Source organism: Nonomuraea sp. NPDC052116 (assembly GCF_040680035.1).
GTDB classification, from domain to species: Bacteria; Actinomycetota; Actinomycetes; order Streptosporangiales; family Streptosporangiaceae; genus Nonomuraea; species Nonomuraea angiospora_A.
In genome coordinates, this window is record NZ_JBFAWA010000045.1 from 55,967 (window position 1) to 111,665 (window position 55,699).

General features: G+C 71.0%; 52 protein-coding genes (2 of these 52 cut by a window edge). 33 read left to right on the forward strand and 19 right to left on the reverse strand.

Annotation, left to right across the window (positions count from 1 at the left end):
- On the reverse strand, positions 1-1,736 hold the 5' portion of the coding sequence (locus tag AB0L65_RS53815; protein WP_364263755.1) for an MMPL family transporter. The gene continues 523 nt to the left of window position 1, outside the view; the window shows 1,736 of its 2,259 coding nt (coding positions 1-1,736); it begins with the start codon at positions 1,734-1,736; its stop codon lies beyond the left edge, outside the window.
- A gap of 178 nt (positions 1,737-1,914) precedes the next feature.
- Between AB0L65_RS53815 and AB0L65_RS53820 the strand changes: the two genes are divergently transcribed.
- Entirely contained in the window at positions 1,915-3,156 is a 1,242-nt protein-coding gene (locus AB0L65_RS53820) for an MFS transporter (RefSeq protein ID WP_364263758.1), read from the forward strand.
- Here AB0L65_RS53820 and AB0L65_RS53825 read toward each other — a convergent pair.
- Positions 3,148-3,615, reverse strand: a complete 468-nt coding sequence (locus AB0L65_RS53825; RefSeq protein ID WP_364263761.1) for a hypothetical protein — start codon at positions 3,613-3,615, stop codon at positions 3,148-3,150. The two genes, AB0L65_RS53820 and AB0L65_RS53825, sit on opposite strands and share 9 nt — an antisense overlap.
- A 125-nt stretch (positions 3,616-3,740) precedes the next feature.
- A complete protein-coding gene (locus AB0L65_RS53830) occupies positions 3,741-4,367 on the reverse strand; it encodes a hypothetical protein (RefSeq protein ID WP_364263764.1) in 627 nt (208 codons plus the stop codon).
- Positions 4,368-4,545: 178 nt separating this feature from the next.
- On the opposite strand from AB0L65_RS53830, the gene AB0L65_RS53835 reads away from it, so the two are divergent.
- From AB0L65_RS53835 to AB0L65_RS53865, 7 genes are all read left to right on the forward strand, one after another.
- Positions 4,546-5,175, forward strand: coding sequence for a helix-turn-helix domain-containing protein (locus AB0L65_RS53835; RefSeq protein ID WP_364263767.1), 630 nt, complete (start codon positions 4,546-4,548; stop codon positions 5,173-5,175).
- Positions 5,176-5,254: 79 nt separating this feature from the next.
- Positions 5,255-6,424, forward strand: coding sequence for a homogentisate 1,2-dioxygenase domain-containing protein (locus AB0L65_RS53840; protein ID WP_364263769.1), 1,170 nt, complete (start codon positions 5,255-5,257; stop codon positions 6,422-6,424).
- Positions 6,406-7,179 (forward strand): hypothetical protein, encoded by a 774-nt coding sequence (locus AB0L65_RS53845; RefSeq protein WP_364263772.1) that lies wholly within the window; start codon positions 6,406-6,408, stop codon positions 7,177-7,179. The genes AB0L65_RS53840 and AB0L65_RS53845 overlap by 19 nt, the downstream gene beginning before the upstream one ends.
- A 14-nt stretch (positions 7,180-7,193) precedes the next feature.
- Positions 7,194-8,297 carry a fumarylacetoacetase gene (fahA, locus tag AB0L65_RS53850; RefSeq protein WP_364263775.1) on the forward strand — a complete coding sequence of 368 codons (1,104 nt, stop codon included), beginning with the start codon at positions 7,194-7,196 and terminating at the stop codon, positions 8,295-8,297.
- A gap of 74 nt (positions 8,298-8,371) precedes the next feature.
- On the forward strand, positions 8,372-9,544 hold the full coding sequence (locus AB0L65_RS53855; RefSeq protein ID WP_364263778.1) for an Ig-like domain-containing protein: 1,173 nt from the start codon (positions 8,372-8,374) through the stop codon (positions 9,542-9,544).
- A gap of 72 nt (positions 9,545-9,616) precedes the next feature.
- Entirely contained in the window at positions 9,617-10,048 is a 432-nt protein-coding gene (locus AB0L65_RS53860; RefSeq protein WP_364263781.1) for an NfeD family protein, read from the forward strand.
- A 3-nt stretch (positions 10,049-10,051) separates the two neighbouring features.
- Entirely contained in the window at positions 10,052-11,128 is a 1,077-nt protein-coding gene (locus AB0L65_RS53865; RefSeq protein WP_363970238.1) for an SPFH domain-containing protein, read from the forward strand.
- A 139-nt stretch (positions 11,129-11,267) separates the two neighbouring features.
- On the opposite strand, the gene AB0L65_RS53870 is transcribed toward AB0L65_RS53865, so the two are convergent.
- A complete protein-coding gene (locus tag AB0L65_RS53870; RefSeq protein WP_364263784.1) occupies positions 11,268-11,675 on the reverse strand; it encodes a hypothetical protein in 408 nt (135 codons plus the stop codon).
- Positions 11,676-11,835: 160 nt separating this feature from the next.
- A complete protein-coding gene (locus AB0L65_RS53875; protein WP_364263787.1) occupies positions 11,836-12,429 on the reverse strand; it encodes a TetR/AcrR family transcriptional regulator in 594 nt (197 codons plus the stop codon).
- A gap of 70 nt (positions 12,430-12,499) precedes the next feature.
- Between AB0L65_RS53875 and AB0L65_RS53880 the strand changes: the two genes are divergently transcribed.
- Genes AB0L65_RS53880 through AB0L65_RS53890 form a run of 3 tightly spaced genes read left to right on the forward strand, consistent with a single transcriptional unit; the run spans position 12,500 to position 15,778 of the window.
- Entirely contained in the window at positions 12,500-13,228 is a 729-nt protein-coding gene (locus AB0L65_RS53880) for an SDR family oxidoreductase (RefSeq protein WP_364263790.1), read from the forward strand.
- 9 nt (positions 13,229-13,237) lie between these two features.
- Entirely contained in the window at positions 13,238-14,005 is a 768-nt protein-coding gene (locus AB0L65_RS53885; protein ID WP_364263793.1) for an alpha/beta hydrolase, read from the forward strand.
- A 24-nt stretch (positions 14,006-14,029) separates the two neighbouring features.
- Positions 14,030-15,778, forward strand: a complete 1,749-nt coding sequence (locus tag AB0L65_RS53890; protein WP_364263796.1) for a 5'-nucleotidase C-terminal domain-containing protein — start codon at positions 14,030-14,032, stop codon at positions 15,776-15,778.
- A gap of 7 nt (positions 15,779-15,785) precedes the next feature.
- Here the strand turns inward: AB0L65_RS53890 and AB0L65_RS53895 are convergent, their stop codons facing one another.
- The 4 genes from AB0L65_RS53895 to AB0L65_RS53910 form a co-directional block, all read right to left on the reverse strand.
- Positions 15,786-16,508 carry a cytochrome d ubiquinol oxidase subunit II gene (locus AB0L65_RS53895; RefSeq protein WP_364263799.1) on the reverse strand — a complete coding sequence of 241 codons (723 nt, stop codon included), beginning with the start codon at positions 16,506-16,508 and terminating at the stop codon, positions 15,786-15,788.
- A gap of 9 nt (positions 16,509-16,517) precedes the next feature.
- Positions 16,518-17,756 (reverse strand): cytochrome ubiquinol oxidase subunit I, encoded by a 1,239-nt coding sequence (locus AB0L65_RS53900; protein WP_364263802.1) that lies wholly within the window; start codon positions 17,754-17,756, stop codon positions 16,518-16,520.
- A 97-nt stretch (positions 17,757-17,853) separates the two neighbouring features.
- Entirely contained in the window at positions 17,854-18,522 is a 669-nt protein-coding gene (locus tag AB0L65_RS53905; protein ID WP_364263805.1) for a response regulator transcription factor, read from the reverse strand.
- Positions 18,519-19,646, reverse strand: coding sequence for a sensor histidine kinase (locus AB0L65_RS53910; protein WP_364263808.1), 1,128 nt, complete (start codon positions 19,644-19,646; stop codon positions 18,519-18,521). Before AB0L65_RS53910 ends, AB0L65_RS53905 begins: the two co-directional genes overlap by 4 nt.
- A gap of 51 nt (positions 19,647-19,697) precedes the next feature.
- Here AB0L65_RS53910 and AB0L65_RS53915 point away from each other — a divergent pair, with 51 nt between their 5' ends.
- Positions 19,698-19,919, forward strand: a complete 222-nt coding sequence (locus AB0L65_RS53915; RefSeq protein ID WP_350738358.1) for a hypothetical protein — start codon at positions 19,698-19,700, stop codon at positions 19,917-19,919.
- Here AB0L65_RS53915 and AB0L65_RS53920 read toward each other — a convergent pair.
- Positions 19,888-20,814 (reverse strand): acyl-CoA desaturase, encoded by a 927-nt coding sequence (locus tag AB0L65_RS53920; RefSeq protein ID WP_350738355.1) that lies wholly within the window; start codon positions 20,812-20,814, stop codon positions 19,888-19,890. The two genes, AB0L65_RS53915 and AB0L65_RS53920, sit on opposite strands and share 32 nt — an antisense overlap.
- A gap of 187 nt (positions 20,815-21,001) precedes the next feature.
- Here AB0L65_RS53920 and AB0L65_RS53925 point away from each other — a divergent pair, with 187 nt between their 5' ends.
- Positions 21,002-21,886: a phosphotransferase gene (locus tag AB0L65_RS53925; protein ID WP_364263811.1), complete on the forward strand. Its 885-nt coding sequence runs from the start codon at positions 21,002-21,004 to the stop codon at positions 21,884-21,886.
- A 51-nt stretch (positions 21,887-21,937) separates the two neighbouring features.
- Positions 21,938-23,254 (forward strand): FAD-dependent monooxygenase, encoded by a 1,317-nt coding sequence (locus AB0L65_RS53930; RefSeq protein ID WP_364263814.1) that lies wholly within the window; start codon positions 21,938-21,940, stop codon positions 23,252-23,254.
- On the opposite strand, the gene AB0L65_RS53935 is transcribed toward AB0L65_RS53930, so the two are convergent.
- From AB0L65_RS53935 to AB0L65_RS53945, 3 genes are all read right to left on the reverse strand, one after another.
- Complete coding sequence (locus AB0L65_RS53935) at positions 23,176-26,034, reverse strand: BTAD domain-containing putative transcriptional regulator (RefSeq protein ID WP_364263817.1); 2,859 nt, start codon at positions 26,032-26,034, stop codon at positions 23,176-23,178. The genes AB0L65_RS53930 and AB0L65_RS53935 overlap by 79 nt on opposite strands.
- A 205-nt stretch (positions 26,035-26,239) precedes the next feature.
- The gene (locus tag AB0L65_RS53940) at positions 26,240-26,977 is read right to left on the reverse strand and encodes a hypothetical protein (RefSeq protein WP_364263820.1); all 738 of its coding nucleotides are present in this window, start codon (positions 26,975-26,977) and stop codon (positions 26,240-26,242) included.
- A gap of 44 nt (positions 26,978-27,021) precedes the next feature.
- Positions 27,022-28,275: an NAD(P)/FAD-dependent oxidoreductase gene (locus tag AB0L65_RS53945; protein ID WP_364263823.1), complete on the reverse strand. Its 1,254-nt coding sequence runs from the start codon at positions 28,273-28,275 to the stop codon at positions 27,022-27,024.
- 64 nt (positions 28,276-28,339) lie between these two features.
- On the opposite strand from AB0L65_RS53945, the gene AB0L65_RS53950 reads away from it, so the two are divergent.
- From AB0L65_RS53950 to AB0L65_RS53970, 5 genes are all read left to right on the forward strand, one after another.
- Positions 28,340-28,933 (forward strand): TetR family transcriptional regulator, encoded by a 594-nt coding sequence (locus AB0L65_RS53950; RefSeq protein ID WP_364263826.1) that lies wholly within the window; start codon positions 28,340-28,342, stop codon positions 28,931-28,933.
- A 35-nt stretch (positions 28,934-28,968) separates the two neighbouring features.
- Complete coding sequence (locus AB0L65_RS53955; protein ID WP_319707263.1) at positions 28,969-29,238, forward strand: sulfurtransferase TusA family protein; 270 nt, start codon at positions 28,969-28,971, stop codon at positions 29,236-29,238.
- A 68-nt stretch (positions 29,239-29,306) separates the two neighbouring features.
- The gene (locus tag AB0L65_RS53960; protein WP_364263829.1) at positions 29,307-30,320 is read left to right on the forward strand and encodes a LacI family DNA-binding transcriptional regulator; all 1,014 of its coding nucleotides are present in this window, start codon (positions 29,307-29,309) and stop codon (positions 30,318-30,320) included.
- A gap of 273 nt (positions 30,321-30,593) precedes the next feature.
- On the forward strand, positions 30,594-30,944 hold the full coding sequence (locus tag AB0L65_RS53965; protein ID WP_364263832.1) for a nuclear transport factor 2 family protein: 351 nt from the start codon (positions 30,594-30,596) through the stop codon (positions 30,942-30,944).
- A gap of 37 nt (positions 30,945-30,981) precedes the next feature.
- Entirely contained in the window at positions 30,982-31,197 is a 216-nt protein-coding gene (locus AB0L65_RS53970; protein ID WP_364263835.1) for a hypothetical protein, read from the forward strand.
- 87 nt (positions 31,198-31,284) lie between these two features.
- On the opposite strand, the gene AB0L65_RS53975 is transcribed toward AB0L65_RS53970, so the two are convergent.
- Positions 31,285-31,884 (reverse strand): TetR/AcrR family transcriptional regulator, encoded by a 600-nt coding sequence (locus AB0L65_RS53975; RefSeq protein WP_364263838.1) that lies wholly within the window; start codon positions 31,882-31,884, stop codon positions 31,285-31,287.
- 45 nt (positions 31,885-31,929) lie between these two features.
- Between AB0L65_RS53975 and AB0L65_RS53980 the strand changes: the two genes are divergently transcribed.
- A complete protein-coding gene (locus AB0L65_RS53980) occupies positions 31,930-32,868 on the forward strand; it encodes a beta-ketoacyl-ACP synthase III (RefSeq protein ID WP_364263841.1) in 939 nt (312 codons plus the stop codon).
- Positions 32,869-32,878: 10 nt separating this feature from the next.
- Here the strand turns inward: AB0L65_RS53980 and AB0L65_RS53985 are convergent, their stop codons facing one another.
- A complete protein-coding gene (locus tag AB0L65_RS53985) occupies positions 32,879-33,892 on the reverse strand; it encodes a LacI family DNA-binding transcriptional regulator (protein WP_364263844.1) in 1,014 nt (337 codons plus the stop codon).
- A gap of 110 nt (positions 33,893-34,002) precedes the next feature.
- Between AB0L65_RS53985 and AB0L65_RS53990 the strand changes: the two genes are divergently transcribed.
- The 11 genes from AB0L65_RS53990 (at position 34,003) to AB0L65_RS54040 (ending at position 49,976) form a co-directional block, all read left to right on the forward strand.
- Positions 34,003-35,286 carry a sugar ABC transporter substrate-binding protein gene (locus AB0L65_RS53990; protein ID WP_364263847.1) on the forward strand — a complete coding sequence of 428 codons (1,284 nt, stop codon included), beginning with the start codon at positions 34,003-34,005 and terminating at the stop codon, positions 35,284-35,286.
- A gap of 8 nt (positions 35,287-35,294) precedes the next feature.
- Positions 35,295-36,197, forward strand: a complete 903-nt coding sequence (locus AB0L65_RS53995; protein ID WP_357732290.1) for a sugar ABC transporter permease — start codon at positions 35,295-35,297, stop codon at positions 36,195-36,197.
- Entirely contained in the window at positions 36,194-36,958 is a 765-nt protein-coding gene (locus tag AB0L65_RS54000) for a carbohydrate ABC transporter permease (protein WP_364263850.1), read from the forward strand. Before AB0L65_RS53995 ends, AB0L65_RS54000 begins: the two co-directional genes overlap by 4 nt.
- Positions 36,951-38,786 carry a beta-L-arabinofuranosidase domain-containing protein gene (locus tag AB0L65_RS54005; RefSeq protein WP_364263853.1) on the forward strand — a complete coding sequence of 612 codons (1,836 nt, stop codon included), beginning with the start codon at positions 36,951-36,953 and terminating at the stop codon, positions 38,784-38,786. The genes AB0L65_RS54000 and AB0L65_RS54005 overlap by 8 nt, the downstream gene beginning before the upstream one ends.
- Positions 38,787-38,885: 99 nt before the next feature.
- Positions 38,886-42,797, forward strand: a complete 3,912-nt coding sequence (locus AB0L65_RS54010; RefSeq protein ID WP_364263856.1) for an Ig-like domain-containing protein — start codon at positions 38,886-38,888, stop codon at positions 42,795-42,797.
- Positions 42,798-42,953: 156 nt separating this feature from the next.
- Positions 42,954-44,984, forward strand: a complete 2,031-nt coding sequence (locus AB0L65_RS54015) for a sensor histidine kinase (protein ID WP_364263859.1) — start codon at positions 42,954-42,956, stop codon at positions 44,982-44,984.
- 54 nt (positions 44,985-45,038) lie between these two features.
- On the forward strand, positions 45,039-45,734 hold the full coding sequence (locus AB0L65_RS54020) for a hypothetical protein (protein ID WP_364263862.1): 696 nt from the start codon (positions 45,039-45,041) through the stop codon (positions 45,732-45,734).
- On the forward strand, positions 45,731-46,606 hold the full coding sequence (locus tag AB0L65_RS54025; RefSeq protein WP_364263865.1) for a LysR substrate-binding domain-containing protein: 876 nt from the start codon (positions 45,731-45,733) through the stop codon (positions 46,604-46,606). The genes AB0L65_RS54020 and AB0L65_RS54025 overlap by 4 nt, the downstream gene beginning before the upstream one ends.
- Positions 46,607-46,677: 71 nt before the next feature.
- A complete protein-coding gene (locus AB0L65_RS54030; RefSeq protein WP_364263868.1) occupies positions 46,678-47,862 on the forward strand; it encodes a site-2 protease family protein in 1,185 nt (394 codons plus the stop codon).
- Between the two features lie 105 nt (positions 47,863-47,967).
- Positions 47,968-48,576, forward strand: a complete 609-nt coding sequence (locus AB0L65_RS54035; RefSeq protein WP_364263871.1) for a dihydrofolate reductase family protein — start codon at positions 47,968-47,970, stop codon at positions 48,574-48,576.
- 107 nt (positions 48,577-48,683) lie between these two features.
- The gene (locus AB0L65_RS54040; protein ID WP_364263874.1) at positions 48,684-49,976 is read left to right on the forward strand and encodes an ArsB/NhaD family transporter; all 1,293 of its coding nucleotides are present in this window, start codon (positions 48,684-48,686) and stop codon (positions 49,974-49,976) included.
- On the opposite strand, the gene AB0L65_RS54045 is transcribed toward AB0L65_RS54040, so the two are convergent.
- The 4 genes from AB0L65_RS54045 to AB0L65_RS54060 all read right to left on the reverse strand — a co-directional run bounded on the left by AB0L65_RS54045 (position 49,969) and on the right by AB0L65_RS54060 (position 54,248).
- Positions 49,969-50,427: a nuclear transport factor 2 family protein gene (locus AB0L65_RS54045; RefSeq protein ID WP_363970295.1), complete on the reverse strand. Its 459-nt coding sequence runs from the start codon at positions 50,425-50,427 to the stop codon at positions 49,969-49,971. The genes AB0L65_RS54040 and AB0L65_RS54045 overlap by 8 nt on opposite strands.
- Positions 50,428-50,493: 66 nt before the next feature.
- Positions 50,494-52,728, reverse strand: a complete 2,235-nt coding sequence (locus AB0L65_RS54050) for a xanthine dehydrogenase family protein molybdopterin-binding subunit (RefSeq protein WP_364263877.1) — start codon at positions 52,726-52,728, stop codon at positions 50,494-50,496.
- Positions 52,729-52,782: 54 nt separating this feature from the next.
- The gene (locus AB0L65_RS54055; protein WP_364263880.1) at positions 52,783-53,754 is read right to left on the reverse strand and encodes a xanthine dehydrogenase family protein subunit M; all 972 of its coding nucleotides are present in this window, start codon (positions 53,752-53,754) and stop codon (positions 52,783-52,785) included.
- A complete protein-coding gene (locus AB0L65_RS54060) occupies positions 53,751-54,248 on the reverse strand; it encodes a 2Fe-2S iron-sulfur cluster-binding protein (protein ID WP_364263898.1) in 498 nt (165 codons plus the stop codon). The genes AB0L65_RS54055 and AB0L65_RS54060 overlap by 4 nt, the downstream gene beginning before the upstream one ends.
- A 116-nt stretch (positions 54,249-54,364) precedes the next feature.
- Here AB0L65_RS54060 and AB0L65_RS54065 point away from each other — a divergent pair, with 116 nt between their 5' ends.
- Together AB0L65_RS54065 and AB0L65_RS54070 are read left to right on the forward strand one after the other, a co-directional pair.
- The gene (locus AB0L65_RS54065; RefSeq protein ID WP_364263883.1) at positions 54,365-55,072 is read left to right on the forward strand and encodes a TetR family transcriptional regulator; all 708 of its coding nucleotides are present in this window, start codon (positions 54,365-54,367) and stop codon (positions 55,070-55,072) included.
- Positions 55,073-55,080: 8 nt separating this feature from the next.
- Positions 55,081-55,699, forward strand: the 5' portion of a protein-coding gene (locus AB0L65_RS54070) for a DUF429 domain-containing protein (protein ID WP_364263886.1). Its footprint extends 137 nt past the window's final position; 619 of the gene's 756 nt are visible here — the first part of the coding sequence; its start codon is at positions 55,081-55,083; the stop codon falls past the right edge of the window.

The window sequence follows — 55,699 nt, forward strand, 5'->3', positions numbered from 1 at the left end:
AACACCTGGTGGACGACCGACAGCCCGAACGCCACGACCCCGATCAGCAGCGCGACGGAGACGTTCAGAGGGCCGGCGAAACCCAGGAAGCCGCTCCCGAACACCCACCCGATCACCCCGAACGACGCGGCGGCGGACAGCAGGCTCGCGACCACCGCTGGAACGGGCAGCACCAGCGACCCGAAGGCGAGCGACAGCACCGCCGCCATCGCCGAGCACACCACCACCGCCAGCCACGGCAGCGTGCCGGAGAGGCCGGCCAGGAGGTCCAGCCGCGCAGCGACGGGCCCGCCGACCACGACCTGCCGGACATCCGGCCCCTGGGCCGCGGACCTGATCGCGGCGACCAGGTCCCCGGCCTGCGCCGACAGGGGATCGAGGTCGTGGCGGACGGCCAGCCGCACCGCGCGGTTCGGCCGCGAGAGGCCCGCCGTCTCGACCCCGGTGACGTGCGGCAGCCGCTCCAGCCGCTCCGTGATGGGGCGGACGTCGAGCGCGGTGACAGCGGTGCCGTCCAGCGGCTCCACCACGACGTGCACGTCTATCGGCGACAGCGCGTTCCTGGCGAAGTCGCGGTCGATCGTCTCGGCCACCCGGCGGCCCTCGGAGGCGGCGGGCAGCGCCCGGTGGTCCGCGTTCCCGAACTCGACGCGCAGCAGCGGTCCCGCCGGCGCGACCAGCACGATCGTCACCGCCACCAGGTACACGACCGGCCGGCGCGCCACGCCGTCCCACAGCCCGCCGTCCCGTCGTACGGACACGGGCCTGACGCGCAGCGCGTCCACGCGCCGCCCGAGCACCCCCAGCAGGGCGGGCGCCACGAGCACCGCGATCACCGAGGCGACCAGCGCCACGGCCGCCGCCGCCAGCCCGAGCGAGCCCAGGAACGGCTGCGGGAACAGCGTCAGCCCCAGCAGCGACGCGGCCACGCTCACCCCGGCCACGCCCACGGTCCGGCCGGCCGTGGCCACCGTGCCCGCCACGGCCTGCTCGTCCGACGCCCCGCCCTGGATCTCCTCCCTGAACGCCCTGAGCAGGAGCAGCGAGTACGCGGCCGCCAGCCCGAGCCCGAGGAGCACGACGGCATAGAAGGAGTAGACGGACACCCCGGGCAGCAGCGCCAGCGCGCCGATCACCGCGAGCAGCCCCACGACCAGCGGCAACAGGGCCGCCACCAGGCTCCCGAACACCACCACGAGCAGCACCAGCAGCACCGGCGCCGCGACCGCCGCCGCGCGGGCCAGGTCGGCGGCGGCCTCGCCGTCGAGCTCGGCCTGCACCGGCACCGGCCCGCCGACCGCGACGCGCAGGTTCTTGACGGTCCTGAGCCGCGCCGCCACCGCCGCGTAGCTCGCCCGCTTGGCGCCCTTCAGCGTGACGATCGCGTACGTCGAATGCCCGTCCCTGGACACCATCGCCTTCGACCCCGTCGTCCAGTACGTGACCATCCCGCGCACGTACTCGGCCGGCAGCCCGCGCAGCGAGTCGTGCACCGCCTTCTTGTAGCGCGGGTCGCGCACCTTGACCGCCGGGTGCCGGTAGAGGACGACCACGTCGGGGCTCTGGCCGGCGTACCACTCCGCGCTCCAGCGCGCGGCGGTCGCCGACTCGGCGCGCGGGTCCTCGAAGCCGCCGCCCACCGCCTGCCCGGACAGCGCCAGCGGCGCGACGAGCAGGGCCGCCACCAGGCTGAGCGCCAGCAGCGTCCATCTACCGCGATAGACCAGCCGCCCCAATGGAGTCCCCTCGCCGACAGCAGGGTCCTAGCAAATTACGGGAGATCGAGGCTGGATTCTTGCCAAACGCGCACATATTCCGCTTCCGGTCTTGTCAGCGGGACCCAATATTCAGGCGACATCGGCGAGAGAACTCGGCAGAATGGCGGGGTTTGACTGTTTTCAGGGGGGCGTGCCGGTGCACAGTTATCTCAGCGATCTCGGGTTGCTCCGGGATCGCCGTTTCGCGCTGCTGCTGTCGGCGCGGACCCTGTCGGTCCTGGGCAGCGCGTTCGCCCCGGTGGCCCTGGCGTTCGGCGTGCTCGGGCTGCCCGGCGCCACCGCCGCCACCCTGTCTGTCGTGCTCACCGCCGAGTCGGTGCCCATGATCGTGTTCATCCTGTTCGGCGGGGTGCTCGCGGACCGGCTGCCGCGCAAGTGGGTGATGATGGCCGGTGAGTCCCTGATGGCGGTGGGGTTCTTCGCGCTGGGGGCGATGCTGCTCGCCGGCTGGACCCCGCTGCCCGCGCTGTCCGCGGCGGCGGCGGTGACCGGGGTGGGCATCGCGATCATGTTCCCGGCGCTGACCGGGATCATCCCCGAGGTCGTGCCGCCCGACCGGCTGCAGGCCGGCAACGCCCTGCTCGGCCTGGGCCAGAACGCCTCGCGGGTGGCGGGCGCGGTGCTGGGCGGCGGCACGGTGGTGCTGTTCGGTGGGGGCTGGGCGCTGGTGGTGAGCGGCGCGATGTTCGCGGTGGCGGGCGCGCTGCTGGCGCTGCTGCGGATGGAGCCGGTCGCGAACCGGCGGGAGCGGCACTCGGTGCTGGCCGACCTGCGGGACGGCTGGCGGGAGTTCAGCTCGCGGCAGTGGATCTGGGTGGTGGTCGCGCAGTTCTCGCTGATGGTCATGGCCATCCAGGCCGGTCACGGGGTGCTCGGCCCGCTGATCGCGAAGGAGACGCTGGGCGGGCCCGCGGCCTGGTCGGCGTTCCTGGCGGGCGAGGCGGTCGGGACGATCGTCGGCGTGCTGGTCGCGATGCGGCTGCGGCCGCGCCGGCCGATCCTGGTGGCCGTGCTGCTCTGCCTGCCGCCCGCGCTGCCGTACGTGCTGCTCGGGCTGGACGCGCCGCTCTGGGCGATCGTGACCGGGGCGTTCGTGCTGGGTGTGTGCTTCGACGTGTTCGGCGTCCTGTGGCAGACCACGATGCAGCGCGAGGTCCCGGCCGAGTCGCTGTCGCGGGTGAGCTCGTACGACATGCTCGGGTCGATGATGTTCGGGCCGATCGGGCTGCTGGTGGCGGGGCAGGCGGCCGACCTGTTCGGCACGGAGGAGACGCTGCTCGCCTGCGCCGTCATCATCGTGCTGTCCACCCTCGCCGCCCTGCTGGCTCCGGGGGTGCGCAACCTGCGCGCCCCCGAGCGGGAGCCGATCTCAAGCTGACCTGAAGTAGGCGTTGGCCCTGGGCTGGAACATCAGCGTCACCGCCCCCAGCACGGCCACCACGTGCAGGATCCGGCTGCCCGCGAAGATCAGCCCCATCGCGTCCGTCCCGGCGACGGCCTCGGCGATGGAGCCGCCGGCCAGCAGCCACTGGACGGGGCCGATCACGAGCGAGAGCGTGCCGAAGACGCCGAGTGTCACGGCGAGGGTCCAGCGCGCCCAGTTCACCCCGGCCTTGAGCCGCAGCGCCAGGAAGGCGGCCCCCGCGAACACCGCCAGCCGGATCCCGACCTGCGGCAGCAGTTCGGCGACCGTGGAGGCGCCCGTGTACAGCTGCTCGGAGACCACCAGCACGGTCTCCAGCGCTCCGAAGGCGACGGCGACCAGCCAGAGCATGGCGGCGGTGTGGACGACGGGCGGCGGGTCGGTTCTGCGGGGGTTGTCGAGGACGGTGGTCATGGCGTGGCCTCCAAAGGTGAATGACTACGCCTGAAGTGTCCGCTTTCGGGCGGGGTGGGAGCATGCCCGCTGGCCGCCGAGTTCCGGTGAGGCGAGCCCTACCACGCGTGCGCCGGAAGGCAGGCTCAGGCGATGATGAGCCGTACCACGACGCCCGCGCAGTTTCCCGCCACGCAGATCCGCACCGGCACCTCGGAGATGCCCGCCGCCGCGGGCACGCCGCTCACGTGGCCGTCGGGCCCGATGATCACGTCGCGGGGCAGTTTGGCGCGGTCGGTCACGGTGAACGTCGGCAGCACGCCGGACGGGCCGCCGTTGATGCCGATCTCCCCGTGCAGCGGGGTGTCGGCCCGGCCGGGGAAGGTCAGCTCACGCGGCTCCCACGGCACGTTGCCGAGCACGACGAAGGTGAGCCGCTGGTCCTGGCACGACTGCCCCTCGCACATCCGGACGGCGGCGAGGTACGTGCCGGAGCGCTGCGGCGTGCCGTACAGCCGGCCGCCTTGGTCGACCCTGATCCCGACCGCGAGGTAGCCGGGGCGGAACGTGACGCCCTTCGCGGCGGGCAGGAGCTGCTGGTGCACCTCGATGCCCTCGGTGACGTAGAAGGTGTCCTCGACCAGGCGCCCGTGCACGGGGTCGAGGGGGAGCTGCCGGGACATCAGCGTCATGGTGAGCGTGGGCACGGCGGCGGACAACGCGCACACGGCGAAGCCCGCGAGCAGGAACACCCACCACTGCCGCATAGTCACCCCCCCGACCTCTCCGGGTAAGTACCCGCGCTTATTGCCTCCACTCCGTGGAGGCGGGCTCGGTCGCCGGGGAGCCGTTGCCTTCCATCGTCGCTCTGGTCGCTACGCTCCCGGCGCTCCTCAGTCCAGGCAACGGCGCTCCCTCACCAGCGCGAACAGTCACTGGATAATCGGTCGCATGGCCGCTGAATCCGCTCAGACCCTGGAACGCGGGCTTCGCCTGCTCAGACTGCTCGCCGACGGGAGGGGCGGCCGGACGCCGACCGAGCTGAGCGCCGAGCTGTCGCTGAGCCGTCCCGTGGTGTACCGGCTGCTGACGACGCTGATGAACGAGGGATTCGTGCGGCGGGACGCCGAGGGGCGGGTGCACCTCGGGTTCGGGGTGCTGGTGCTGGCCCAGGCCGTGCAGCCGCTGCTGCGGGCCGCGGCGGTGCCGACGCTGCGGCGGCTGGCCGAGGACGTGGGCGCGACCGCGCACCTGACCGTGGCCGAGGGCGGCGACGGGCTGGCCGTGGCGGTGGTGGAGCCGTCCTGGACCGACATGCACGTGGCCTACCGCGAGGGCTCGCGCCATCCGCTGACGAAAGGCGCGGCGGGGCAGGCGATCCTGGCGCTGCGCGAGGGGCGTGATGACTACTTCGCGACGGAGGGGCAGTTGCAGGAAGGTGCGCGGGGCGTCGCCGCGCCTGTCACCGGGCTGCCCTGGTTGGAGGCGTCGGTGGGGGTGGTGACGTTCGGGCCGCTCGAGGAGTCCACGGGCCCTCGGGTGGTCGCCGCCGCCGCCGAGCTGGCCGCCGCGCTGGGTTGACATCTCCAGGCCGATGGCGGACGGTTGTTACATATAAAGGACATATCCGTCCGATAAACGGACACCATGGAGGCAGCGGATGCCGTACTACCGCGTCGTTGGGGAGGTGCCGCGCAAGCGGCACGTGCAGTTCAGACGGCCGGACGGTGGTCTCTACGCCGAGGAGCTGATGGGTGAGGAAGGCTTCTCGTCCGACTCCTCGCTGCTCTACCACCGCTACCTGCCGACCGCGATCGTCAAGGCGGAGGCGGTCACGCCGACGGTGGAGACCCGGCTGGAGCCCAACCTGCCGCTCTCACCGCGCCATTTCCGCACGCAGGAGCTGTCCAGCGCGGGTGACCTGGTCACGGGACGCATGCTGCTGGCGGGCAACGGCGACGTCCGATTGTCGTACGCCGTCAGCGACCGGCCGAGCGAGCTCTACCGCGACTCGATGGGTGACGAGTGCGTCTACGTGCAGAGCGGCCGGGTCCGCTTCGAGTCCACGTACGGCGTGATCGAGGCCGGTGAGGGCGACTACATCGTCATCCCGACCGGGACGATCCACCGCTGGGTGCCGGACGGCCAGGTCAGCGTGCTGGCCATCGAGGCGGCCGGGCACATCAGGCCGCCCAAGCGCTACCTGTCGCAGTACGGGCAGTTCCTGGAGCACGCCCCCTACTGCGAGCGCGACCTGCGCAGCCCCGCCGAGCCGTTCACGGTCGAGGGCGAGGAGGTGCCGGTGCTGGTGCGCACGCGGGGCGGGCTGAGCAGGCTGGTCTACCGCAACCACCCGTTCGACGTGGTGGGCTGGGACGGCTACCTCTACCCGTACGCGTTCAACATCGATGACTTCGAGCCGATCGTGAAGAAGACGCACGCGCCGCCGCCCGTCCACCAGACGTTCGAGGGGCCGGGGTTCGTGGTGTGCTCCTTCTGCCCGCGGCCGCTCGACTTCCACCCGGAGTCCGTGCCGATCCCGTACAACCACCACAATGTGGACTCCGACGAGTTCATGTTCTACGTGGGCGGCGACTACTCCGCGCGCAAGGGATCGGGCATCGACATCGGCTCGATCTCGCTGCATCCCGCCGGGTTCACGCACGGGCCGCAGCCCGGTGCGGTCGAGGCGGTGATCGACGCGGTCTCCCGCGGCATCACGACGACGAGCGAGAAGGCCGTCATGGTGGACACGTTCCGCCCGCTCGACCTCGGGCAGGGCGCGCTGTCCTGCGAGGACACCGGCTACGCGTGGACCTGGTCACGATGAGCGTCTACACCGAACTCGTGGACGACGCGGGCCTGTTCCCGCCGACGTCCCTGCACATGGACGAGGCGCTGGCCCGCAACCGGCGCGACCAGGAGCACGGCAGCTCCGTGCTCACGAACCGGTTCCTGTGCCCGGCCAGCCGGCTGCACCGGCTGCGCGACATGGAGTACCGGCCGCGGCGGATCGGGCTGATCCTCGACCAGGAGGAGGTGCCCCCCTTCGACGACCTGCCCGTGGACTTCGTCGAGACCCGGCTGCCGCCGGGCCTGACGATCGAGGCGCTGGCCGGCCGGCTCCGGCTGCCGGCGGGCGTGCGGCTCTTCGTGGAGGTGGAGGCGGGGAAGGTGAGCGTCGAGGTGCCCGACGGGGTCGGGCTGAAGGTCCGCTGCGGCGGGCTGACGGCCGACACGTTCCCGCCGGCGGAGCATCTCGCGGCGTTCATCGGGTTCTGCGTCGAGCACGACATCCCGTTCAAGGCCACGGCCGGGCTGCACCACGCCGTACGCCACTTCGACCCCACGCTGGGCGTCGACCGGCACGGCTTCCTGAACCTCGTGCTCGCGGTCTGCGAGGCCGTGGACGGGCGCGACCCGGTGCCCGTGCTGCGGGCCACCGACGTCGGGCATCTCGTACGGCTCGCGCAGTCCGTACCGAGCGAGACCGCGAAACGGGCACGGCGGCTGCTGGTGAGCTACGGCTCGTGCAGCACCAGCATCCCCGTCGAGGACCTGCGCACCCTGGGACTGATCGCGTGACGGAGGGAAATTTCGTGAGCTGGGGAGTGGACAACCTGCCCTACGGCGTGTTCTCGCGTCCGGGCCAGGCGCCCCGCGTGGGCGTCCGGTACGGCGACAAGGTGCTCGACCTGGCGCCCGCCCTGCACGACGAGGTCTTCGACGCGCCCTCGCTCAACCCGTTCATGGCCCGCGGGCGGACGGCCTGGCACGACACCAGGACGCTGATCCGCAACAAGCTCACCGGCGACCTCGCCGTGACCGAGCGGCACCTGGTCCCGCTGGAGCAGGTGCGGCTGCACATGCCGTTCGAGGTGGCCGACTACGTCGACTTCTACTGCTCGATCGACCACGCGAGCAACATCGGCCAGATCTTCCGGCCCGGCACCGAGCCGCTGCAGCCCAACTGGCGGCACCTGCCCGTCGGCTACCACGGCAGGGCCGGGACTGTCGTGGTGTCGGGCACGCCGGTCAGGCGCCCGCACGGGCAGCTCGGGCGCGGGGCGTTCGGGCCGTGCGCGAAGCTGGACATCGAGGCGGAGCTGGGGTTCGTGGTGGGTGTGCCCACCGAGCTCGGCTCGCCCGCCGGGGCCTTCGAGGACCACGTGTTCGGGGTGACGCTGGTCAACGACTGGAGCGCGCGTGACATCCAGTCGTGGGAGTACGTGCCGCTCGGGCCGTTCCTGGCCAAGTCGTTCGCCACGTCGATCTCGCCGTGGATCACGCCGCTGGAGGCGCTGCCCCGCGTCCCCGGCCGTGCCCAGGACCCGGAGCCGGCCGACTACCTGCGCAGGCGGGCGGACTGGGGGCTGGACATCTCCCTTGAGGTCCTGCTCAACGGGGAGGTCGTGTCGCGGCCCCCGTACGCGAGCATGTACTGGACGCCCGACCAGATGCTCGCGCACATGACGGTGAACGGGGCCTCCCTGCGGACCGGAGACCTGTTCGCCAGCGGCACAATCTCGGGGCCCTCGCGCGGCGAGCGCGGCTCGTTCATCGAGCTGACCTGGAACGGGAGCGACCCGCTCAAGCTCGCGAGCGGTGAGACGCGCTCGTTCCTGGAGGACGGGGACACGGTGACGATCCGGGCCACCGCCGGCGCCGTGACATTGGGGGAGGTTTCCGGAATTATCGTATAGGTGACTCAACGTGCTTGACCGCTGACTCGCCGCTACCCTGATGTCACCCCCTTCCCTCGGACAGCAGGAGTGACATGCGGCGGGCCGTGCTGACTTGTGTCGCCTTCCTCCTCCTGGTCTGCGGCTGCTCCTCGGCGCCGGCCACGGCCCCGTCCGCGCCCCCGGTCGTGCGGATCTCACCCGCGTTCGACTCCACGCGGGCCCGCACCGACCGCGGCCTGGTGGTCAGGGCCCGCGGCGGCACGCTCAGCCGGGTGCTGGTCTCGGAGGGCGGGGAGCAGGTGCCCGGCCGGCTCGACGGCTCTCACACGATGTGGCGCTCCGCCTGGACGCTCAAGCCCGCGGCCGAATACTCGGTGACGGTCACGGCGACCGGCGCCGGCGGTCCGGCCACGGTCGCCGTCGGCCGCTTCCACACCCGGGCCGCGGTCAGGTCGTTCCAGGTGGCCGCGACGGCGCCGCTGCCGGGCGAGACGGTCGGCGCCGGCATGCCGGTCATCATCGACTTCGACACTCCGGTGGAGGACAAGGCGGCCGTCGAGCGGGCGCTGGAGGTCCAGGCGGAGACGCCGGTCGAGGGCGCGTGGCGGTGGATCAGCGACACCCAGGTGATCTACCGCACCCACCGGTTCTGGCCGCCCCACCAGCAGGTCACGGTCACCGCGCATCTGGCCGGCGTACGCGCGGGCAGCGGCCTCTACGGCACCACCGACTCCACCTTCGCCTTCACTGTCGGGCGCAGGCAGACCAGCACGATCGACACCCGGACCCACCAGATGGTCGTCCGCCGCGACGGTGCGATCGCGCAGCGGATGGCCATCAGCGCGGGCATGGCCACCACCCCCGAATACACCACGACCAGCGGCATCCACCTGACCATGGACAAGGGCAACCCGGTCCGCATGGTCTCCCCGGGGCGCGTCGAGGGCGATCCCGGCTTCTACGACATGCTGATCGACCACGCCGTGCGCATCTCCAACAGCGGCGAATACGTGCACGCGAAGGACAACGTGTGGGCGCAGGGCCGGGCCAACGTCAGCCACGGTTGCATCAACGCCAGGCCCGACCAGGCGGCCTGGTTCTACCACACCTCCCTGCGCGGCGACCCGGTCACGATCGTCGGCACCGACCGGGAGCTCGGCTGGGACAACGGATGGGGTTTCTGGCAGCTCCCGTGGGAGAAGTGGCGGGAGGGAAGCGCCCTGGTCGCAGCCGGTCCCGTGGGTGCACGGGTGCCACCGGGCTGATTCCGGGATTACGGTAGAGAGGGGGGAACCGATCGCGAACTCAGGCCCGTTGTCCCATCAGGAGGGCCGGACATGGATGAATGGATCATCTGGGTAATCCTCGCGGTAGTCCTCGGCGTGGCCGAAATATTCACCCTCACGGCCTCGCTCGGGTTGTTGGGTGCGGCGGCTCTGCTCACCGCCGTCACCGCCGTCATCGGGCTGCCCGTCCCCCTGCAGTTGCTCTGCTTCGCCCTGTCGTCCGCGGCCGGTCTGATGGTGCTCAGGCCGATCGCGATGCGCCACATCAAGCAGCCTCCGCTGCAGCGGTTCGGCGTGGAAGCACTCGTCGGCAAGCCCGCCTACGTGGTCTCGGAGGTGACGGGCCGCGACGGTCGTGTGCGCATCGGGGGCGAGGAGTGGTCGGCGCGCGCCTACGACGAGACGCTGGTGATCCCCACAGGGGCGACCGTCGACATCATCGAGATCGAAGGGGCGACAGCCCTCGTATATCCCCGGGAGTGACTCATGGATCCGCTGTTGCTGGTCGGACTGCTCGTCATACTCTTCGCGGTGTTCACCGTGCTCAAGGCGGTGCGGATCGTCCCGCAGGCGCGGGCCCGCAACGTCGAGCGCCTCGGCCGCTACCACCGCACGCTCAAGCCGGGTCTCAACTTCGTCATCCCTTACGTCGACCGCGTCTACCCCATGATCGACCTGCGTGAACAGGTCGTCTCCTTCCGGCCGCAGCCCGTCATCACCGAGGACAACCTGGTCGTCGAGATCGACACCGTCCTCTACTTCCAGGTCACCGACCCGCGGGCGGCGGCGTACGAGATCGCCAACTACATCCAGGCCGTCGAGCAGCTCACCGTCACTACCTTGCGTAACGTCGTCGGCTCCATGGACCTGGAGAAGACCCTCACCTCGCGCGACACCATCAACAGCCAGCTGCGCGGCGTGCTCGACGAGGCCACCGGCAAGTGGGGCATCCGCGTCAACCGCGTCGAGATCAAGGCCATCGACCCGCCCAAGACCATCAAGGACGCGATGGAGAAGCAGATGCGGGCCGAACGCGACAAGCGCGCCGCGATCCTCAACGCCGAGGGCCAGCGGCAGTCGCAGATCCTCACGGCGGAGGGCGACAAGCAGAGCCGCATCCTGCGTGCCGAGGGCCAGCGCACCGCCGCCATCCTGGAGGCCGAAGGCCAGTCGCGCGCCATCGACCAGGTCTTCCAGGCCGTGCACCGCAACGACCCCGACCCGAAGCTGCTGGCCTACCAGTACCTCCAGGTGCTGCCGCAGCTCGCGCAGGGTGACGGCAACACGTTCTGGGTGATCCCGAGCGAGGTCACCTCGGCGCTGCAGGGGGTCTCCCGGGCGTTCACGGAGGCCCTGCCCCGGTCGGCGGCGACGCGGGAGGAGGCGCCGGAGACATCGGAGTTCGACGAGGAGGTGGCCAAGGCCTCGGAGGCTGCGGCCGAGGCGGTGGCGGACGCCCAGGACGCCGAGAGCCCCGACGGCCCGCGCCAGCTCACCCAGGGCGTCGAGGAGCCGTCCCCGTTCCCCGACCTGGACCGCAAGCACACCGAGGCCGAGCGCTGACACCTCCGGCCAGGCGCCCGCCGCGAGGCGGGCGCCTGCGTTTGAAGGTCGAGGAGTGAGGCTCCGCGCTCGCCGGTGAGGCGGTGAGGGCGGTGAGGTTGAGGGGCGAGGTTTTGAGGCCGACGGGTGCGGCGCGGGGTCAGGCGATGGCTTCGAACAGGTGGCGGAGCCCGTCTTCCCGATGCGCGGCTCGGGCCCGGCAGTTGAGCCTCACGAGCGCATCCGCCAGAGCGACATCCGGGTTTTCCGGCGGGATGTCATCCCCCATCCGCGTGCGCAGCCACTCGGAGATCTCGGCCCACGAGTAGAGGCGGATGTTGTCGGCCTCGATGAGGGGAGCGGGGAAACCGCCGGGACCCCGCTGCCCGGCGGCGAGCTGGCGCAGGCTGGCCTGCGTGCGCCCGCCGTGCCGACGGGCGGCGTCCCCCAGCGTCACACCGTCGTCCTCCCCGACGGCGATGGGCCAGAGACCGGGGACCGTCTTGACCTGGGCGATCACGGAGGCGATCGCGTCCAGCATGCTGTCCGCCTCGCGGTCGCACATCATGTAGACGCTGCCGTCCTTGTCTCCGGATACCGTGCAATCATCCAGACCAGCCTCGAACAGAGCATCCAGCTCTCCACCGGCAGGCGCCCGATTCAGGGCGACGTGGAAATTCCAAGTAATCATGACCCCTCAACCTGGCAACGGTCCCTACGTTCTGTAGTCACTCGAATGCAATGGGCCAGGCGGACATGGCGAGGGTGGCGATGTGGAGGAGGTCGACGTGGGTGGCGCCGTCGCGGGACTGGGTGGACATGCCCTGGATGACGGCGGCGTAGAAGGTCGCCAGTCCCGCCGTGTCCGTGCCGGCAGGGAGGCGGCCGGCAGCCAGGTCGTCGTCGATGCGTGCCTTGAGCGCCGCCTTGCTGCCCTCCCTGAAGCCGCGTAGCAGCTCCTCGACCTCGGCAGACTCCGGACCGCAGTTCACCGCCGCCGTGATGATCAGGCACCCCGTCGGATGCGAGCGGCTCGAATATTCGTCGGCGGCCTCGCGCAGCACGCGCTCGATGGCCTGGCGGCCGGTCGGTTCCTCGGCGAGGGCCCGTGTCGTGAAGGCGCCGTACGTCTCCTGGTAGCGCCGCACCGCCTCCTCGAACAGCCGCCGCTTGTCGCCGAAGGCCGCGTACAGGCTGGGTGGGCGGATCCCCATGGCGGCGGTCAGCTCGGCGATCGAGGTCGCCTCGTAGCCGTGCCGCCAGAACGCGAGCAGCGCGGCCTCCAGCGCTGCCTCCCTGTCGAACGCCCGCTGTCTGGCCATGCTCACATTCTATAGCGATCGCTATGTTATGGTTTCTGTATCGATCGCTAAAGAAAGGTGGAGTGCCGGGATGAAGACCGCGCTCGTGACGGGAGCCGGCAGGGGCATCGGCCGCGCCATCGCGCTACGCCTGGCCAGGGACGGCTTCCGCGTGGCCGTCAACTACGCCAGGGACGAGGCGGCGGCCGAGGAGGTCGTCGGCCTGATCGTGAAGGACGGCGGCAGCGCGTTCGCCGTGAAAGCCGATCTGGGCGAGGGGAGCCAGGCGCTGGCGGAGCGGCTGAAGGACGAGACGGACGTCCTCGACGTGCTGGTCAACAACGCCGGCATCGGGATGTCCCGGCCCATCGGCGAGGAGACCCCCGAGGCGTACGACCGGCTGTTCGACGTCAACGTCAAGGGGCTGTTCTTCCTCACCCAGCAACTGCTGCCGCTGATCCCCGACGGCGGGCGGATCGTCAACATCACCTCGGGCGTGGCCCGCATCGCCTTCCCGGAGGGGATCGCGTACGCGATGACGAAGGGCGCGGTGCAGGTGTTCACGCTGGCCCTGGCCAAGGAGCTGGGCCCGCGCGGCATCACGGTCAACAACGTCGCCCCCGGCATCATCGACACCGACACCAACGCGGGCTGGCTGCGCGGCGACCCGCAGGCGCAGGCGTACGCGGCGAGCCGGCACGCCCTCAACCGGATCGGCCACGTGGACGAGATCGCGAACGCGGTGGCCTTCGTCGCCTCGCCGGAGGCGAGCTTCATCACCGGCAGCACCATCGACGCCACCGGCGGCGGAAACCTCTAGGAGCCTCGCATGCCCACGGTCACCCACAGCTCGGGCCCCGTCCACTACCGGCGGGCGGGCAGCGGGCCCGGCCTCGTCATGGTGCACGGCACCGGCGGCGACGCCGTCAGCAACTACGCCCACCTCGTGCCGGAGTTCACCGGCCTGCGCACCGTCATCACCCCTGACTACGCCGGCAGCGGCCAGACCGCCGACCCGGGCGGCGACCTCACGCTCGACCTGCTCGCCGGGCAGGTCGCGGCCACGTTCGAGGGCCCATCAGATCTCGTCGGCTTCTCGCTGGGGGCGGCAGTGGCCGTGGCGGTCGCCGCCGAGCACCCGGAGCTGGTCAGACGGCTGGTCCTGATCGCCGGCTGGACGCACGCGGAGGACTCCCGGCTGAGCCTGGGCCTGCGCACGTGGGCCAGGCTGGCGGAGACGGACCCGGAGAGCTTCACCGCGTTCGGGCCGCTGGTGGCGTTCGGCCCGGAGTACGTGAGCGCGGTCGGCGCGCAGGCCCTCACCGCCGGAGAGCCGCCGCACGGCGTCCGCCGCCAGATCGAGCTGGACCTGCGCCTCGACATCAGGGACCTGCTGCCGAAGATCACCGCGCCCACGCTGGTCGTCGGCAACACCCGGGACTACCTGATCCCGGTCGAGCACGCCCGCGCGCTGCACGCCGCCCTGCCCGGCAGCGAGTACGCCGAGCTGGACAGCGGCCACGTCGTCCTGCACGAGAAACCGGCCGAAGTGACGACCCTTGTCCGAGAGTTCATCACCCGCGTATCCGCCGATTGACTGTGCTGGTTACGCTCCAGCCTCATGCAGACCAAGAATCTCGCCCTCACCGGGGCCGCCGCGTTGTGCGCGCTGGTCCTGGTGGCGCCCCCCGCGCAAGCCGGCGCCGCCTCGGTCACCGTCACCGTCATGGGCACGTCCGACCTCCACAGCAACGTCCTCAACTGGGACTACTTCAAGGACACCGCATACGCCGACAGCGCGGGCAACAGCGTCGGCCTGGCCAAGGTCTCCTCGCTGGTCAACCAGATCAGGGCCGAGCGCGGGGCGGACCGCACGCTGCTGTTCGACTCGGGTGACACCATCCAGGGCACCCCGCTGGCGTACTACTACGCCAAGGTCGAGCCGATCACCCAGACCGGCCAGACCCACCCGATGGCCAAGGCCATGAACGCCATCGGGTACGACGCCGTGACGCTGGGCAACCACGAGTTCAACTACGGTCTGCCGCTGCTGGCCACCTGGATCAAGCAGATGCGGGCACCGGTGCTCGGCGCGAACGCGGTCTACGACCGGACGGGGCTGCCCGCGTACAAGCCGTTCGTGATCAAGACCATGAAGGTCAACGGCGACAAGCCGGTCAAGGTCGGCGTGCTCGGGCTGACCAACCCCGGCGTGGCCATCTGGGACAAGGCGAACGTCGAGGGCAGGCTCCGCTTCACCGACCTGGTCGAATCGGCGAAGAAGTGGGTGCCGGTCATCCGCGGACTGGGCGCGGACGTGGTCGTGGTGACCGCGCACGCGGGCGACAGCGGCCTGTCGTCCTACGGTGGCGACCTGCCGGTCGAGAACGCCTCCGCGATGGTGGCCGAGCAGGTGCCGGGCATCGACGCGGTGCTGTTCGGGCACGCGCACAACGACGTGCCGCAGCGGTTCGTGACGAACAAGGTCACCGGGCAGCAGGTGCTGCTGACCGAGCCGGGCAGGTGGGGCCAGCGCCTGTCGAGGCTGGACTTCCAGCTCACCAAGCAGCACGGCAGGTGGGTGGTCACCGGCAAGTCCGCCGCCACGGTCAACACCAACACGGTCCAGGAGGACCCGAAGATCGTCCAGCTGCTCAGGCCGCAGCACGACACGACCGTGGGCTACGTGAACAAGGTCGTGGCCAAGTCGGCGCAGGCGCTGTCGGCCGCGGAGTCGCCGTACAAGGACACGCCGATCCTCGACTACATCCAGCAGGTGCAGGTGGAGACGGTCAAGCAGGCGCTGCCGGACAACACGCTGCCGGTGCTGTCGATCGCGGCGCCGTTCAGCCGCAGCGCCGTCTTCCCCGCCGGCGACATCCGCGTCAGGGACGTGGCCGGCCTGTACGTCTACGACAACACGCTGCTGGCGGTCAAGCTGACCGGCGCGCAGATCAAGGACTACCTGGAGTACTCCGCCAAGTACTTCAACCAGCTCGCTCCCGGCGACCTGGTGGACGTGACCAAGCTGACGAACGCCGGCAACACCCCCGACTACAACTATGACCAGCTCTCCGGGGTGTCGTACGACATCGACATCTCCAAGCCGGTGGGCCAGCGGATCGCCAACCTGTCCTACGACGGCGCGCCGGTCCCGGCCGGCAAGGAGTTCGTGGTCGCGATCAACAACTACCGGCAGTCGGGCGGCGGCGGCTTCCCGCACGTCACCGGCGCGCCGGTGCTCTACAACGTTCAGGTGGAGATCCGGCAGGCGCTGATCGAGTACGCCACCGCGAAGGGCACGATCGACCCGAGCGGGTTCGCCGTCCAGAACTGGAAGCTGACCAGGGACGGGGTTCCCGTCTTCTGACCCGCCGTCACAGGTAGGACGGCCCCGTGACCCGATGCCTGAACGTCCACCACACCCAGCCCTGGGCGGCCACCAGCAGCGGGATGAGTGTCAGGATCACCGGCACCAGCACGGGGCCGGAGGTGCCGGGCTCCAGCGGGAGCCGGAGCCCGGCCAAAATCCCCACCGATGTCAGCGCGGCGGCCGTCAGCAGGTAGGTGCGGGCCTCGCCCGCCCCGCCCGACAGCACGGCCGCCCGCTCCCGCAGCGTCCCGCGCAGTCGCAGGGCCGCGAACGCCAGCCCGTGCGTGGCGAACAGCACGGCCACCACGAGGGCGGACGCCATGCCGACCAGTACGTGGCTCAGCAGCGCCCCCCAGCTCAGCGCCAGCCCCCAGCTCCCGGCCACGATCGCGCCGTCCCAGAACGTCTGCCACCGCGGCCCCGGCATCCGCCCCCGCAGCCACAGCCCCATGTCACGCACGACCCACGACAGGACCAGCGCCACGACGACCGTGTAGTTGCCGCTCAGCAGCTCGCCCTCCAGCTCGGGGAACAGCCCGGCCAGCACCCCCGCTGTGGCGACCAGCCACACCTCGTTCCCCAGGAAGAACGGCGCGATGGCGGCGATCACCTCGCGGCGCTCGGCCGCCGTCCTGCCCAGGTACGGCAGCACCATGCCGACCCCGATGTCGGCCCCGGCCAGCACGAGGTAGCCGAGTGCGAAGAAGGCCAAGACGAAGATCTCCATGACGGCTCCTCAGAAGCTCAGTGCGGGGGTGGCGGGGGCGCCGAGCGACTCCGCGCCGGGCCCGCGGCGGGCGTGCCTGGCCAGCAGCCAGTAGTTGATCGCGATCAGCACCGCGAACACCGCGGCGAAGGCGACGATCGAGAAGCGCATCTGGGCCGCGGTCACCGGTGACATCGCGTCGGCCGTCCTCAGCAGCCCGAACACGGCCCACGGCTGGCGTCCCAGCTCCCGGAAGATCCAGCCGGCCAGCATGGTCACGAACGGGACCGGGATCATCAGGGTCAGCAGCCAGTGCCACGGCCTGAACCCGCGTACGACGGGCCGGATGAGCATGAGCACGAAGCTCAGCGCCGCGACCACGGTCATCACCAGCCAGAGCAGCATCATCGTGATGCCCGCCGCCTGCACGGGACCGGCGGGCGGCAGGTAGTCGCCGGGGCCGTGTGCCGCCACCATCTGGGCCTGCGCCTCGGCCAGCCGCTCCGGCTCAGCCCCCCACGCCGCCGCCTTGGTCGGCTGCAGGGTCTGGAACGAGAGCCCGCCGAAGGTCACGGTGAAGAACAGCGCGGGCAGCGCCACACCGATCCCGATGCGCAGCGACTTGCGGAAGAAGTCCTGCTCGGCGGTGCGCTTACCCAGGTGGTACGCGCTCACCCCGGCCATGAAGAACCCGCCGGTGATCATCGCCCCGCCCATCACGTGCCCGAACGCGACCAGCGCGGCCGGATTGCCCACCATGGCCCCGAGGTCCGCCAGCCGCAGCACGCCGCCGTCCAGCACGTGGCCGACCGGGTGCTGCAGGAAGCCGTTCGCGACCATGATCCAGAACGCCGACGCGTACGCGGTCAGCGTCACGACCCAGATCACCGCCAGGTGGGCCCACCGGTTCAGCTTGTCCCAGCCGAAGATCCACAGGCCCAGGAACGTGGACTCGACGAAGAACGCCACCAGCGTCTCGATGGCCAGCGCCGACCCGAAGACGTTGCCCGCGTACTCGGTGAGCCCGCTCCACGACAGCCCGAGCTGGAACTCCATGACCAGCCCCGTGACGATGCCCATCGCGTAGTTGATGATGTAGAGCTGGCCCCAGAACCGCGTCATCCGCAGGTGCACCGGGTCGCCGCTGAAGGTGGCCCGGGTCTGGATGACGGCGACCAGCGTCGCCAGGCCGAGCGTCAGCGCCACGAACAGGAAGTGCGCGCCCGCAGTGAGCGCGAACTGCAGGCGGGCCAGGTCCACGGTGTCCATGCCCCAGAGCGTCCCGGTACGGCTCCGCCCGCCGCGTCATGCCCGGGCGGCAACCCGGCGTACATCCCGGGTCGCACGAGGGCTCCCGGGCTACGACTCAGGGAGTAGCCCAGCCCGGGATGATCATGCCGGCCTCGTACGCGATGATCACGAGCTGGGCCCGGTCGCGGACCGACAGCTTGGTCATGATGCGGCTGACGTGCGTCTTCGCCGTGGCAGGGCTGAGCACGAGCCGGGCCGCGATCTCGTCGTTCGACAGGCCGCCGGCTACCAGCGTCATGACCTCGCGCTCGCGTTCGGTGAGCGCGTTCAGCTCGGGGCCGGGCTCGGGGCGCTTGACCCGGCCGGCGAACTCGGCGATCAGCCGCCGCGTGATCGACGGCGCGATCAACGCGTCGCCCCTGGCCACGACCCTGATGGCGTGGATCAGCTCGGCCGGCTCGGTGTCCTTGACCAGGAAGCCGCTCGCGCCGGCGCGCAGCGCGCCGTACACGTAGTCGTCCAGGTCGAACGTGGTCAGGATGATCACCCTGACGTTCTGGAGCCGGGGGTCGCCGGAGATCTGGCGGGTGGCCTCCAGGCCGTCGAGCTCCGGCATGCGGATGTCCATGAGCACCACGTCGGGGCGGTGCTCGCGGGCTCCGGCCACGGCCGCCGCGCCGTTGGCGGCCTCGGCGACGACCTCGAAGTCGTCCTCGTCGCTGAGTATGGACCGGAACCCGGCCCGTACCAGGGTCTGGTCGTCGGCGAGCAGTACGCGGATCATCGAGCCCCATTCCCGAGCGGCAGCCGGGCGACGACGCTGAAGCCGCCCTCGGGACGCGGGCCCGCCTCCAGGGTGCCGCCGAGCGCGGTGGCACGCTCGCGCATGCCCTGCAGGCCGAAGCCGCTGCCCCCGTCGTACGTGGCGCCCGGCCCGTCATCCTCCACACGGATCATGATATTTCCGGACGTGTTGTTGATGGTGAGGGTGGCCTGCTTCGCACCGGAATGGCGGGAGACGTTGGTCAGCGCCTCCCTCACGATGCGGGCGGCGGCCAGGTCCACTTCGGTCGGCACGGCGTCGAGCGGCCCCGACAGGTCCGTGCGTACCTCCAGCCCCGACGCCGCGACCAGCGCGTCCACCCGGGCCAGGCTGTCGGCGGGGGCGGTCGGCGCGTCCTCGTCCACCTGGCGCAGCACGCCCAGGGTGGTCCGCAGCTCGCGCAGGGTCTCCTTGCTGGTGTCCTTGATCGTCCGCAGCGCCGTCTCGGCGTCCTCCGGCCGCTTCCTGAGCCCGTGCAGCGCCGCCGCGGCCTGCACGTTGATCATCGAGACGTTGTGCCCGAGCACGTCGTGCAGCTCGCGCGCGATCCGCAGCCGCTCCTCGCTCGCCCGCCGCCTGGCCTCCTCCTCCTTGCTGTGCTCGGCTTCGAGCGCGCGCTGCTCGACCGCCTGCAGGTAGAGGCGGCGGCTGCGGGTGACGCTGCCGAACGCGACCGCCGCCACCTCCCAGCCGGCGATCATGAGGAACAGGCTGTTCTCGACGTGCCGGACGCCGCTGGTCTCGCCGAGCCCCATGCCCAGCAGCGACGCCGCCCCGATGGCGATGGCCGCGGTGAGGTGGCCCTTCTCGGCCGCGGTGTAGAGGTTGACGAACGGCAGGATGACGAGGGGCCCGTCGAGCCCCGCGTACCGGTAGTAGGCGGCGACGCAGACCATCACCAGGAGCAGCGCCCCGACGGGATAGCGCTCCCGCAGCAGCAGCCCGCAGCAGGCGATGACCGGCAGCGCCACGTCGAGGACGTTGGTCTGCGTCTGGCCCCTGGTCGCGTAGGTGAGGGCCATGCCGACCAGCAGACCCGCGATCACCACGAGTGACACGATCATGCTGGTCGACGGCTTGCGCATGCTCCCATTCTGGGGGGTAATCGCCGGGGCGCATCTGGGTAGAGCACGTAAATGAGCACAAAGGACGACCTGCGGCAGGTCGAAGAGGACCTGGCCCGGCTGAGGGCCGAGAACCAGGACCTCCGCAACCAGAGTCGCGACATGGGCGCCACCGACCAGGTGGAGATCTCGGCGTTGATCAGCCAGGCGGACGAGCAGGAGGAGCTGATCGCTCAGCTCGAGGGCCGCCGCGACTCGCTGCTCAGGCGCCTTGAGTCGGAAGGGGGCGCCTGAGCGCGGCGCCGACCTCGTGCAGGTGGCGTAGTGCCTGCCCGTACGACTCGATCAGGCCGGTCTGGAGGTAGTCGACGCCGATCTCCGCGCAGTACCGCTCGACGATCGGCTGTGCCCTGCGCAGGTTGGGGGCCGGCATGTTGGGGAAGAGATGATGCTCGATCTGGTAGTTGAGCTGGCCGAGCGCCACGTCCGCGAACAGGCCGCCCCGTACGTTCCGCGAGGTCAGCACCTGCTTGCGAAGGAAGTCCAGCTTGTCCTCCGCGGTCAGGATCGGCATGCCCTTGTGGTTGGGCGCGAACGTGCACCCCAGGTAGATCCCGAACACTCCCTGATGCACGATCAGGAACAGCAGTGCCTTGCCGACCGGCAGGATGGTGAAGACCAGGCCGAAGTAGAGCACGAAGTGCGTGAGGAGCATCGTCAGCTCCGACCCGCGCCGCTTGGCCTCGGGCTGGAACAGGGCCTTCACGCTGGCGATGTGGAGGTGCCAGGCCTCGAGCGTCAGCAGCGGGAAGAACCAGTAAGCCTGATATTTCGCGACAAATCGCGGTAGGCCGATGCTCCTGGCGACCTGCTCCTCCGACCAGACGATCACGGCGGGGGAGACGTCGGGGTCGTGGTCCTCGTGGTTGGGGTTGGCGTGGTGACGGTTGTGCTTGGTGGTCCACCAGCCCCAGCCGAGCCCGATGGCGAGGTTGCCGATGATCAGGCCCGCGACGTCACTGGGCCGCCGCGTCCTGAAGACCTGCCGGTGCCCGAGATCGTGGGCCAGGAACCCGAGCTGCGCGAAGACGACCGCCAGCGCGACGGCCACGAGAAGCTGCAGCCACGAGTCGCCGAGCCAGACGAACAGCGCCCAGCCGCCGAGGTAGACGGCGGCCATGATGGTCATCCGGATCGCGTAATAAAAGGGACGCCGGTCAAGAAGACCGGCGTCCGTGATCTGACGGGCTAGTCGGGCGAAATCGCTGCCTCTGGTGTCGAGCCTGCCGGGACTGGCCACGGGTCTCCTTAAGTGCGAGGTAGGTGACCCTAACCTTTGCGCATCGGGGACGGATCCGGAAGATAGGCTTTCCGGAGTGATCTATGCCGATATCCCGCTTACCCCGGAAATCCGTGCGGCCATGGCGCTGACCTGGGATGTCACGGGGAACGGCGAACGATTGCACGGTGGCGAGGAATCCGCCGCGTACCGGCTTGACGGCCATGTTATCCGCGTCGGGCCGGTGGGGCGCACAGCCGCCGAGAGCGAGTGGTGTCACGCGATCGCCCGCCACGCCGCCGGCACGCTCCCCGAGGCCGTCGCACCCGTGCCGGCCCCCGACGGGGCGACGGTCGTCATGGTGGCGGGCCGCCCGATCTCCTGCTGGCCGTACGTCGAGGGCGAGTGGCCGGACTCCGACGTGCCCGCCCAGCGCGCGGCGGGCGCCCGCCTGCTGGCCAGGCTGCACGAGTCGCTGGCCACGTTCCGCCCGCCGCCGCGTCCGGTGCCCGCCTTCCAGGAGTCCGGCCTGTACGGCGACCCGCCCCGGGACGCCCTCGAACTCGACGACCCCGCCCTCGACCGCTGGCTGGCGGAGTTCCACGCCCGCCACCCGCTGCGCCACCCCCTCCACGGCGACTACTACACCGGCAACACCCTTTCCAGGGACGGCGGGATCGTGGCGGTGCTCGACTGGGACGAGACCTTCGTCGGCGCCCCGGAGGTGGAGCTGGCCGCCGCCGCGCTCGAATGGGGGGACGACGAGCTGGGGCCGAGCCGGGCGTTCGTGGAGGCGTACCACGAGGCCGGGGGCACCGCCGGAGAGCTGGACGAGGAGGCGCTGGCCCAGCTCATCAGGCACAAGCTCCGCAGGGAGTACGCCTACTTCCGGAAAGCCGTGCGCGCGGGGGTGCGGCACGACGAGGACGACCTCGAATACCACCGCGACCGCGTGGCGCTGTTCCACAACTTGCGTCCATGAATGGCAGCGGCTGACAGAGATCTGGCAGTGCCCCCAGGCATCGTCCTCGGCATGACACACGTGCTGATCGTCGGCTCCGGGCCGACCGGACTGACCCTGGCCATCGAGCTGGCCCGCAGAGGCGTCGACCTCCGCATCGTCGAGAAGTCGCCCTTGCCGCCCACGGGCGTGCGCGGCAAGGGCCTGCAGCCGCGCACGCTGGAGGTCTTCGACGACCTCGGCGTGGTCGGCGAGATCCTCGCCACCGGCCGCGAGTACCCGAGCCTGCGCAGCTACCAGGGCGACCAGGTGGTCTGGGAGGGCCGGATGGACGAGATCCGGGAGCCGTCCGCCGGCGTGCCGTACCCCAATCTGATCATGCAGCCGCAGTGGCGGACCGAGCAGATCCTGCGCGACCGGCTGGCCGAGCTGGGGCACGAGGTCGAGTTCGGGGCCGAGGTGACCGGCTTCGAGCAGGACGAGGACGGCGTGACCGGCACCCTGGGCGACGGCGAGCAGGTCCGCTGCGCGTACCTGGTGGGCGCGGACGGCGGTCGCAGCGTCGTACGCAAGCAGCTCGGCGTCGGCTTCGTCGGCGACACGTTCGAGAGCGAGCGCATGCTGCTGGCCGACGTCACGACCGGCGACCTGGACCGCGAGCACTGGCACGTGTGGGGCTCGCCGGCCGAGCAGAAGGTCCACTTCACGCTCTGCCCGCTGCCGAACACCGACGTCTTCCAGCTCGTCGCCCCGTACACCGGTGACGACGACCTGATCGCGCTCGTCGCCGAGCACGCGCCGCACGTGCGGATCGAGGAGATCCTGTGGCGGTCCGAGTACCGCGTCAACATCCGCATGGCCGACCGGTTCCGGGTCGGCCGGGTGTTCCTGGCCGGCGACGCGGCCCACGTGCACACGCCGGCGGGCGGCCAGGGGCTCAACACCGGCGTGCAGGACGCCTACAACCTGGGCTGGAAGCTGGCCGTCGGCACCGAGGCGCTGCTGGACACGTACGAGGACGAGCGGATGGCGGTGGCCGCGCACGTGCTGGGCCTCAGCACCCGCCTGTACCGGGAGCAGGACAACAAGCGCGGCGACGACACCAACCAGCTCGGCCTGGCCTACCTCGGCAGCCCGCTGTCCGTGGGCGAGCGCGGCGGCGAACGGCTCGGCGCGCTCTTCCCCGAGCAGCGCGGCACCGGCTTCCTGCTGCTGGCCGAGACGGAGGCGGCGTACCCGTTCGCGGTGCTCCCGCCGCTCGACGGCCAGGAGGGCGTCATCCTCGTCCGCCCCGACGGCTACATCGGCTATCACGGGGACGAGAGCGGCCTCAGCGCGTACCTCTCCGGGTTCGGGATCGACGCGCCCCTCGCCGACGCCTCGCGGTAGCCGTGCTCGCCCAGCGCGGCCCGGCACCTGGCGGCCAGCTCGTTGACGTGGGGATCGGCGGACTCGCCGATCCCTCTCAGCGCCCGCGCCGCGCCGAGCAGCTCGGCGGCCGCCTCCGGCTCCAGGTGCTCGGCCACCCCTTCCAGCACGGTCGCCCGCGCGGTCCTGTCGGAGCACGTGGCCATCAGCTCCAGGGCCCGGCGCAGCGGCTCGCGAGGCTCGCGAACGCGGGCGAGCTCGACGTTCATGTACGCCCTGAGCTGGGCTGACACCTCGACGTCGAGCGCCAGTGCCGCCTCCAGCAGCCGGGCGGCCTCGTCCGGGTGGCCGGTGCGCCTGGCCAGCTCGGCCCTGGCGTGCATGACCCTGGCCACGATCGCCTGGTCGTCGGACCGCACGGCCGACTCCCACGCCCGTTCGAGCGCGCGGGCCGCGCCGGCATGATCGCCCGCCCGCCCTTTGAGCTGGCCGACCCGGATCAGGAACGTCATCGGCCCGAGCGGCGTGTCGAGCCCGGACAGCTCGGCGGCCAGCCGCTCCGGCTCCTCGGCCAGGGCGACCGCCGTGGCGAAGTCCCCGTGGTTCTCCGCGACCAGCGACAACCAGTAGAGCCCGGCCCACTGCCCCCACCGGTCCCCGACGGCCCTGAACCCGTCGACCGCCGGCGCCAGCAGGTCCTCGGCCCCGGCCACCGCCCCGTACTCGAACCGCACGATGCCGGTGGCCAGCAGCGCCGCCGACCTCGTCCACAGGTCGGGATGGTCGCGCAGCCGCCCCGACTGCCGCTCGGTGAGGCTCACCACGTCGGCGGGCGTCCCGACCCCGGCCAGCGCCCACGAGTTCAGGGCGGCGGGATGGTCGGACTCCAGCACCGCCTCGGTCGGCGCGAACCCCGCCAGCACCCGGCAGATCCCGTGCGCCAGCTCCCGCCCCGGCGGCGGCGTGTCGCCCACCCTCCGCAGCACCGCCGCGGCCTGCTCGTTGATCTCGCGATGCCGGCCGCGGATGATCCACGGCCAGAGCCGCGGCAGGATCACCCGGAGCGGGTCGTCGGAGTGGCGCAGCGCCGCGTCCAGGTTGCCCCGCTCGGCGTCGAGCACGGCCAGCCACTTGAGCTGCTCGCCGGTCCGCAGGTGGGGGTCGGCGGTCTCGGCCAGCTCGGTGTAGTAGCGGGCGTGGGCCTGGCGCAGCTCGGGGAGGTCGGCGGCGGCGTACTGCCTGATGGTCTCCAGCATCGTGTAGCGGTCGCCGGAGACCGCGATGAGCGACTTGTCCACCAGCGAGGAGAGCAGGTCGAGGTCGCCGCCGCAGACCTGGGAGATCGCCTCGTACGTGACGCCGCCCGAGAACACCGTCAGGCCCCGGAGCAGCTCGCGTTCGCGGTCGGAGAGCAGGTTCCAGCTCCAGTCGATGACCGCGCGCATGGTGCGGTGGCGCGGCTCCGCCGTACGGCCGCCGCGGAAGGCCAGCCGGTCGCCGAGCTGGCGCACCAGGACGGACAGCGGCATCGTACGCAGGCGCGCGGCGGCCAGCTCGATGGCCAGCGGGATGCCGTCCAGCTCGCGGCAGATCCGCGCTGCCTCTTCCGGCTCTATCCGCAGGTCGGGCCGGGCGGCGGCGGCCCGTTCCGCGAACAGCTCGGCCGCCTTCCCCTCGGGCAGCGGCAGCACGTGGTGCAGGGTCTCGCCGGGGATGTCGAGCGGCTCCCTGCTGGTGGCGAGGATCCGCAGGCCCGCCACCTCGGACAGCAGCGTACGGGCCGTCGTGGCGGCCTCCTCGATCACGTGCTCGCAGTTGTCCAGCACGATCAGCGGCGCGGTGCCGCGCAGGGCCCTGACCGGGTCGGTCGTCCTGAGCGTGCCCTCCAGGGCGGCCCGTACGCCGGTGGCGGTGGCGAGCTCGACCAGCCACACGCCGTCCGGCACGTGCAGGCCCGCGGCCACCTCCACGGCCAGCCGCGTCTTCCCCGCGCCGCCCGGCCCGACGAGCGTGACCAGCCTGGCCCTGCCGAGCCGGCCCTTCAGCCGGGACATGTCCTCGGAGCGGCCCACGAAGCTGGTGAGGCGGGCGGGCAGGTTGCTCTTCGGCTCGGCGTCCCGCAGCGCCTCCAGGTGGGCTTCCCGCAGCTCGGGCCCCGGGTCCACGCCCAGCTCCTCGGCCAGGGCCGCCTTGATCCGCTCAAAGAGCGCGAGCGCTTCGGCGCGTCGGCCCTGGGTGGTGAGGGCGCGCATGAGCAGGGCGTGGAACGGCTCCCGTAAGGGATGCGCGGCAACCAACCCCTCCAACTCCGCCACCAGCCCAGCCCCCCGTTCGGGGTGGTCGGTGGTGATCGTCGCGCTCAGGTCGGTGGCGATCCTCGTGGCCAGGGCGGTCAGGCGCAGCTCCTCCAGGCGGGCCGTCGGGGCCGTGGCGAAGGGTAGATCGGCCGCATCCGCCAGCGCCGGACCCCGCCACAACGCCAGTGCCCGGTGCACGTCACCGGCCCGTACGAGCCGCTCGAACGCCCACGCGTCCACCTCCACCGGCGGCACATCCAGCACATATCCGGCGGGATGGGACGAGATCACGCCCGGCGCCTCCCTGCGCGCCCTGGACACCAGCGACTGCAGCGCCGCCATCGGATGGGCCGGCGCCTCACCCGGCCACAGGTCGTCGATCAGCCTGTCCGTGGTCACGACGCGTCCGGGGTCGAGCGCCAGCCGCACCAACAGCGCCCGCACCCGGGCACCGCCGACCGCGCACCCCGCCACCTGAAGCGGCCCCAGAATCCCGACCCGCATGCGTCCTCCCCGCCCGAGTCCACAGTACGCACCCGACAGGCTCCCACCGCAGGCCCATCCCCATCCGTACTTCGGCTGGGGTCCTTGAGGGAAGGGGAGGGGGCCTCCGCCCGTGCTTCGGCTGGGGGCCTTGGGGGCGGAGAGGGGCGGCCCGCCGTGCGTACTTCGGTTGGGGTTCTTGGAGGGCGTCGGCCGGGGTGGTGGGTCAGGGGGTGAGGTGGGAGTCGAGGAGGTCGGCGGGGAGGTGGGGGACGGTGGCTTCGGTGAACTCGGGGAGTCCCACCACCAGCCCGTCCTCCCCGACCCCCAGCCCCGCCTTGGCCGGGTGATTGCGGATGTGCCGGGGTTCGAAGTTGTAGAAGGTGCCCGTCCCGTAGTCGATCCGTACACTCTCCAGCGACGGCCGCGCGCTGGCCAGGCACGCCCCCATCGGCAGGCCCAGGTCGGTCGGGGAGGTCAGGGTGTGGAGGTTGCCGGCCACGACCAGCGCGGGTTCGGCGTGGGCCGCCAGCACCCGTTGCGCCATCAAGGCGTCGCGCTGCGACCAGTCGCCCGCGTGCGTCCACCCGTCGAACAACGTGACTCGCAGCCCCCGGACGGCTCGCAGCACCGCGAGGTGCCCGGCGGTGATGGCGCCGCTGCCGAGCCACCAGAGCGGGTGGTCCAGCCCGGTCCCGTCGGTGAGGTAGCGGTCGAGCTGCGGCTTCAGCTCCTCGGGCCATTCCAGGGCCAGGCTGGTCAGGCCGAGCAGCCGCATGAGCCCGAGGATGACGAGCGGGTTCTCCCTGACCCCGTGCACCTCGCCGAGGAGCAGCAGCCCGCACGCGTCGAGCGACCGTCTGGCCCGGTCGAGCGCCGCCGCCTCGACGGGCAGCTCGTACGCGTCCGGATCGAACTCCGCGACCGCCAGCAGGAGGCCGTCCATCGTGTCGACGCCTGGCATGCCTCCACACTCTTCGCCCGGCCCCTCCCGCGCAACAGGCCGGGTCAGGAGAACACCTTGGCCTTCAGCGCGGGGAAGCGCTGGACCACCCGGAGGAAGACCTTGAACCCTGTCCGGCTCACCCGGCTGCCGCCGACGAACTGCTCGGCCGCGCGCATCGAGTCGCGGACGGCGGCGAAGCCGTACTCGCGCATCCGGGCCTCGTAGCCCGCGATGGCGTCAACAGGATCGTCCCCGCTGGTGAGGGCGGCGCAGAGCAGGCGCGCGTCGCGCAGCGCGGTGTTCGCGCCGATGCCGCGCATCGGCGTCATGCTGTGGATGGCGTCGCCGAGCAGGGTGATGTTCGTGGCGGGCCAGGGGTCGATGGGGATCGAGGTACGGATCGGCAGCAGCGTGATCGTGTCGGGGTCGGACCGGCCGACCACCGTGCGCAGGTCGGGGTGCCAGGATTCGATCTTCCGGGCCACGGTGGCCTGGAGCTGCTCGCCCGACATTTCGGAGATGTTGGTGGGGAAGGCGGCGCCGGGCGCGCCGAAGGCCCACAGGATGTAGCTGCTGGAGTTGTCCATCAGCGCGCCCTCCTGCTCCGTCACCCCGAACTCGCCGTACGCCACCCCGTCGCCCAGGTCGTGCGGCGCGGTGAAGAACCCCATGCCGCTGGGCGGGATGACGCTGTTCGGCCCGTCGAGCAGCCGCGGCGCCACGAGCTTCCTGGTCTCGGCGGTGATCGGGAACTTGCCCGCCACCGTCGTGATCCCCGTGTCCACCCGCTCGGCGTGCGGCAGGTACTGCTTACGCACCCGCGAGTTCCCGCCGTCGGCGGCGACCACGATGTCCGCGGTCGCGCTCGTGCCGTCCGCGAAGAACAGCTCGACCCGCCCGTCGGGGAGCCGCTCGTACCTCTCGTACGTCTTCCCGAACCGTACGACGTCGTCGAGCCCCGACAACAGCACCTGCCTGAGCGTGATGCGGCTGGCCGAGTGGTGGTCGTCGGCCGGGTCGGCCGCCGTGGGCGCCTCGATCAGCGCGAGCGGCCCCAGCCGCTCGGTGACGAAGCCGAAGTCCTGCCCGCCGTGCCGCCCGGTCGTGTCGAGGAACGCCTGCCACAGATGCGCGGGCAGGCAGTCGTGCAGGGCGCGGGCGCCGTTCGGGTCGATGTGCACGCGGTAGCCCTGCAGCCGGTCGGCCGGGGTCCTGTCCCGCTCGTAGACGGTCACGTCGAGCCCTGCCTTGCGCAGCCCCTGGGCCAGGCAGAGCCCGCCGATGCCGCCACCGATGATCGCGATGTTCCGTGTCATGGCTCGACTATCATCCATACGGATGATTCTGTCAACCATCCGGATGGATGATAGAGTGCGGGCCATGAGACGAGCGCCCGAAGAGAAGCAGCGCGACCCCGAGCGCACGAAGGCCCGCATCCTGCAGGCGGCGCTGGAGGAGTTCGCGGCGAAGGGGTTCGCGGGGGCGCGTGTCAGCGAGATCGCCACCAGGGCCGGGGTGAACAAGCAGCTGATCTCGTACTATTTCGGCGGAAAGGAGGGCCTCTACCAGGCCCTGACCGCGCGCTGGCAGGCCGAGGAGAGCGGGTTCGCCGACCGGTCGGCCTCGCTCGGCGCGCTCGCCGCCGAATACGTGCGGGCCAACGCCGCCCGCCGCGACTACGGCCGGCTGATGCTCTGGCGGAGTCTCACCGACGACGGGCCGCCCGACCCTTCCTTCGTCGAGGACGTACGCCGGGATCTGGAGCTCCTGCGCGAGCGCCAGCGGGACGGGGAGTTCCCCGCGGACCTCGACCCGGCGGCGGTGCTGGTGGCGCTGTTCTCGATGGCGGCGGCCGGCATCGCGTTCCCGCAGCTCGTCCAGGCGGTCTGGGGGTGGGATCCGGCGTCGCCGGAGTTCGCCGAGCACTATGCGCGGGAGGTCGAAAAGCTCATGGGCCACCTGCGGGGTTCGTGACGGTCCTGGGTCCGGGCGGTGGTTTCCTTGTACTCATGCCTGATCTCGTGGTGGACGGCAGCGGCAAGCTCTGCGTGCAACTGCTCATCGAACTGCGCGGTCACGTGCGCCAGGCCGGTCCCGGAGCGGTGATCCATCTCATCGCCACCGATCCCGCCGCGCCCGTCGACCTGCCCGCCTGGTGTCATCTGACCGGGCACACGTACCTGGGGCCGGTGCCGGGGGCGGAGCCGCCGACGTACGCGCTGCGCGTGGCCGGAGCCGCCAAGGAGACCGAGGACGCCAAACCCTGGCACGTGGCTTAAGCGGTTAATTCCCTTACCGAATGGGGTGGCCTAGAGTATGAGGGTTATCCGGTTCAGAGAGGGAGTCCGTGAAGCGACCCACGATCGCCGACATCGCCGGCCGGGCGGGAGTGTCCAAAGTGGCGGTCTCCTACGCGCTCAACGGGCAACCGGGCGTGTCGGACGCGACGCGGGCCAGGATCGTCGCCATCGCCGAGGAGATCGGCTGGCGGCCCAACAGCGCGGCGCGGGCGCTCAACGGCGCCAGGGCCAACTGCGTGGGCCTCGCGCTCTGCCGTCCCGCCCGCATCCTGGGCGTGGAGCCGTTCTTCATGGAGCTGATCAGCGGCATCGAGGGCGTGCTCGCCAACCGCTCGTACGCGCTGTTGCTCCAGGTCGTCACGAGCCATGAGCAGGAGAGCGAGGTCTACCGGCGCTGGTGGGGCGAGAGCCGCATCGACGGCGTGTTCCTGGTCGACCTGCACTATTCGGACTCCAGAGTGGTCGAGCTGGAGCGGCTGGGGATGCCGGTCGTCGTCATCGGACATCCCACCGAGTCGGGCTCGCTGTCGGCGGTCTGGTCGGACGACGGGGAGGCCGTGCGCGAGACCGTCGGCTACCTGGTGGCGCTGGGCCACCGCCGGGTCGCGCGGGTGGCGGGGCTGCCGGAGCTGGTCCACACGACCGTCCGCGACCAGGCGTTCGAGCAGGCGTGCGAGGGCGTGGCCGAGCACGTGACCGTGCACACCGACTACACCGGCGAGGAGGGCGCCAGGGCCACCCGGCGGCTGCTCAGCTCGCCCAACCGGCCCACGGCGATCATCTACGACAACGACATCATGGCCGTGGCGGGCATGTCCGTGGCCCAGGAGATGCGGGTCGAGGTGCCGCGCGACCTGTCCATCGTGGCCTGGGACGACTCGCCGCTGTCCCAGGTCGTCCGGCCGCCGTTGACCGCGCTCACCCGCGACATCCCCGCGTACGGGGCGCACGCCGCCCAGCGGCTGCTCGCGCTGATCGCGGGCGAGACCGTGCCCCCGTACGAGGACCGGGCGGCCGTGCTCACGCCGCGCGGCAGCACCGGTCCCGCTCACTCCGTGTAGCGGCGGCCTCGGCGCGTGCCGCGGGCGGGGCGGGCGGCTGGCAGACCGCCGTGTCCCGACCCGCGGCACGTGCCGTCCCCTCCTCCGCGGCACATCCCGGAGCCGCCATGAACTCCCCCCGGCTCCAACCCTGACGGAGTACGCGGAAGAGCGCCTGAGTACCCCTATACCTAAACGAGATGAGACCGTGACCAGGCGTAGTGTCCATGATCGACGCTTAACGGCTGGTCAGGCGGGTAGGCGGGCGATATGACCCGCTGAGGGGGTAACACAATGGTCGAGCCGGGCCCATGGATCGAGGGGTACGTACGTGCTTGGAACTCCAATGATCCCGACGACATCGCCGCGTTGTTCACCGAGGACGCCGTCTACTACACCGAGCCGTACAGCTCTCCGTGGCAGGGGCGGGACGAGATCATCTCGCAGTGGCTCGGGCGGCAGGACAAGCCTGGTGAGGCCGAGTTCGAGTGGCATCCGGTGAACGTGGCCGACGACGTCAGTGTTATCCAGGGGGTCACGACATATCCCGACAAAACGTACAGTAATCTATGGGTGATCAGGTTTGTGCCCGATGGCCGGTGTCGTGAATTCACCGAATGGTGGATGCGGCATGATGCCAAATGATGCAATGGGCCGAGCCGTCTTCATCCGAGGAGATCCGTTGAGAGACAACCTCGACCTCGCCGCGAGCGCCCAGGAACTGGCAGACGCCGCCCCGACGGGATCGATCGACCACGCCGCAGCGTCGTCCGTGGCCATCACGCTCGCCACCACTCGTGACATCACCGATGCCAGGAAGACGCTGGACGGGGTCTCCCCGGAAGAGGTCCGGGAGGCGGCCCTGGCCCTCTTCGAGCAACTTTCGACCGGCGGCTGACGCCTGGAACCCGGGCTCGGGCGCCGCATCCGCCGCGCCCGAGCTTCCGCATGCCCTGGGACCGGTGGAAGCCGAGCGGGGCCGAGGTCAGGCGGTGAGGCGGGTCTGGACGGCGTGGCGGGCTCGGGAGGGGGCCGCCGGGTCGTGGTGGAGCTGGAGGGCGTGGTTCAGGGCCATGACCGCGCCGAGCAGCTCGAACGCGAGCTGATCCGGATCCGTCCCCCCGGGCAGCTCGCCCGCGTCCGCGGCGCGCCCGGCCTCCTTGCGCAGCCGTCCGCGCCAGGCGTCGAACCTGGCCTCCACCGCGTCCCGCACCGGCCCCGGCCGGCCGTCGAACTCGTGGGCCGCGGCCACGAAGAAGCACCCGCCGGGGAAGACCCCGCGCTCCAGGTACGAGATCCACGCCTCGCACAGCACCCGCAGGCGGGTCAGCCCGGGTGCGGCGGGCCGGGCGGGCTCCCAGACCTCGGCGCGGAAGATCTCCCCGGCCCGGTCGAGGACGGCAAGCTGCAGCGCCTCCTTCGAGCCGAAGTGCCCGAGCACTCCTGACTTGCTCATGCCCAGCTCACCGGCGAGGCGGCCGATGGTCAGCCCTTCGAGCCCCTCCGCGGAGGCGATGGCGACCGAGCGCTCCAGGATGGCCGCACGCGTGCCGAGGGCCTCGGCGACGGATCTGCGGGGACTCATGCGGGCAGTTTAGCGTCCGAACGGTCGGTTGCTATAGTCCGCCTCATGACAGGATCACGACTTGTCGCCACAGGCCACTATCAACCAGCAAAAATCCTGACAAATGATGAGCTGGCGGCCATGGTGGACACCAACGACGAGTGGATAACCAAGCGCGTCGGCATCCGCACCCGGCACGTTGCCGAACCCGACGAGACCGTGACCGACCTGGCCCACCACGCCGCCGCGAAGGCCCTGACGGCGAGCGGCCTGGACGCCGCCGACATCGACCTCCTCCTGATCGCCACCTGCACCCAGACCGAGCGCGCCCCGAACATCGCCTCCCGCGTCGCCGCCCGGCTCGGCGTGCCCGGCGCGGGGCTGATGGACGTCGGCGTGTCGTGCTCCGGCTTCACCCACGCCCTGGCCGTCGCCGACCACGCCATCCGCGCCGGCGCAGCCACGAACGCCCTGGTCGTGGGGGCGGACAAGATGACGGCCGTCACCGACTGGACCGACCGGACCACGTGCGTCCTGACCGGCGACGGCGCGGGGGCGGCCGTGATCAGCGCCACTCCGGAGGCCGAGATCGGCCCCGTGGTGTGGGGCTCCGCGCCGGAGCTGGGCACCGCCGTACGCATCGAGGGCACCCCGACCCGCTTCTCCCAGGACGGGCAGACCGTCTACCGCTGGGCCACCACCCAGCTCCCCGACATCGCCAGGAAGGCGTGCGAGCGCGGCGGCGTACGGCCGGAGGATCTGGCGGCGGTGGTCTTCCACCAGGCGAACCTGCGCATCATCGAGCCCGTCGCGGCCAAGCTCGGCGCGGTCAACGCGATCGTGGCGCGCGACGTGGTCGAGTCGGGCAACACCTCGGCCGCGAGCGTGCCGCTGGCGCTGTCGAAGCTGCTGGAGCGGGGTGAGGTCCGGCGCGGGGCGCCGATGCTGCTGTTCGGGTTCGGGGGGAACCTGTCGTACGCGGGCATGATCGTCCGCTGCCCCTGACGGGCCCGCCTCAGGAGACGCCCGGCGGGGAGGTGGAGTCGCGGATCACGAGCTGGCAGGGCATCTTGTGCACCCCGGGCGTCGCCTTCCCGTCGATGGCGGCGAACAGGTGCTGGGCCGCGGTGCGCCCCAGCTGCTCCAGGTTCATGTCCACGGTGGTCAGGGCGGGCCGGGTCTCCGTGGACAGCACCTCCCAGTTGTCGTAGCCGACCACCGCGATGTCCTCCGGCACCCGCCGCCCGCGTTCCCTGGCCGTCTCCACGAAGCCGGCCGCGATCTGGTCGCTGCCGCAGAACACCGCGTCGACCTCCGGCTCGGCCATCAGCAGCATCTCGGCCGCGTGCCGCCCCCACCGCTGCGACCACGGGCCCGACAGCGTCTGCCCCGACTGTGGCAGCCCCGCCTGCGCGAGCGCCTGGCGCAGGCCCTCCTCGCGGTCGCGTGAGGCCTTGTAGTGCGTGGGCCCCGTGATGTGCGCGATCCTGCGCCGGCCCATCGCCAGCAGGTGGTTGACGGCCATGGCGGCCGCGCCGACGTCGTCCGGCACGAAGGACACGTCCGACGGGTCGTCCGAGGGGCCGTAGGCGTACACGACCGGCACCGGCAGGTCCTTGCTCACCGACGGCCGCGGGCTCGTGCTCTCGCCCACCACGATCAGCCCGTCCACCCGGCGCGACAGCAGCGCCCGTACGTGGTGCTGCTCCCTGATCGCGTCGCCGCGCGCGTCGCAGAGCAGCACGGCCATCTCGCCGGCCCCGAACGCGTCCTCCGCCCCGAGGAGCACCGGAATGCCGAACCGGCCGACGCTGTCGGAGGTCAGCAGGCCGACCGTGCGCGTCTGTCCTGAGATCAGCCCCCTGGCCAGGGCGTTCGGCTGGAAGGAGAGCTCCGCCGCGGCGGCGAGCACCCGCTCGCGCGTCGCGGCCCGCACGTCCTGGCGCCCGTTGAGTGCTTTGGACGCCGTGGCGATCGAGACCCCCGCCAGCGAGGCCACATCGGAGATGGTCGCCCGCTTACTCGCCATGTTTCGAAACCCTTTTCGTCACCTGTGAACTGCATAGAACCCTAGCACCCATTGACATGGACTCTTGTTTCTTCTACGTTTCCGAAAACCTTTAAGTCCAGGAGCACAACATGAGACGAAGGCTGGCCGGGATCTCCCTCCTCGGTGTGTTAGCGCTCACAGCGGCGGCCTGCGGCAGCGGCGGCGGTGGTGGTGGTGGTGGGGGCAGCACGCCGTCGGCGGAGAGTCCCGTGACGATCACCATGTGGACCCGTGCGGCCACCCAGACGCAGAGCGAGCGGCTGGTCAAGGCCTACAACAGCAGTCACAAGAACATTCAGGTCAAGCTCACCGTCATCCCGACCGACAACTACCAGCCGCGCATCGCCGCGGCGGCCGGTGCCAAGCAGCTCCCCGACGTGTTCGCGGCCGACGTCATCTTCGTCCCGAACTACACCTCTCAGGGTCTGTTCATGGACATCACGGACAGGGTCGCGAAGCTGCCGTTCAAGGACGGCCTGGCCCCCTCTCACATGAAGCTCGGCACGCTCGACGGGAAGATGTACACGCTCCCGCACACGCTCGACCTGTCGGTCTGGTTCTGGAACAAGGACCTCTACCAGAAGGCCGGGCTCGACCCGGAGCAGGGGCCGAAGTCGCTGAAGGAGTTCGCCCAGCAGGCGACCACGATCCAGGAGAAGCTCGGCAAGGACGGCAAGGTCCACGGCACCTTCTTCGGCGGCAACTGCGGCGGCTGTTACGTCTTCACGTTCTGGCCCTCCGTCTGGGCCGGCGGCGGCCAGGTCATGAACGCCGAGGGCACCCAGTCGCTCAACGACCAGGCCGCGATGACCGACGTGTTCAAGATCTGGCGCGACCTGTACGACAAGAAGGTCACCGGGCCGACCGCCAAGGAGGAGCAGGGCCCGACCTGGACCGGTTTCTTCCCCAAGGGCGAGATCGGCGTCATGCCGATGCCCTCCACCACGCTCGGTCTCATGCCCAAGGACATGAAGATCGGCGTCGCCCCGATCGCCGGCCCCGACGGCGGCGAGTCCACGTTCGTGGGCGGCGACTCCGTCGGCATCTCCGCCACGTCCAAGAACCCCGACGCGGCCTGGGACTTCCTGTCCTGGACGGTCTCCGACGACGCCCAGGTCGAGGTCATGGCCAAGAACAAGGACGTGCTCGCGCGTACCGACCTGGCCAGCAACAAGTACTCCGCGGAGGACCCGCGTGTGGTGCTGATCAACTCGCTGGTGGCCAAGGGCCAGACGCCGTACGCGCTGCGCTTCGGCCAGACCTTCAACGACCCGCAGGGTCCGTGGCTGCGCTATGCGCGCGAGGCCGTGTTCGGTGACGCCTCGAAGCTCCCGCAGCTCAACGCCGAGATCACGAAGTCACTTCAACAATGACTCTGACGATGAACCGAACCGGGCGGCGGGCGGCGCACTCCGCGCCTTCCGCCCGGTGGCGGAGCAGGAAGGTACAGGGCTGGCTGTACACGGCTCCGACGGCCGTCATCGTGGGCGTGCTCTTCATCGCGCCGCTCGTGCTGGTCGTCTGGATGTCACTGAACCGCTGGCCCCTGCTCGGTCAGGCCACGTTCAACGCCCCCGACAACTACCTCAAGATCGGCGACAACCCGCTCTTCATCGACGCGATCCTCTTCACGCTCAAGTACACGGCCATCACCACCGTCCTGCTGTCGGCCGTGGCGCTCGGTCTCGCCATGCTGGTGCAGGACCGCAAGCCGGGCATCGGCTTCTTCAGGACCGCGTTCTTCCTGCCCGGCGCCGTGGGCTTCGCCGCCGCCGGTCTGCTCTTCTACGGGATGCTGAACAACGACTTCGGCCCCATCGACCCCCTGCTCCAGACGCTGCACATCACCAGCGAGCCGGTCAAGTGGATCGGTACGCCGAACATGGCGCTGTTCTCCACGATCACCCTGGTGCTGTGGCGCTTCGCCGGGTTCAACATGCTCATCCTGCTGACGGGCCTGCAGGCCATCCCGACCGAGGTGTACGAGGCCGCGAGGAGCGACGGCGCGAACCGCTGGCAGATCTTCACCAAGATCACGCTCCCGCTGCTGCGCCCGACGCTGGCGCTGATGCTGATCCTCAGCGTCACCGGCTCGCTGCTGGCCTTCGACCAGTTCTTCGTCTTCACCAACGGCGGCCCCGACAACAGCACGGTCTCGATGGTCATGGTCGTCTACCGCGACGCGTTCTTCCGCTTCGACCTCGGCGGCGCGGCGGCGCTCTCGGTCGTCCTGCTGGTCGCCCTCGTCGGGCTCAACACGCTGATGATGCGGAGGCTGCGATGAGCCGTTACCTCACGCTGTCCGCCCTGGCGGTGCTCTTCCTGTTCCCCCTGGTGTGGAGCGGTTACGCCTCGTTTGAGGAGCCGGGCAACTACCTGGAGATGGCCCGCTTCGGCGAGGGGATCGGCACGTACGCGACCAACAGCGTGCTCGTCTCGGTGATGACGGTGGCGGGCACGCTGGTCGTCTCCGCGCTCGGCGGTTACGGCTTCGCCCGCTTCGACTTCCCCGGCAAGAACCTGCTGTTCCTGGCCACGCTGGCGATCCTCATGGTGCCGTACGCGACGATCCTGATCCCGCTCTACGTGCTGCTCGGCTACCTCGGCCTGCAGAACTCCCTGGTCGGGCTCTCGCTGGTGTTCGTCATGTTCCAGCTGCCGTTCGCGCTGTTCATGATGCGCAACGCGTTCGAGGCGCTGCCGCGCGAGCTGGAGGAGGCCGCGCTGGTGGACGGCTGCGGCACGTTCAGGGCGTTCGCCAGGATCCTGCTGCACGCCGTGCGGCCCGCGCTGATCACGGTGGGCCTGTTCGCCTTCCTGGCGTCGTGGAACGACTTCTTCGCGCCGCTCATCCTGCTCAACGACGGCGCGTCGTTCACCCTGCCGGTGGCCGTGGTCAGCATGACGCAGCAGACGTTCGGCGCCATCGACTACGGCATGCTCCAGGCCGGCGTCATGGTCATGGCCTTCCCCTGTCTCATCCTCTTCATCGTGCTGCAGCGCCACTACGTGCGCGGATTCATGTCAGGAGCTCTGCGTGGCTAACCCTGTCCTGCCCTCATCGGGCGCCCTGTCCCCCCTCGGCCTCGACGCGGTACGGCTGCTCCCCGGCTTCTGGGGCGACCGGGCCGCGCTCAACCGCGAGGTCACGATCGCCCACTGCCAGGAATGGGAAGAGCGAGAAGGCTGGATCGGCAACTTCCGGGGCGAGCGGCCCCGCCGGGGGCGGGAGTTCAGCGACTCCGAGATCTACAAGCTGCTGGAGGCCATGGCCTGGGCCGACCACCCGGCGCTGCCCGAGCTGGCCGAGACCGTGGCCCAGGCCCAGGAGGGCGACGGCTACCTCAACACCCGCTGGTCCGGCAGCCGCTACACCGACTTCGAGTGGGGCCACGAGCTCTACTGCTACGGGCACCTGATCCAGGCCGGGGTCGCCCGCCTGCGCATGCACGGCGAGGACCAGCTCACCCAGGTCGTGATCAAGGCCGCCGACCACGTGTGCCGCCGCTTCATGGAGGGCACCCAGACCTGCGGCCACCCGGTGATCGAGATGGCCCTCGTCGAGCTCTACCGCGTGACCGGCACCGAGCGCTACCTGGAGATGGCGCGCCGCTTCGTCGAGCGCCGCGGCCTGCCCGCGCTCGCCGACATCCCCTTCGGCCGTATCTACTACCAGGACGACATTCCGGTCAGGCAGGCCCAGGTGTTCCGCGGGCACGCGGTGCGCGCGCTCTATCTCGCCTCCGGCGTGGTGGACGTGGCGGTCGAGACCGGCGACCAGGAGCTGCTGAAGGCGATCGAGTCCCAGTGGGAGCGCACGGTGGCCCGGCGTACCCACCTGACCGGCGGCATGGGCTCGAGGCATGCCGACGAGTCGTACGGCGAGGACTACGAGCTGCCGCCGGACCGGGCCTACAACGAGACCTGCGCGAGCATCGCCTCCGTCATGCTGGCGCACCGGCTGCTGCTGGCCACGGGCGACGCCCGGTACGCCGACCTCGCCGAGCGCACCCTGTACAACATGCTCGCCACGGGGGTGGCGCTGGACGGCAAGTCGTTCTTCTATGCCAACCCGCTGCAGGTGCGGGTGCCGGCGGTGCCGCTGGAGGGGGTCAACCACGCCGCGGAGGGCGGGCTGCGCTCGCCCTGGTTCGACGTGTCCTGCTGCCCGAACAACATCGCCCGCACGATGGCCTCGCTGGCCGCGTACGTGGCCACGACCACCGCGGACGGGATCCAGATCCACCACCACACGCCGTCGGAGATCCGGCACGACGGCCTGGCGGTACGCGTGGAGACCGGCTACCCGTGGACCGGCTCGGTGAGCGTGCGGGTGCTGGAGGGCGGCGAGGGCCGGATCGGGCTGCGCGTCCCCGCCTGGGCCACGGACGCCACGCTCGCCCACGTCCCGGCGTCCTCGCCGGAGGCGCCGCTGGCGGAGAGCCCGGCGGTACGCCCGGTGGATCCCGGTTACGCCTACGTCGAGGGGCCGTGGCGGGCCGGTGACGAGATCCGGCTGGAGCTGCCGATGGCGCCCAGGTGGACGATGCCCGATCGGCGGATCGACGCGCTGCGGGGGAGCGCGGCGGTGGAGCGGGGGCCGCTGGTCTACTGCGCCGAGTCGGTGGCCGACGAGCCGGCGCTGGGCGACCTGACCGCGCGGGTCCAGCCGCCCGTGGAGCACCACGAGGCGGACGGCGTGGTGGAGCTGGAGGTGGAGGCGTCGCTGGGCGCCGGCGCCGGCAACGGCTGGCCGTACGCGCCCGCCTCCGACGGGCAGGCGGGTGGCGCCGACGTCAGGCTCCGGCTCGTGCCCTACCACCGGTGGGGCAACCGCGGCCCCGCGACCATGCGTGTCTGGCTACCGATCTAGGAGAGGCAAGTGCGTAAACCGTTGGTGTGCTTAGCTGTGTTAACGCTCACAGCTTCGCTTGCCGCGTCACCTTCGTACGCCGCCCAGGACGACCTGGGGATGCCGGTGTTCACGGGCGCAGACCCGGTGCCCGCCGAACCCGTGGCGTACCACCCCCGCAAGATGATGGAGGAGATCTACAAGAAGGAGAAGGGCGGCGACTCGTACTGGATCGACCGCATGCTGGCCCGTCCCGGCGACGATCCGGCGGGCCCGTGGTTGATGACGCGCGGGCGGGCGCTGTTCATGAAGGAGCACGATCCCTCGGTCATCGGCTTTGGTGGGTTCGTGGCGTATTGGGAGAGCATCGACAACCGCGGCGCGTACGAGGTCTCGCTGGGCACCCAGCTCGCCGAGGACGTCTCCAAGCGCCTGCAGATGCCCAGCCACTGGACCGGGCAGTACACAGGTGACGGCCTGTCGGTCGGGGTGAAGAAGTTCATCACCCACGAGAACGTGGCCGTGACGACGCTGGAGATCACCAACACCGGGTCCGCGGCGCGCTCCGTGCCGATCACCGTGACCTCGCCGTACACCAGGACGCCCGACGGCGACCGCGAGCTGACCGGGACCGTCTGGGCCAAGAACAAGCTGACCACGATCTTCCCCCGGCTCAGCGGTGACGGGCTGAAGGTCTCCGACGGCACGCTCAAGGGCTCGCTGACGGTCGAGCCGGGCAAGACCGTGCGGACCAAGGTGCAGATGGGCTTCGTCACCGACGAGCTGCCCGGGTCGCGGGCCGAGTACGACGGCTACAAGGGCCGCTCGCCACAGGACGCGCTGCGGCGCCAGCTCCAGGACTACAACGCCTGGTGGGCCGAGAACCTGCCCTACATCGACGTGCCCGACGAGAACATCAAGAAGTTCGTGTACTACCGCTGGTGGCTCATGCGCTTCAACTTCCTCGACGCCGACATCCCCGGGAACGACTTCCAGTTCCCCACGTCGGTCGAGGGCGCGCTGGGCTACAACAACGCGATCGTGCTGACCGTGCCGATGTTCGTGCAGGACCTGAAGTACCTGCGGGACCCGATCTACTCGTACGGGCCGTGGGTGTCGGCGGGCGAGGTCTCGCGCAACTCCAAGTACACCGACAACCCGGGCGACCCCGAGAACTGGTCGAACAGCTACACGCAGTACATCTCGGCCTCGGCCCTGGAGAGCTACCAGATCCACGGCGGCCAGCCGTCGATCCTGCGCAACCTGGCCCGCTACGCCGAGAAGGACGTGTACGGGCAGCTCAACGCCTACGACTCCAACAAGAACGGGGTCATCGAGTACGACCGGGAGTACATGACCGGCAACGACGCCGACGCGGTGTCGTTCCACTACTACGGGCGGGCGAACGAGCGGCTCGAAGGCGCGTACGTGTACGCCAACGCGATGGCGGCGGCGCAGGCGTACGAGCTGACCGGCGACACGGCCAAGGCGACCGAGATGCGCGGGGTGGCCGACAAGGTCAAGAACGGCATCCTCACGCTGCTCTGGGACGAGCAGAACAAGCTGTTCAAGCACCGCGACCTCCAGACGGGCAACCTGATCCCGTGGAAGGAGTCCAACAACTACATCCCGTACGCCACCGGGCTCGTGCCGACGGACGACCCGAAGTACCGGGAGGCGCTGCGCCTGTGGACGGACCCGGCGGAATATCCGATCTTCCCGGCGTACACCGCCAACCAGAAGGACAAGGCGGAGGCCGCGGCCGCCGGTAACCCCGGCTCCAACAACTTCTCGCAGATCAACTCCACCCGGAACTTCGCGCTGTTCTCCAAGGCGCTGCGGCAGTACGCCTCGCCGTACATCACCGCCGACCAGTACAAGCAGCTCCTGTACTGGAACGCCTGGTCGCAGTACGTCGGCGGCGACACCCGCTACCCCGACGCCAACGAGTTCTGGGCCGACTGGAACCAGAGCACCAAGTCCATCGGCTACCGCTCCTGGATCCACCACACGATCCTGGGCAGCAGCAACTGGACCGTCATCGAGGACGTCATGGGCCTGCGCCCGCGTTCGGACGGCAAGGTCGAGCTCTGGCCGGTGGACATCGGCTGGGACCACTTCAGCGTCAACGGCGTCAACTACCGGGGCCGTGACCTGACCATCGTCTGGGACAAGCCGGGCGACGGCACCAAGCACTATGCCGGGATGCCCGAGGGGTACTCGATCCTGATCGACGGCAAGCGCAAGGTCACCCTGTCGGGGCTGGCGCACGCCGTCTGGGACCCGGCCACGGGCAAGGTCGAGGGCGGTCAGGTCGTGTACGCCGAGAAGGCCGCCTCGATGAAGGCCCCCGCCCAGGTCGAGCTGACGGGCGACCGCGTCGAGGACCTGTTCCAGAAGGCCGGCGTGGACCTGCGCTCCACCCGCCCGAACCTGGTCAAGTCCGCCACCGCCTCCCACGGCGACCCGGCCGGCGCGGTGGACGGCTTCACGATCAACGAGCCGTACTGGGGCAGCAAGGGCTCCGGAAACGCTCAGGACTGGCTGGCGGCGGACCTCGGCTCGGCCCAGAAGGTCGACCAGGTCAAGCTGTACTTCTCCAACGACCGCAAGGCGGCCGGCTACCGCGAGCCTGCCTTCTACACGGTGCAGTACCAGGACGGCGACACCTGGAAGGACGTGCCGGGCCAGGCCAGGAAACCGGCCCACCCGCGGGCCAACCTCAACGTGGTCCGCTTCCCGGCGGTCACGACGCAGAAGCTGCGGGTGCTGGTCACGCACCAGCCCGGTTACGCGACGGGGCTGAAGGAGGTGCAGGCGTACCTGACGGGCGCCGGCGCCGGCCCGGTCGCCAACAAGGCGCCGTCCGTGGTGGTCGTGCCCGACCCCACGTTCAGCCGCCCGGGCCAGGCCAGGTTCGACGCGGTGGTCAAGGACGACGCGTTGCCGTCGGGCAGGCTCACGACCCAGTGGGCCAAGGTCGACGGGCCCGGCGAGGCGTTCTTCACCAACCCGACGGGCACCGACACGGTGGTCTCGTTCTCGGAGGCGGGCGCGTACCGGCTGAAGCTCACGGCCACGGACGGGGAGAAGAGCAGCTCCACGACCGTGACGGTGACCGCGACGCCGCAGGCCGCGCAGGTGAACGTGGCGCCCAAGGCCACGCCCACGGCCTCCTACACCTCGCCGTGGGAGAAGGTCACCGCGATCAACGACGGCATCGACCCGCCGCGCTCCAACGACGGCGCCAACCCGCGCTGGGGCACCTGGCCGCAGCAGGGCACGCAGTGGGTGCAGCTCGAATGGCCGTCGGCGGTGCGGGTCAACAAGAGCGACGTGTACTTCTTCGACGACGGCGGCGGCGTGCGCGTCCCCGCCTCGTGGAAGATCCAGTACTGGGACGGCGACTCCTTCGAGGACGTCACCGGCGCCGCCTCCTACCCGAAGGCGGCGGACGCCTACAACACGGTCGCGTTCGACACCGTGACGACCTCGAAGCTGCGCGTCCAGCTCGAGGCCGGCGGGGCGTCGGTCGGCCTGCTGGAGGCCAAGGTGTACGAGGTCCCGCCGGACTCCGTGCGCCCCGTGCACGTCCCCACCCTGGCCGGCACGCTGCCGAAGCTGCCCGCCACCGTGGAGACCCTCTACGCGGACGGCACCCGCAGCTCGGCCGCCGTCACCTGGCAGCAGGTGACGCCCGACCAGGTCAAGACCGGCGGCACCAGCTTCACGGTCGTCGGCCTGGCCGAGGGCGTGCGCCAGCCCGCCCAGGCCACCGTGTACGTCCGCACGACCTCGGCGGTGACGATCACCTCGATCGCCGAGGAGGCCGTCGCCACCCGGGCCGGGGTCGCTCCCTCGCTGCCCGGGACCGTCGTGGCGACGTACAACGACGGGTCGAAGGACGGCTCCGTCGAGGTCACCTGGGAGGCGATCAGCCCTGACAAGTACGCCCAGCCCGGCACGTTCACGGTGAACGGTCAGGTGGCGGGCACGACGGTCGCCGCCAAGGCCACGGTTACCGTCGGGTAGCACCGATGCTCCCTGCCCTGGCTCAGCGGCGATCGCGGGTCAGGGCAGGGCCCCGCGGATAACGTCCCGGAAACGCCGTACGGATTCATCCCGATTAAGGGGTCATAATCCTCTTCTACGGGAGGCGTGCCGGGGATCGGAGAGGCGGAGCGCGGGATGGCTGGGGGATTCGCCGAGGTCGCCGATGACGAGAAGCCGGCACGGGGGGTGAGAGTCGCCTCCGTGACCATGGCGGTGGTGTCGCCGACCCTCACCGTGGTCGCGCTGCTGATCTGGGCCGGACTGCCCGAGGCGTGGACGCCCGAGCGGACGGTGTCCCCGCAGACGGCCGCCGCGCTGACGTTCCCCGCCGTCGGCGCGTTCCTCATCTTCCACCGGCCCCGCCTCAACCTGGCGTGGCTGATGTGCGCGGGCGGCCTGGCCGCCGCCGTCAGCGACTTCGCGCAGGCGATGATGTTCCACGCCGCCGCCGGCGGCGACCTCGTCCTCGCGGGCTACCTGCGGCTGCCGGGCCAACTCGGCTGGGCGGTGTGCGGCGTGACGCTCACGATGGTGCTGCCGCTGTACTCGCCCGACGGCCGCCTGCCCTCGCCGCGCTGGCGCCTGGCCCTGGCGCTGGGCGTGGCCTCCATCACGGCCGACTTCCTGCGCGCCGTGTTCCGCGTGCCGGGGCCCGTCGAGGCGTACCCGTACCCCCAGGTCATCCCGAACCCGCTGCAGATCCCCGCGCTGGCCCCGTACGCGCCGACGGTCTCGGCGATCGCCTGGACGGGCATCTACGTCGCCATGGCGCTGTCGGCGCTGTCGCTGACGGTGCGGTTGCGGCACGCGGACTCCGTCACCAGGCGGCAGATCGGCTGGCCGCTGCTGGCGTTCGCCGGCTACATCGTGTTCCTGGTCGTGGCCGCGTTCGTGCCCGCGCTCACGTGGATCGCGTTCGGCTGGGCGGCGATCATCCCGGTCGCGATGGCGTTCTCGGTGATGCGGTACCGGCTCTACGGCATCGACACGGTGATCAGCCGGGCGTTCGTGGCCGCCGGCGTGGTGGCCGTGGTCAGCGCCGTCTACTTCGGCGCGGGCGCGCTGTCCGGCCTGCTCGTCTCCGGGTACGGCCAGGTGGCCGGGATCGCCGCCGCGCTGTTCGCGGGCGCCTTCTTCCAGCCGCTGCGGCGGGCGCTGCAGCAGGCCGTGGACCGGCTCCTGTACGGCGCCGTCGGCGACCCCGGCGTGCTGGCCGAGCGCCTGACCCAGGCGGTCCGGCGCGGCGACCCGGCCAAGGCGCTGACCTCGGTGGTGAGCGTGCTGCGCGACGGCCTGGCGGTCGAGGGCGTCGCCGTGGAGGTGGCCGACGGCGAGCCCCGCTACGTGGAGAACGGCCGGGTGGGCCCGATTCCCCGCGAGGTGCCGCTGGTCTGGCACGGGGAGCGGGTCGGCCGCCTGCTCGTCGGCCCGCCGGGCCCGCGCCGCTTCCCCGCCGCGCACAACGAGCGGGTGCTGGCCACGCTCACCCCGTACGCCGCGGACGTGGCCCACGCGGTGCGGATGGCGGCGGACCTGCAACGTTCCAGGGAGCGCATCCTGACGACGAGGGAGGAGGAGCGCCGCCGCCTGCGCCGCGACCTGCACGACGGGCTCGGCCAGACGCTCTCGGCCATGGCGATGACCATCAACATGGCCAGGCTCAGCCTCAAGAAGTCCCCGGAGGCCGCCGACGAGCTGCTACGGGAGCTGCACACGGGCATGGGCGCGGTCACGGGGGACATCCGCGAGCTCGTGTACGGCCTGCGCCCGCCCGCCCTCGACGACCTGGGCCTGGTCCGCGCGATCGGCGACCTGGCCGGGCAGTCGGCGCCGCCGGCGGAGGTCGAGGTGCAGGGCGAGCTGTCGGAGCTGCCCGCGGCCGTCGAGGTGGCGGTCTACCGGATCATCCAGGAGGCGCTCACCAACGTCCGGCGGCACGCCCAGGCGTCCAGCTGCCGGATCGTCCTGCAGCGGGAGCGGTCGGTGCTGCGCGTGCTGATCGCCGACGACGGCAAGGGGATGCCCGAGGAGCATCGTGCGGGCGTGGGGCTCGGCTCGATGCGCGAGCGGGCGGCTGAGCTGGGTGGGATCTGCGTGGTCGGCGGTGAGCCCGGGGCCGGGACGCGCGTGGAGGTCATGCTGCCGTTCATGAGTGTTCACTCATGATGTTCGCGCAGCTCAGTATTGGTGTTCATACCTTGGCCCCCGCATAGTGGGCGCATGAAGTCCTCGCTGAAGGTCGCGGTCGTCGGGGACCGCGACAAGACGTTCGTCCCGCACGTGGCCACCGACGACGCGCTGGGCCACGCCGCCGATCACCTGGGAATCACGGTCGAGGCCCGCTGGCTGGCCACCGAGCCGCTCGAATCGGATCTGTCCGGCGTGCGGGCCGCCGACGTGCTGTGGTGCGCCCCTGGGAGCCCGTACCGCAGCCTGCGCGGCGCGCTGGCCGCGCTCCGGCACGGTCGCGAGCACGGCGTGCCCACCCTGGGGACATGCGGTGGCAGCCAGCACATGGTGATCGAGTACGCCCGCCACGTGCTCGGGTTCGAGGACGCGCAGCACGCCGAGTACGACCCGTACGCGTCCAACCTGTTCATTTCCGAGCTGACCTGCTCCCTCGCGGGCCGGACCATGCCGGTCACGCTCACGCCAGGCTCCACGGTGGCGGCCCTGTACGGGGAGAGCGAGGTGAAGGAGCAGTACTACTGCAATTTCGGCCTCAACCCGGCCCACCAGAGCGCCCTGCACGAGGGCGGCCTGCGCGTGACGGGCGTGGACGACAGCGGCGAGGCCCGGGTGCTGGAGCTGCCCGGCCACCCGTTCTACCTGGCCACGCTCTTCGTGCCGCAGACGAGATCGCTGCCCGGACGGCCGCACCCGCTGGTCGTGGGGTTGCTGGGCGCGGCGCTATGACGTTCACGCAGCTCAGGATCCTGCTGGCGGTCGCGCGCACCGGCAACATGACCCGCGCCGCCGAGGAGCTGAACACCACGCAGTCCGCGGTCAGCCACGCCCTGCGCGGCCTGGAGAGCGAGCTCGGCCTCTCCCTGCTCGTCAGGGGGAGCCACGGGGTGAGCCTGACCGGCGCCGGGCGGGCCGTCCACCGCCGTGCCACGCTCATCCTCACCCAGCTCGAAGCGCTGGAGCAGGAGGTGGCCGCGGCGCGCGGGGCGGACACCGGCAGCCTGCGCGTGGGCGTCATCCCCAGCGCCAACGCGCGCCTGCTGCCGCGGATCCTGCGGCTTTACGGTGAGTCGCACCCGCGCGTGCGGCTCACCGTGATCGAGGGGTCGGACGGGGAGGTGCTCGACTGGCTCAGGACCGGCGCCGCCGACGTCGGCACCCTCACGGCCGGCGCCGTGCCCGCCGACGTGGCGGGGCTGGTCACGCGCCCGCTGGCCACCGACCGGATGCTGGCCGTCCTGCCCAGCGGTCACGCGCTGGCCGAACGTGCTTCCGTGCCGGTCGCCGAGCTGGCCAGGCACCCGTTCATCATGTCGACGGGCGGCTGCGAGCCGCTGATCACGGCCCTGGCTCGGGCGGCGGGGACGAGCCTGCGCTGCCACTACCGCGTCCGCGACACCGGCAGCATCCTCGCCATGGTCGCCGAGGGGCTCGGCGTGACCGTCGTCCCCGAGCTGTCGCTGCCCGCCCACCACCCGGGCGTCCACGCCGTCCCTCTCGAACCGGCCTCCGAGCGCACCATCCTGCTGGCCCTCCCGGCCGACCCGCTCCCCGCGGCCACCGCGTTCGCCGAGCTGGCGGGGCTGCTCGGCACTTCCTGAACAGCGCTTGAGCTGCGCTTTTGCGGGCAGGGTGCCTTTGAGCGAACAAATCAAGCCGCAGGGGAGGCGAGATGCGTTCATCCATCCCTCTGGGCCGCATCGGGGGCGTGCGGGTGGGGCTCAACATCAGCGTGCTGGTGATCGTCGCGATCCTGGTGTTCGGGCTGGGCTTCGGACGGTTCCCCGCGGTCTTCCCCGGCTACCCGCGGGCCGCGTACGTGCTGGCCGGGCTGGCGGCGGCGGTGCTGTTCATGGCCTCGCTGCTCGCGCACGAGCTGGCGCACGCGCTCATGGCCCGGCACGAGGGCGTCGAGGTGTCGCGGATCACGCTCTGGCTGCTGGGCGGGGTCGCGGAGCTACGCGGCGAGCCCCGGTCGCCGGGCGCGGATCTGAAGATCGCCGTGGTGGGGCCCGCGACGAGCCTGCTGGCCGGCGTGGTGTTCGGGGCGATCGCCTTCTTGGTCTCCGGGGCGGCGCTGCTGGGCGGCATGTTCGCCTACCTGGCCGGGGTGAACGCGCTCCTCGCCATCTTCAACCTGGTCCCGGCCGCCCCGCTGGACGGCGGGCGGGTGCTGCGGGCGATCCTGTGGGCGCGGTGGCACGACCGGGCGCGGGCGGCGATCGCCGCGGCCCGGGCCGGGCGCTGGTTCGGATATGTGCTCATCGCGATCGGCTTCCTGCAGGTGGTCACCGGGCGCAGCTTCGACGGGCTGTGGCTGGCGCTGATCGGCCTCTTCCTGGTGAACGCCGCCAGCGCCGAGGAGCAGCAGACCCGGCTCGGCACCGCGCTGCACGGGGTCCGCGTCGCGGACGCGATGTCGGGGCACCCCGTGGTCGCCTCGCCGGACGAGACCGTGTCCGGCCTCATCGACCGGGTCGTGATGCGGCACCGGCTGTCCACGTATCCGCTGGTCACCCCGGACGGGACCTTCGCCGGCCTGGTGACGCTCAACCGGATCCGCCGGGTCGAGCCGGAGCACCGGGACACGACCCGGCTCGCCGACATCGCCTGCCCGCCGGCGGAGGTGCCGCGGGCCCGGCCCGACGAGCCGCTGACCGACCTGCTGGCCAGGATGGAGGGGAGCGCCGACGGGCGCGCGGTCGTGCTCGACCCGGCCGGGCGGCTGATCGGCCTGCTGACCCCCACCGACATCAGCCGTACCATCCAGATGGCGGACCTGCGCGCCACGCTGTCGGGGCCGCGCGGCGCCGATCTCGCCCCGCCGTACCACGGCCACCACCGCGACGCCGCGTAGGCCTTAGGGAAGCCGTAAGGAATCCTTAAACGCTGTTCGCCAGGCTGAAGCCACAGAAAGACGGCAGGGCCCGCAAGGCCCACACGGCGAGATGGAGTGGCGACAATGGCGAGCAAGCTGGTGGTTTCGACCTTCCTGTCCCTTGACGGCATCATGCAGGGCCCCGGCGGGCCCGGCGAGGACGACTCCAACGACTTCCCGCACGGCGGCTGGCTGCCGCCGTACGTGGACGAGGGGTTCGGCCGCATCATGGGCGAGCAGCTCGAACGGGCGGACGGCATGCTCCTGGGCCGCCGGTCGTACGACATCCTCTCGTCGTACTGGCCCGACGTGCCCGACGAGGAGGGCGGCGCCAAGATCAACGGCATGCCGAAGTACGTCACCACGAGGACGCCGATGACGGCCGAGTGGCGCAACACGCAGGTGCTGGTGGGTGAGGCGGCCGAGACCGTGGCCGAGCTCAAGAAGAGCACCGATGGCGAGATCCTCGTCCAGGGCAGCAGCGACCTCCTCCGCACGCTGCAGCGGGCCGAGCTGATCGACGAGTACCGCCTGCTGGTCTTCCCCGTCATCCTCGGCGAGGGCAAGCGGCTCTTCGCCGAGGGGACCGCTCCGGCCGGGCTGAAGCTCACCGGATCGACCGCCACCGACGCCGGCGTCGTGTACGTCACGTACGAGTGGGCCGGCAAGCCCTCCTACGGTGCGGTCGCATAGTGCGGCTTTGACGCATTTTGATATGTTCCTGATGGGTGTGCCGGGAAGTCTGGTCGGCGATCGTGCCGTCGTTCCCGGAGGTCGCCCCTCATGCTCATCGAGTCGCCATGACCGCCACCGCCTGGGTGGCGGTGGCCGCCTTCCTCTTCGCGTACACGCTGATCGCCACCGAGAAGGTGCACCGGGTCGCGGCGGCGCTCGGCGGGGCGGGGGTCATGCTGCTGATCCACGCCACCGACGGGAGCGCGGCGTTCTTCGACGAGCACACCGGGATCGACTGGAACGTGATCTTCCTGCTGCTCGGCATGATGGTCATCGTCGGTGTCCTGAAACAGACCGGGATATTCGAATATTTGGCGATCTGGTCGGCCAAGCGGGCCCGCGGGCAGCCGTTCCGGCTCATGGCGCTGCTGATCGTGATCACCGCCTCCGCCTCCGCGCTGCTGGACAACGTCACCACCGTGCTGCTGATCGCCCCCGTGACGTTCCTGGTGTGCGAGCGGCTGGCGCTGCCGGTGGCGCCGTACCTGATCGCCGAGGCCATGGCGTCCAACATCGGCGGCGCGTCCACGCTGGTCGGCGACCCGCCGAACATCATCATCGCCAGCCGCGGCGGCCTGACGTTCAACGACTTCCTCGCGCACCTGGCGCCGCTGATCGTCGTGCTGGTGGTGGTGTTCGTCGGGCTGTGCCGGTGGTTGTTCAGGGCGTCGTTCAGCTACGACCCCGAGCGGGTCGCGGAGATCATGTCGCTGAACGAGCGGGAGGCCATCGCCGACCGCAAGCTCCTGTGGCAGTCACTCGCCGTGCTGGCCCTGGTGCTGGCCGCGTTCGTGCTGCATCCCGTGCTGCACTACGCGCCGTCGGTCGTGGCGCTGCTGGGCGCGGGGGTGCTGGTGGCGGCCACCAGGGTGACGGCCGAGGAGGCCATCCGCGAGGTCGAGTGGCCGACGCTGGTGTTCTTCGCGGGGCTGTTCGTCATGGTGGGGGCGCTGGTGGAGACCGGGGTGATCGGCCAGATCTCGAAGGCCGCCTCCGAGGTCACCGGCGGCCGGCTCGGCCTGACCACGATGCTGCTGCTGTGGGTCTCGGCCGGGTTGTCCGCCGTCGTGGACAACATCCCGTACGTCGCCACCATGAGCCCCATCGTGGCCGACCTCGTCCAGGCCAACGGGGGCAACGGCCCCGCCCAGGTGCTGTGGTGGGCGCTGGCCATCGGGGCCGACCTGGGCGGGAACGCCACGGCCGTCGGGGCGGCGGCCAACGTCGTCGTCATCGGCATCGCCGCCCGCAACGGCACCCCGATCAGCTTCTGGCAGTTCACCAAGTACGGGCTGGTCGTCACGCTCGTGACCGTCACGCTGTCGGTGCCGTACCTGTGGCTGCGCTACCTCATCTGAGCGGCAGCACGTCCACGCCTTGCTCGTCGTCGCCGCGCGGCCCGAAGATGCGGCGCTCGCTCTCCTCGATGCGCACGTCGTTGATGCTCGCCTCCCTGCGCCGCATCAGCCCCGACTCGTCGAACTCCCACTGCTCGTTGCCGTAGCTGCGCCACCACTGCCCGGAGGCGTCGCGGCACTCGTACTGGAACCGGACCGCGATGCGGTCGCCCAGCACGCCCCACAGCTCCTTGCGCAGGGAGTAGTCCAGCTCCCGTTCCCATTTGCGGCGCAGGAAGTCCCTGATCGCGTCGCGGCCGGTCACGAACTCGTCGCGGTTGCGCCACACCGAGTCCTCCGTGTACGCGAGCGCGACGCGGTCGGGGTCGCAGGTGTTCCAGGCGTCCTCGGCGGCCTGCACTTTGACGCGCGCGGTCTCCTCGGTGAACGGCGGGACAGGCGGACGTGACATGGTCGTCTCCTCAGTCTCGATCACGTGGTTCCACCGGTGCCTTCCCACCGAGGAGACGACGCAAGCTCACAGCGGGAGCAGCTTGTCGAGCGTGATCGGCAGGTCGGTGACGCGTTTGCCGGTGGCGTGGCGCACGGCGTTCGCCACGGCCGCGCCCACGCCCGTGATGCCGACCTCGCCCACCCCGACCAGCCCCAGCGGCATCGTCGGGTCCGGCTCGTCCAGGCAGTGCACGTCGATGCGCGGGACGTCGGCGTGCACGGGCACGTGGTAGTCGGCCAGGCTCGCGTTGACGATCCGCCCGCTGCGCGGATCGACCAGCGCCTCCTCCGACAGCGCCAGGCCGATGCCCATCACGATGCCCCCGCGCAGCTGGCTGGCCACCGTCTTCTCGTTGATCACGGTGCCGACGTCGAACACGCCCGTCCAGCGCGAGACCCGTACCTCGCCCGTGTCGCGGTCCACCCGCACCTCGCAGAAGTGCGCCCCGCTCGCGGCCTTCACCCACCGGCGGCGGTCGCGCACGGTCTTCGCCATGAACCTCAGCATGCCGCCCCCGGCCGCGGCCTCCAGGTGGTCGCGGCCCGCCCGGGCCAGGATCGCCGCGTACGTCTCGCCTCTGGACCCCTGGTAGAGGCCGCCGTCGCGGGCCTGCGGATCGCGCACGCCGCGCAGCGGGGAGTCCGGCGACTTGCGCGCCAGGTCGAGCGCGGAACGCCGCAGCTTGCGGCAGGCCTCCAGCACGCTGGCCGCCGCGCTCGCCGTCTGCCCGGAACCGCCCGCCATCGGGCCCGCGGGGAGCTCGGAGTCGCCGATCTCGACGCGTACCGACTCCAGCGGCACCCCCAGCTCGTCCGCGGCGATCTGCGCCTGCACGGTCGCCGCGCCCACGCCGATCTCGTGCAGGCCGCACCGCACCACGACCCCGCCGTCCGCGCCCAGCCGCACGGTGACGCTCGCCGGGAGCTGGAACGCCGGGTGGTACGCCGACGCCACCCCCATGCCGACCAGCCACCGCCCGTCGCGCATCGAGCCGGGCCGCGGATCGCGCTCACGCCACCCGAACCGCTCCGCCCCCACCTCGTACGCCTCGCGCAACATCCGGTGCGCGAACCGCTTGCCGTCCATCGGGTTACGCGCCGGCTCGTTGAGCATCCGCAGCTCGATCGGATCCATGCCCAGCTCGCAGGCCAGCTCGTCCATGGCCGATTCCAGGGCATAGGTGCCGATGGACTCGCCCGGGGCCCGCATGAACGTGTTGGAGATCAGGTCGAGCTGGACGAGGCTCTGGCGCAGGCGGATGTTCGGGGAGTCGTACAGGTGCCGGGAGGCCGAGGTGATCTGCTCGCCGCCGCCGCCGACCCGGGCCGTCCTGGCGACGCTGGTGTGGATCAGCGCGGTCAGCTTCCCGCCGGAGTCCGCGCCCAGCGCGACCCGCTGGGTGCTCGGGGTCCGGCCGCCGACCGTGTGGTAGACGCCCGCCCGGGTGAGCGCCAGCCGTACCGGGCGCTTGGTGGCCCGGGCGGCCAGCACGGCGAGCAGCGTGCCCGCCCACACCGAGCCCTTGCCGCCGAACCCGCCGCCCACGTAAGGGGACAGCACGTGGATGTTCTGCTCGGGAACGCCGAACCGCTGCGCGACATGGCTGCGCAGCCACGTGATGCTCTGCGTGCTCTCGTGCAGGGTCAGGCGGTCGCCGTCCCACACGGCGGTCGTCGCGTGCGGCTCGATCGCGTTGTGGTTGTGCGGCGGCGTGGTGAAGCGCAGGTCCACCGAGACCGCTGCGGCCGCCAGCGCCGCCTCCGCGTCCCCCTTGTCCGCCGCCGCCGGCATCAGCGCGTTGCCCTTCTGCGGGGTGGCGTTCGGCTCCTCGGCCGCGAAGTCCACCACGGCGGGCAGCTCCTCGTACGTGATCCGCACCAGGCCCGCCGCGTGCCGCGCGGCCTCGGGCGACTCGGCCACCACGACCGCCACGGGCTGGCCGTTCCAGTGCACCTCGTCCGTGGCCAGGTAGTTGACCGACGTCCCGATGACCATCGTGCTGAGGTTCAGCAGGCTCCGGGAGGGCGGGGGCTTCATGGCGGGGGCGTTCTCGTGGGTGAGGACCTCGATCACGCCCTTCGCCGCGCGGGCCGCGTCCGCGTCGACGGCGGTGATGCGGCCCCGGGCGATCGTGGAGTGCACGAGGGCGGCGTGGGCGAGGTCCGGATAGTCGTGCTCCGCCGCGAAACGGGCCCGTCCGGTGGTCTTGTCCCGGCCGTCGAGCCGGTCGACGGGGCGGCCGACGTACTTGATGCTCATGCCGGCTCCCTCAACGTCTCGATGCTCATGCCGGGTCCCTCAACGTCTTGATGCTCATGCCAGCTCCCTCAGCGTCGCCACGATCGTGGCCCTGGCCAGGTCCACCTTGAACGCGTTGCCCGGCTGGACCGTCGCGGGCGCCAGCTCGGCGTCGGCCGCGCGGCCGAACGCCTCCTCGGTCGCCGGGCCGCCGACCAGGACCCGTTCCGCTTCGTGGGCCCGCCACGGCTTGGTCGCGACGCCGCCCAGCGCCAGACGGACCGCCGTCACGGTCCCGTCCCGCACCTCCAGCGCCGCCGCCACCGAGACCAGGGCGAACGCGTACGACGCCCGGTCCCGCACCTTGCGGTAACGGGAGTTGGCCGCGACCGGCGCGGGCGGCAGCTCGACCGCCGTGATCAGCTCGTCTTCGGCCAGCGCGTTCTCGACCTGCGGCGTGTCGCCCGGCAGCAGGTGGAAGTCCGCCAGGGGGATCCGCCGCGTGCCGCGCACGCTCCGCACCTCGACCGTGGCGTCCAGGGCGGCCAGCGCCACGCACATGTCGGACGGATGCGTGGCGATGCAGCTCTCGCTCACGCCCAGGACCGCGTGCCCGCGGGTGAACCCGCCGAGCGCGTCGCAGCCGCTGCCCGGCTCGCGCTTGTTGCAGGCGTGCGCCTGGTCGTAGAAGTAGTTGCAGCGGGTACGTTGCAGCAGGTTGCCGCCGACGGTGGCCATGTTGCGCAGCTGGGGGGAGGCGCCGGCGAGCACGGCCTGCGACAGGACCGGGTAGCGGGCGCGGACGCGGCGGTCGGCGGCGAGCGCGCTGTTGCGTACCAGCGCGCCGATCCGCAGGCCGCCGCCGGGCAGCTCGTCCACCTCGTCGAGCGGCAGGCCGGTGAGGTCGACCAGCGTTTCGGGATGTTCGATGCCCTCTCGCATGAGGTCGACCAGATTCGTCCCTCCGCCCAGGAACTTGACGGAGGGGCCGGCGGCCTGCAGGGCCTCGTCGATGTCGAGCGGCTTCACGTACGCGAACGGCTTCATGGCGCCTCCTGCGCGGCGACGTCCTTGATGGCGTCGAGGATGCCGTTGTAGGCGCCGCACCGGCACAGATTCCCGCTCATGCGCTCCCTGATCTCGTCATCGGTCAGCTCGATGCGATCCGTCGTGGGGGTGACGGCACTGGGCATGCCGGCGGCGTGCTCGGTCAGCATGGCGACGGCCGAGCAGATCTGGCCCGAGGTGCAGTAACCGCACTGGAACCCGTCATGGCGCACGAACGCCTCCTGCATCGGGTGCGTGCCGTCCTCGCCCTTCGCGATCCCCTCGATCGTGGTGATCTCCTTGTCCGCGTACTGCACGGCCAGGGCCAGGCAGGCGTTGATCCGCACCCCGTCCGCGAGAACCGTGCACGCGCCGCACGCACCCTGGTCGCAGCCCTTCTTCGGGCCGGTCAGCCCGAGGTGGTCGCGCAACGCGTCGAGCAGGCTGACCCAGGGCTCGATGTCGAGGGTCCGGGTGACGCCGTTCACCCGCATTCGTAGCTCTGTCACACGTTTCTCCCCTCCGTAGGATGCCGACGCTAACAGAACGGTGTTTCCTTAACAAGAGAACGTCGTCCTCTAAAGTCTGGTCACCTATGCTGGAGCGCGACATGAAGCGGGCATTCGTCCGGGCCAGGCGGCCGGAGCACAAGCAGCAGCGGCGCGAGGAGATCCTCGCGGCCGCCCGCGATCTCGCCATGGCCTCCGGGGTTCGGAACGTCAGCCTGGGGGCGGTCGCGGAGGCCGTCGGGCTGGCGAAGTCCAACATCATGCGCTATTTCGGGACTCGCGAGGAGATCTACCTGATCCTGGCCGCCGACGAGTGGGACCAGTGGGCAGCGGCCGTAACCGCCCGCCTCGAAGCCACACCGGGCGGGGTCGCGTCGGGTGGGGCCGCGTCGGGCGGGGTCGCATTGGGCAGGGTTGCGTCGGGTGGGGTCGCGTCGGCGCTCGCGGAGACGATCGCGGACCGGCCGCTCCTGTGCGACCTCCTCAGCCAGACCGCGACGACCCTGGAGCACAACGTCTCCGTCGAGGCGGCCCGCACGTTCAAACGCGCCATCCATGCCGTCATCGCCGACCTGGGCGAGCAGGTCGCCCGAGTGACCGGCTTGACGGCCGGCGAGGGAATGGAGCTGGTCGCCGCCGCCACCGCCCTGGCCAGCGTCCTCTACCCCGTCGCGAACCCCTCGCCGGTGCTCGCCGAACTCTACGCCCAGGACCCCGACATCGCCGCGACCTGCCCCGACTTCATCCCCACCCTCGTCCGCGCCCTCAAGGCACTCCTCGCCGGCCTCCCCACGCTCAGAGAGGACTGAGCCCGGGGATGGTGACGGTCGGCGTCGATCTCGCCGCGGAGGCGGTGCGAACCGCGGTGGCCTGGCTCGACTGGTCGCCCGGACGCGCGCGGCTCGTCAGGGTGGTGGCCGGGGCGGACGACGCCCTGATCGTCGAGGCGGTCATGGCCGCGGACAAGGCGGGGATCGACTGCCCACTCGGCTGGCCTGACCGGTTCGTCGACTTCGTCACCGCCCACCGCACCGGTCACGTCCAGGTGCCGCCGGGCCTGGCAGGCCGGGCCTGGCGGCGCGACCTGGCGCTGCGGGTCACCGACCAGGTCGTACACCAGCAGACCGGCCTGACCCCGCTGAGCGTGTCGGCCGACCGCATCGCGCACGCCACCATGCGCTGCGCCGCCCTCCTGGCCGAGCTCGCACGAAGGGGCCGTCCGGTCGACCGGAGCGGCGCCGGGGCCGTCGTGGAGGTCTACCCCGCAGCCTGCCTGAAGCAGTGGGGCCTGCCGCACCGCGGCTACAAGCGCACCGCCAACCTCGCCGAGCTGGGCCACCTCGTGGACCGGCTCCAGGAGGAGGCGCCATGGCTGGACCTGGGCGAACACGAGCCCCTCTGCCGAGCCTCCGACCACGTCACGGACGCCGTCGTGT

Excerpts from the sequence above, each read along its gene's own strand:
- AB0L65_RS53825 (WP_364263761.1), bottom strand. The coding sequence starts at position 3,615 with ATGACCACCGTCCTCGACAACCCCCGCAGAACCGACCCGCCGCCCGTC.
- AB0L65_RS53835 (WP_364263767.1), top strand. The coding sequence starts at position 4,546 with ATGGCCGCTGAATCCGCTCAGACCCTGGAACGCGGGCTTCGCCTGCTC.
- AB0L65_RS53840 (WP_364263769.1), top strand. The coding sequence starts at position 5,255 with ATGCCGTACTACCGCGTCGTTGGGGAGGTGCCGCGCAAGCGGCACGTG.
- AB0L65_RS53855 (WP_364263778.1), top strand. The coding sequence starts at position 8,372 with ATGCGGCGGGCCGTGCTGACTTGTGTCGCCTTCCTCCTCCTGGTCTGC.
- AB0L65_RS53860 (WP_364263781.1), top strand. The coding sequence starts at position 9,617 with ATGGATGAATGGATCATCTGGGTAATCCTCGCGGTAGTCCTCGGCGTG.
- AB0L65_RS53865 (WP_363970238.1), top strand. The coding sequence starts at position 10,052 with ATGGATCCGCTGTTGCTGGTCGGACTGCTCGTCATACTCTTCGCGGTG.
- AB0L65_RS53870 (WP_364263784.1), bottom strand. The coding sequence starts at position 11,675 with ATGATGTGCGACCGCGAGGCGGACAGCATGCTGGACGCGATCGCCTCC.
- AB0L65_RS53875 (WP_364263787.1), bottom strand. The coding sequence starts at position 12,429 with ATGGCCAGACAGCGGGCGTTCGACAGGGAGGCAGCGCTGGAGGCCGCG.
- AB0L65_RS53880 (WP_364263790.1), top strand. The coding sequence starts at position 12,500 with ATGAAGACCGCGCTCGTGACGGGAGCCGGCAGGGGCATCGGCCGCGCC.
- AB0L65_RS53885 (WP_364263793.1), top strand. The coding sequence starts at position 13,238 with ATGCCCACGGTCACCCACAGCTCGGGCCCCGTCCACTACCGGCGGGCG.
- AB0L65_RS53890 (WP_364263796.1), top strand. The coding sequence starts at position 14,030 with ATGCAGACCAAGAATCTCGCCCTCACCGGGGCCGCCGCGTTGTGCGCG.
- AB0L65_RS53895 (WP_364263799.1), bottom strand. The coding sequence starts at position 16,508 with ATGGAGATCTTCGTCTTGGCCTTCTTCGCACTCGGCTACCTCGTGCTG.
- AB0L65_RS53900 (WP_364263802.1), bottom strand. The coding sequence starts at position 17,756 with ATGGACACCGTGGACCTGGCCCGCCTGCAGTTCGCGCTCACTGCGGGC.
- AB0L65_RS53905 (WP_364263805.1), bottom strand. The coding sequence starts at position 18,522 with ATGATCCGCGTACTGCTCGCCGACGACCAGACCCTGGTACGGGCCGGG.
- AB0L65_RS53910 (WP_364263808.1), bottom strand. The coding sequence starts at position 19,646 with ATGCGCAAGCCGTCGACCAGCATGATCGTGTCACTCGTGGTGATCGCG.
- AB0L65_RS53915 (WP_350738358.1), top strand. The coding sequence starts at position 19,698 with ATGAGCACAAAGGACGACCTGCGGCAGGTCGAAGAGGACCTGGCCCGG.
- AB0L65_RS53920 (WP_350738355.1), bottom strand. The coding sequence starts at position 20,814 with ATGACCATCATGGCCGCCGTCTACCTCGGCGGCTGGGCGCTGTTCGTC.
- AB0L65_RS53930 (WP_364263814.1), top strand. The coding sequence starts at position 21,938 with ATGACACACGTGCTGATCGTCGGCTCCGGGCCGACCGGACTGACCCTG.
- AB0L65_RS53935 (WP_364263817.1), bottom strand. The coding sequence starts at position 26,034 with ATGCGGGTCGGGATTCTGGGGCCGCTTCAGGTGGCGGGGTGCGCGGTC.
- AB0L65_RS53940 (WP_364263820.1), bottom strand. The coding sequence starts at position 26,977 with ATGCCAGGCGTCGACACGATGGACGGCCTCCTGCTGGCGGTCGCGGAG.
- AB0L65_RS53945 (WP_364263823.1), bottom strand. The coding sequence starts at position 28,275 with ATGACACGGAACATCGCGATCATCGGTGGCGGCATCGGCGGGCTCTGC.
- AB0L65_RS53950 (WP_364263826.1), top strand. The coding sequence starts at position 28,340 with ATGAGACGAGCGCCCGAAGAGAAGCAGCGCGACCCCGAGCGCACGAAG.
- AB0L65_RS53955 (WP_319707263.1), top strand. The coding sequence starts at position 28,969 with ATGCCTGATCTCGTGGTGGACGGCAGCGGCAAGCTCTGCGTGCAACTG.
- AB0L65_RS53965 (WP_364263832.1), top strand. The coding sequence starts at position 30,594 with ATGGTCGAGCCGGGCCCATGGATCGAGGGGTACGTACGTGCTTGGAAC.
- AB0L65_RS53975 (WP_364263838.1), bottom strand. The coding sequence starts at position 31,884 with ATGAGTCCCCGCAGATCCGTCGCCGAGGCCCTCGGCACGCGTGCGGCC.
- AB0L65_RS53980 (WP_364263841.1), top strand. The coding sequence starts at position 31,930 with ATGACAGGATCACGACTTGTCGCCACAGGCCACTATCAACCAGCAAAA.
- AB0L65_RS53985 (WP_364263844.1), bottom strand. The coding sequence starts at position 33,892 with ATGGCGAGTAAGCGGGCGACCATCTCCGATGTGGCCTCGCTGGCGGGG.
- AB0L65_RS53990 (WP_364263847.1), top strand. The coding sequence starts at position 34,003 with ATGAGACGAAGGCTGGCCGGGATCTCCCTCCTCGGTGTGTTAGCGCTC.
- AB0L65_RS53995 (WP_357732290.1), top strand. The coding sequence starts at position 35,295 with ATGAACCGAACCGGGCGGCGGGCGGCGCACTCCGCGCCTTCCGCCCGG.
- AB0L65_RS54000 (WP_364263850.1), top strand. The coding sequence starts at position 36,194 with ATGAGCCGTTACCTCACGCTGTCCGCCCTGGCGGTGCTCTTCCTGTTC.
- AB0L65_RS54010 (WP_364263856.1), top strand. The coding sequence starts at position 38,886 with ATGCCGGTGTTCACGGGCGCAGACCCGGTGCCCGCCGAACCCGTGGCG.
- AB0L65_RS54015 (WP_364263859.1), top strand. The coding sequence starts at position 42,954 with ATGGCTGGGGGATTCGCCGAGGTCGCCGATGACGAGAAGCCGGCACGG.
- AB0L65_RS54020 (WP_364263862.1), top strand. The coding sequence starts at position 45,039 with ATGAAGTCCTCGCTGAAGGTCGCGGTCGTCGGGGACCGCGACAAGACG.
- AB0L65_RS54025 (WP_364263865.1), top strand. The coding sequence starts at position 45,731 with ATGACGTTCACGCAGCTCAGGATCCTGCTGGCGGTCGCGCGCACCGGC.
- AB0L65_RS54030 (WP_364263868.1), top strand. The coding sequence starts at position 46,678 with ATGCGTTCATCCATCCCTCTGGGCCGCATCGGGGGCGTGCGGGTGGGG.
- AB0L65_RS54035 (WP_364263871.1), top strand. The coding sequence starts at position 47,968 with ATGGCGAGCAAGCTGGTGGTTTCGACCTTCCTGTCCCTTGACGGCATC.
- AB0L65_RS54040 (WP_364263874.1), top strand. The coding sequence starts at position 48,684 with ATGACCGCCACCGCCTGGGTGGCGGTGGCCGCCTTCCTCTTCGCGTAC.
- AB0L65_RS54045 (WP_363970295.1), bottom strand. The coding sequence starts at position 50,427 with ATGTCACGTCCGCCTGTCCCGCCGTTCACCGAGGAGACCGCGCGCGTC.
- AB0L65_RS54050 (WP_364263877.1), bottom strand. The coding sequence starts at position 52,728 with ATGAGCATCAAGTACGTCGGCCGCCCCGTCGACCGGCTCGACGGCCGG.
- AB0L65_RS54055 (WP_364263880.1), bottom strand. The coding sequence starts at position 53,754 with ATGAAGCCGTTCGCGTACGTGAAGCCGCTCGACATCGACGAGGCCCTG.
- AB0L65_RS54060 (WP_364263898.1), bottom strand. The coding sequence starts at position 54,248 with ATGCGGGTGAACGGCGTCACCCGGACCCTCGACATCGAGCCCTGGGTC.
- AB0L65_RS54065 (WP_364263883.1), top strand. The coding sequence starts at position 54,365 with ATGAAGCGGGCATTCGTCCGGGCCAGGCGGCCGGAGCACAAGCAGCAG.